Source organism: Amycolatopsis plumensis (assembly GCF_042652605.1).
Taxonomy (GTDB): Bacteria; Actinomycetota; Actinomycetes; order Mycobacteriales; family Pseudonocardiaceae; genus Amycolatopsis; species Amycolatopsis plumensis.
Window position 1 is genome coordinate 8827883 of the sequence record NZ_JBHSJY010000001.1, and the last position, 53829, is coordinate 8881711.

Sequence of the window (53829 nt, forward strand, 5' to 3'; positions counted from 1 at the left end):
AAAGAACCTGACGACAAGTCAGCCGCCTCGAGTGAGCTTTCTGCCCGTATGCAGCGAAGATGAGAGGTCGTGCGGCCTGTTTTGTTGATCAATCGGTCCAGATAAGGGGTCCAATTGTTGACCGCCCGTTCCAGTGTCTTTAGACTGATGTCATGTCCCGCGTCCGCGAGTTCGACACCGACGAGGTGGTCCAGAAGGCCATGGAGGTCTTCTGGCGCAAAGGCTACGAAGCCACTTCGATCCAGGACCTCGCCGAGGCGACAGGACTCGGGCGTGGTTCGCTCTACGCCGCCTTCGGCAGCAAGCACGGGCTCTACGAGCACGCGCTGCAGCGGTACGTGCAACTGACGACCGATGCGACCCGAGTGTCTTTGATGCAACGGGTGCCGGTCCGCCAGGTGGTGCGCGACCTGCTTCTGGGCCGGATCGACGACGCGCTGAAGGAGCCGGGCCGGCCCGGCTGCCTGCTCGTCATGGCGATCACCGAGCGGGTGCCGCACGACGAGGTGACCCACCGGATCGTGCGCGATGCCATCGCGGCTCTGCAGGACTCTTTCTTCGGCACCCTGCATCTGGCCCGGAGCATGGGCGAGCTCCCGCCGGAAACCGACATTCCCGCGGTGTCGAACTTCCTGGTCACCATGATTCAGGGCCTGCGCGTGATGAGCGCGGTCTGCCGCGACAAGGCGATGCTGGCTCAGGTCGTCGACACGGCACTGCTCGTCATCCCGCAATAAGTTCCACCGGGAATTCTCGCTCGTTTCCGGCGTGCTCGCCGCGAATGACTCACCCCTGACGTGTGCACGGCAGAGCACGTTTTCACTTCACCGATCGGAATCGGCCTCTGCCCCCGCGGCGATTATTTCCTTGCCGCCAGGTGACCAGAACTTGAATAAGTTCCCGTCGTGCCCGATCCTTGTCACGAAGACTCTGCAGCGCAACGCATCGCACGGTAGTACCCAGAATCTGGGCCACTCAAATGTGACAACGTTCACAACCGTCGGACCCGCCGCCCTTCCAGGCAACTTTGCTCGCTTCGGACGACGGTGTGGTTCCATCGTTCGGCGGTATCGCAAATCTTCTGAATCGATTCGTTCCATATAGTTACTCCGTTAGATACCCGTTCCATGCTCCTTTACGGCTTTGCGATGTCCGGCGCACGTCTAGTACGGTCACTTCCGGAAGCGACCGCGGGGATCCGCGACGAACTGATCATTTCCGCTTCCCATCGAAACGGCAATCGTCAGCAACCTGATTGGAACCTGGGGATGCTCACCGACCAGATTCAAGGAACGATCGTCCGCGCTGCGGATTTCGTATTCTCCCCGTTCGACTGGGGCCGCGTCGCGGAGCCCGTCGGCCCGGCCATGGGGGCGCGCAAAGTGACCCTGCTCGTCGTCGAAGTCGCCCCCGGCAAGGCTTGGCGGCTCGGCTGGGCGCTGGAGGAGGAAAACGTCGCCGTCGTCTTCGCCGGCTCCGGCCACGGCGACGTCACCGGTCACCGCACCGAAGTCGCACGCGGGTCCGCGCTGCACTCCCCGACCGGCCGGACCCTCGAGCTCGAAGCCGGCGACGACGGCCTGACCGCGTACGTGTGGCGGACCCGTCTGGAAGGCGGCGAGCCTGTCGGCACCGCGCCGCGGCTGGAGAACGAGCTGTGGAACACCGAAACGCAGCTGCACGGCTTCACCGGCACCGGCGAAGTACCCGCCGACGAGCGCACCGCCGTGATGAACTTCCTGTTCTGGCCCGGCACCGGCAGCGCGCGGCTGTGCCTGCACTGCGGGATCCAGGAGCCGGGACAGATCTTCAACGTCCACCAGCACCCGGACAGCGAAGAGGCCTTCATCGCCTTCGAAGGCGAAGGCCAGATGTACCTGATCGACCGCTGGCACGACGTCTCCCCCGGCGACGTGCTGTTCGCCGCGCCCGGCGTGCCGCACGGCACCCGCAACCCGGAATCTGCCACGCGGCGGTTCGCCACCTGTGGCGGTCCCACCCCGTTCGACCCTGTCCTCTACGCCCGGGCGGGCGTTTCCGCGGAGGTGAAGTAGTCCTCATGTGCCGGATCTACGGACACCTGGGCGGGAACCTGGCGCACCACCACCTGCGCGCGGTTTCGGCGCTGCAGCGGCACGGCGGCCCGGATGCCCGCTTCAGCGCCATCGGGGACAGCTGGGCTCTTGGCAACAACCGGCTGGCCATCATGGACCTCGACGGCGGCGAGCAACCCTACCGCCTCGGCCGCGACATCAAGGTCGTCTTCAACGGTGAGATCTACAACCACGCCGAGCTGCGCTGCAAGCTGCACGCGGCGGGATACGTGTTCCACGACCACTGTGACGGCAACGTGCTGCCCGCGCTGTACCACAAGTACGGCCTGGACTTCGTCGACCACCTCGACGGGATGTACGCCATCGCGGTGCTCGACCTGCGGGCGGAGCCTAAGCTGGTGCTCGCGACCGACGACGCGGGCATGAAGCCGCTGTACTACCACGAAGACCCGGCAAAACAGGAGCTGCACTTCTCCTCGGAGCTGCCCGCGCTGCTGAGCGTCCCCGGCGTGCAGTGGGCGCGGTGGGAGGAGGGGCTCGACAGCTACCTGACCACCAAGACGCCGTTCGGCGAGCGGACGATGTTCGAGCGGGTCCGGGTGCTGCCGCGGGCGGTCACCGCCGTCTACACGCGCTCGAGCGGGCTGAAGATTTCGCGGCGTGCGGAAAGCCAACTCCCGGCCGCCGACGGAGGCAGCCTGGAGGCGGCCGGGACCCGGGTGCGCGACATCCTGCGCACAGAGACCCATCGGCTCGCACTGGCCGACGTGCCGATCTCCACGATCACCAGCGGCGGCCTCGACTCGAGCCTGGTGACAGCGCTGCTGGCGGAGAAGGTGCCGCACGTGCACGCGTTCAACATCGCCTACACCGGTGACTGGCCGTTCGACGAAAAGAAGTATGCCCGCGAAGTCGCCGCCCGCTGCGGCGCGACCTACCACCAGATCGAGGCGGACCCGGCAACGTTCCCGGACCTGCTCGAGGAGGTCGTGTGGCACCTGGGCCAGCCGAACGCGGACCCGATCACGCTCAGCACCTACCTGTTGTTCAAGGGCGTGCACGACGCCGGGTTCAAGGTAGCGCTCTCCGGTGACGCGGCGGACGAGATCTTCGGCGGCTACAACAGGATTCGCGACGCGCTGCTCGGCACCGAGGACTGGCCGAACGGGTACGTGGAGGCGCTCGCCGCGGTGCCGTCGGCACTGCGCGACCGCCTATACACCGACGACTACCGGGACCTGCTGCGGCAGCGAGGCACCGAAGCCGAGCGGATCGAGAACCGCCTGCGTGCCGCCGGCGGCGACCGGCTGGCCGCGATCACCGAGTTCGAAGTGGACGAGCGGCTGCCCGCCTACCACCTGCGCCGGGTCGACCACCTCAGCATGGCGCACGCGGTCGAGGTGCGGCTGCCGTTCTGCCAGCGGTCGGTGACCCGGCTGGCGCGGCGGCTGCCCACCGAGCACCGGGTGCGCGGCCAGGAGGTCAAGCGCGCGCTCTACGCGGCCGCTCGCGGCCTCGTTCCGGATTCGGTGCTGGAGCGCCCGAAGCAGCCGTTCACGCTGCCGATCACCGCCATGCTCGCGGCCGGGCAGCCGCTGCACGCCTACGCCCGCGACGTGATGTGCGGCCCGGCGCTCGCCCGTGACGGGCGGCTGGACCCGAAGGCAGTCGCGAGGCTATTCGACGCCCAGACCGCCCGGCCCAGCGACGGATCGGCGCTGGCCATCTGGGCGCTGCTCATCCACCGGATCTGGTGCGAGCAGTTCGGCCGCGCCGGCGCCGAGGAAAGGAGGGCCGCCTGATGCTGGCCCACATCGCCCACGCGCACGGCAGCCCGAGCTCCACGCTGGTGCTGCCGGCCGAGCAGCTGCCATCGTCGGAAGAAGCGCTGTCCCGCGCGCTCAGCGACGGCGTCGCCTGGCTCGCCGGCCACGGACTGTCCGCGGTCACCAAGATCGCGCTGGTATCGGCGTCCGAACACCCGCTGTTCGACCTCGACTACCGGTTCGTCCAGGTGATTCCCGGCGATCCCGTGCGGTTCGACTTCCGCGGCAGCTGCGGGCACTCGGTGCTTTCGTCGGTGGTCGTGGCCGCAAGGCTCGGCTGGCTGCCCCGGCTCGCCCCCGGCCACCGCACGCGCGTGCGCGTCCTCAACACCGATGACCACGTGGTGTGCGAAGTCGACGAGTGCGTCCGCGACCGCACGACGTTCACCGCGCACTTCCTCAACCATCCCGCGGTGCCGCTGCGCGAGCTGCTGCCGTTCGGCGAGCCGACCACGGACCTGCCCTACGAGGACGGCATGATCCGGGTCAGCGCGGTCTCGGTGGGGAACCCGTACCTGTTCCTGTCCGGCCACGACCTCGGCGTCGGCACCCCGGAGGAGCTCTTCGCCGCCGGAGAACCGCTGTTCCGCACGATGACCGCGATCCGCCGCTCGGCCGCGCACCAGTACGGCTACCCCGTCGAAGGCGCGTTCCCGAAGGTGGCCGCGGTCCTGCCGGACGGAGAAGACGGCCTCGCGGTGCGCGCGGTGTCCGTGCCGTCCTGGCATCCGACGATCGCGCTGACCGGCGCCGTCTGCCTCGGCGCGGCCCGCCGCATCCGCGGCACCATCCCGTTTCAGCTCGCCGGCGGTGAGACCGGGCGCACCGCGCCGCTGCGGATCCGCACCGCGGGCGGCTGCACCACCTCCGCCGCGGCGGTGACCGGCCACGACCGCGACAGCGAACTGGCCTGGGTCAGCGTCCCGGAGAAGGCGGTGTCGTTCACCGGCACCGTGTCCATCGACTCGTTCGAGCCCCACGTCCAGAAGGAGGACTCGTGCCTGCTGTCGATCTGACCGCGCCCACGCGCCTCGGCGTCGACGAGCTGATCGACGTGCTCGACAAGCACGCCGCCGCGGCCGACGAGGCCGGGCGGCCGGAGCCCGAAGTGCTGGCCGCGCTGCGTAACTCGCCGCTGCCCGGCCTGATCGTCCCCCGCCGCTACGGCGGGGCCGGAGCCGGTTCCCTGGAAGCCAACCGGATGATCGCGCGGATCGCCCGGCACGACCCGTCGACCGCGATCATCGCGTTCCAGCACCTGGCCGTGTGCAGCCGGATCGCTGAGTGGGGCAGCGACGCCCAGCGCGCCGAACTGCTGCCGAAGCTGGCCTCCGGTGCGTGGCTGGCCGCCTCGGCGTGGAGCGAATCCGGGGCGGGCGCGGCGAAGAAGAACTTGGCCACCGTGGCCGACGAGCTGCCCGGCGGCGGCTGGACGGTCAGCGGCGGCAAGGCGTTCACCACCGGCGCCGGCGTCACCGACGTCTACCTGGTGCTCGCGCAGACCACCCCGGTGACCGACGACGACGGCTCGGCGTACGGCTCCGCGGGGCAGAGCTTCTTCCTCATCCCCGCGACCAATCCCGGCATCGAGCCGGACCTGAGCCTGGACCTGGTCGGCATGCGGGCCTCGGCGACCGGGTTCGTCGAGCTGAAGGACTGCCGGCTCGGTCCGGAGGCGCTGCTCGGGCCCCGTGACGCCGCCAGCACGATCATCGCCGGCGTCCGGCGGTCCGGGGCGACGCTCGGTGCGGTGTCGGTCGGCATCGCCGAAGCCGCCTGGGACCTCGGCTTCCAGGCGGCGCAGCGGAAGTCCCTGCTGGACCTGCAGGCCGTCCGGCACCGGCTGGTGGACTTGCGCGGGCAGGTGGAGTCCGCCCGCGCGCTCGTCGAACGGGCCGGCCGCCGCGACGGCGATGACCCCGGCGAGGTGACGCTGCACAGCAAGATCCACGCCTCCCAGGTGGCCGAGGAGGTCGTCGCGGCGGTCGCGCGGCTGCTGGGCAGCACCGGGTACGTGGTGACCCACCCGATCAACCGGATGGCCCGCGACGCCCGCGCCGTCGCGCTGATGGGCCCGACCAACGACCTGAGCCGAGAGCTGGTGAGCCTGTCATGGGCCGCATGAAGAACTACGACCTCATCGTGCGGGGCGGCCGGGTGACCGGACCCGACGGCGTCCGCGTCGCCGACATCGCCGTCACCGGCGGAAAGATCGCCGACGTGCTCCCCGCCGGCAGCGGTGTGTCCGGGACCGAGGAGATCGACGCGACCGGCCGGCACGTGCTGCCCGGCCTGATCGACTCCCACGTGCACTTCCGCACGCCCGGCCTGACGCACAAGGAGGACTGGGCGCACGCCTCACGCGCGGCGGTGGCCGGTGGCGTCACCACGGTGTTCGACATGCCGAACACGCGCCCGGCGACGTTCACCCCGGCCGACGCGCGCGCCAAGGACGCCGAGATCCGCGGCACCAGCCTGGTCGACTACCGTTTCCACGCGGGCGTCAACCCCGACGACGTCTCGTCGCTCGAGGCGTTCTCACCGGTCGAGGCGATTACCGCGAAAGCGTTCCTGACCGGGCACCACACCGCGCCGCACGTGCTGCGCGACCCGGCACGGCTCGACGAGCTGTTCGCCGTCGCCAAGCGCAAGGGGCTGCGGCTTCTGTTCCACGCCGAGGACGACGCGGTGTTCCGGCTGCTGGACCAGTGGCAGGGCGAGCCCGCGAGCTACCGCGAATACGAGCGGTTCCGGCCGCGTTCGGGCGGGATCGTCGCGGTGGCCAAGCTGATCGAGCTGGCCCGGCGGCACGGCACGCCCGTGCACGTGCTGCACGTGTCGAGCCGCGAGGAAGCGGACCTGCTCACCGCGGCCGGCGCGACCGGGCTGCCGGTGACGTGGGAGGTCACCGCGCACCACCTGTCGTTCACCGCGGCCGACACCGCCCGCTACGGCGCCCGGATCCGGCTCAGCCCGGCCATCCGGGAGCAGGCCGACCAGGACCGGCTCTGGGACGCGGTGCTGCGCGGCGAGGTGTCCACTGTGGGCAGTGACCACGCCCCGCACGCATTCGAGGACAAGGTCCTGGACGCGCCGGACGCCCCGCCCGGGCTGCCGGGGGTGCAGGAACTGTTCCCGGCGCTCTACACCGGGCTGCGCCGCCGGGTGCCGGACGCGACCCCGGACGAGCTGCTGCCGATCGTCACCCGCCTCATGGCGACCGAGCCCGCCCGCCTGTTCGGGATCGCCGACCGCAAGGGGACGATCGCTCCCGGCCTCGACGCCGACCTGGTGCTGTTCGACGCGGCGCGGCACTGGTCTTTCGGCCCGGGCGACATCCAGTCCAAGTGCGGCTGGACGGCGTACGCGGGCTGGCTGTTCACCGGCCGCGTCGAGCGCACGATCCGGCAGGGACGCACGGTGTTCTCCCGTGCCGGCGGCTTCGGCGCCCCCGACGGCGAGTGGCTGACGCCGTCTGCCGTGGGAGCCCTCCGATGACCGCGGCGCTGCTCGACGAATTCAAGGATGCGATGGCAGCGCTGGCCGGCGGCGTGTGCGTGGTGACCGCGGTCGCCGACGACGGCACGCCACGCGGGTATGCCGCGACGTCGGTAACGTCGGTGTCGATGCACCCGCCGCTGTTGCTGGTCTGCCAGGCCAAGACGTCGGGTTCCTACGGCGTGTTCTCCCGCTGCACGCATTTCGGCGTCAACGTGCTGACGGCGGAGCAGGCCGAGCTGGCGGCGTTGTTCGCGACACCGGGTGCTGACCGGTTCCGCGGCACCGGCTTCGAGCCGGGCGAGCACGGCACGCTGCTGCACCCGGAGGCGCTGGCGACCGTCGAATGCCACCGTCGCGACACCGTCGACGCGGGCGACCACGGCCTCCTGCTGGGCGAGGTGTGCGCGGTGCGCACCCGGTCCGGCGACCCCCTCGTCTACCACGGCCGGCGCTACCAGCGCGTCCAGCCCGTCTGAACGATTCCGGAGGTAACCGATGTTCGAGATCCCCGACCGCCCGGGCCCGGCCCCACGCACCCGCGGCCCGATCCCGCACGGCCAGCTCAACCAGGTCGCGCCGACGACACTGCAGGAAGAGCTGTGGCAGCGGATGCGCTCGTTGGCGGGCGTGTACGTCGCGCCGACCCACGTACCGTACCCGGAGGCCAGGGCGATCCACCTGGCCCCGGAGTTCGGCACCGGCCCGGCCGACGCCTTCATCAAGAACAGCCGCGAATTCGCCCACCTGCACCCGCAGCAGGACGGCAGCCTGCACATGACCTTGCCGTCAACGGTGAAGAAGATCGTGACGGAGGCGGGCTGGGGTGTACCGCATCCGATCCAGAACACTCAGCTCGTGTACGGCCCGCGCGACCGCGACGAGATCGAGGTGGTGTGGCGGGTGCTCCTGCAGTCGTACGACTACGCCCGCGGGCGAGTGCCGGAGTAGCTCCCGTCCTGACCGTGCGATGGATGCGAGGTGCCCCCGTCGTCCGGAGGTCGGGTCAGGGGCCCAGAGTGTGTGACGAGCTGCCCGTGCCGGCCGGATTCGGCCGGCACGGGCACGGAGGTCAGGTGCAGGCGGCCAGGTGCATCGCCTCGAGGTACCCCCACCGTCCGGAATTCGGGGCATACCCGAGGATCCAGGCCGTCGGGGCGTGCGTCCCGCAGTGGGCCGTCGTGATGCGGAACTCGTCGCCCTCGCGGACGTTGCCGATCACGAACGACTGCGGGGCGCTGCGCAGCGAGCCCGCACTCGTGGCGTGGATCGTGGCCACCGAGTCACCGTCGTGCGCCGGCTGGAACGGGATGGGGACCACGGCGTCGTGGCTGTCCAGGCCGTGCAGCTCCGGGATCCGGGCGCCGTGGGTATCCTTCGCGAACCCAGGATCCACACAGCTCGAAGGCGTGAAACCCCAGTGGATGGCCGCGTCGGACCGGGCGTAGTCCAGCACGAGCGCGTAGCCGTTGACGGTGTAGCGCACCCCGAGGTGGTACGGGGTGCCGTCGGCGGTGGCGCGATCTTTGACCCAGTGGCGGTCCGGCACACCGGTCTTCGGGTAGTTCTCGTAGATCGTGCAGGACGCCTGGGTCAGGGTCGCCGAGGTGGTGTAGTGGGTCTCGTCGTCAGCCGCCTGCGCGGGCGAGGCCGCGGTGACGAGGGCGACGGCGAGCGCGGTGGTGAGGGCTGCGGCGCGCATCAGTCCTGCGGTCCCGTGCAGACGTAGTCGTGGTCGACGTACCCGTCGATGCGGCCGTGCTGCTGGGCGGCCGGCCCGTCGAGCACCGCCGGCGCGTAGCCCTTGATCCAGCCGCCGGGCGTGGTCGGCGCCAGCCGGTGGAACGTCTGGCTGTGGAAGATCGTGCCGACGATCTCCCCCACCGGCTGGGCGCGGACGTAGGTGTCCTGAGCGTGGCAGACGTAGAGGACGTCTTCGCTGGCTTGCGCGGCCGGGGCGGTGTTCAGCGCGGTGGCCAGCCCGCCGGCCAGCACCGCGGCCGCGAACGTGATCTTGCGGTTCATGCGGAGTTCCTTCCGGTCAGCCCAGGCAGGCGCGGGTGGTGAAGTACCACTGGTCGACGTGGAAGACCACGACGCCGCGCGGGCCTTCGAACGGGGTCTTGATGCGGCGGTTCATGGTGCCGCCGCGCGGGACGGAGTCGGCCTGCTCGCCGTAGAACTTGTCGTTGGCCTGGTCGTAGTTGGCGTAGTAGTGCGCGACATCGCAGTGCACGGTCACCGGCTCGGTGATCGACTCGGCCGACGCCGTCGGCGCCGCAGCCGCGATCGCGAGTGCCGACACGGCGACGGCGACACCGCCGGACATCGTTCGGTGTGTCATCTTAGCGATCCCTTCGTGTTATTTTGGATGACAAGCCGACGGTAAAGCTTGTCATCGCAAATAGCAAGTGACGACTTCTGCAGCTACATTGATCGCGTGAGGCAGCAGGATCCGGCGCCGCGGCGGGCGTACTACGGCCTGGCCGAGATCGCGGACGCGCTCGGCCTCAGCCGCCAGCTCGTGACCGTGTGGCGCCGCCGCCGCAGTCACGACATCCCGGAACCGACCGCCGAGCTGTCGTCCGGGCCGATCTGGGAGGGCGCGGTCATCGAGCCCTGGATCGACCGATTGCGCGCCCGGCGTGGCGACGGCGTGGCCGCTCCGATCAGCCCCGAGCTGGCCGCCCGCCTCGCCCGCCGCGTACTGCGGTTGCTCGCCTTGCTGCTGGAAGACCGGCCACGGCCGCAACTGCTCGCCCAAGCCGTCGGCGCGGTGCAGGAACTGGCTCCGGCGGTCGAAGCCACCCTGGATGACGACGACGGCCGCCTCGCCCGCGCCGTGCTCGCCGCACTGGCCGGCGACAGCGCCCCGGCCACTTTCCGGACCCGGCTCGCCGACGTCCTGCCCACGCTCGCGCAGCTGGTCGAGAAGGCGAACGGCGAACGCGCGGACGAAACTGTGCCGAACGGATAACCTTCCCCCTGTGTCCGCATCGCCGCACCCCGTGATCGCCGGCTACCGGCTCGGCCCTGAACTCGGCCGAGGCGGCACCGGAGTGGTGTACGCGGCCACCCGGCTGGCAGACGGCCACGACGTCGCCCTCAAGGTGCTGCGCCCGGAGCTGACGACACAGCCCGGCCACGGCACACGCCTGCGGGAGGAAGCCGACCGCGCCCGCGCAATCAACCACCCCGGCATGGTGCGCATCCTCGACGTCGACCCGGAGACCGGCGCGTGGCTGGCCATGGAGCGCATCGACGGCCCTGACCTGCAGCGCACGCTCGACGACGGACCACTCGACCCCGCAGCGGCCGTCGCGGTCGTCCGGCAGGTGGCGGACGCGGTCGCGGCGCTGCACACCGCCGGGATCGTCCACTGCGACCTCAAACCGGCGAACGTCCTGCTCACCGGGCCGCCCGACGGGCTGCGCGCCCGGCTCACCGACTTCGGTCTCGCCGCCGACGTCTCCACGGTCGACGTCACCCTCGGAACCGGCTCGATGGCCCGAGACGACTGGCTGCGCAGCCTCGATCCCACCGCCGACGAGCCGGCCGAAATGGCCGGTACGGTCACCTACATGGCTCCCGAGCAGTGGCGCGGGGAACGGGCGACGCCTCGATCCGACATCTACGCGCTGGGCGGGCTGCTCTACGCGACCCTCACCGGTCGCCGCCCGTACCCCCAGCGATCGTTGACCGAGCTCGCGCTGGCCGTTGCCACCCATCAGCCACCGGTGCCCAGCCGATCCGGTGCTCCGGCCGCGTTCGACGCCGTCGTGCAGCGAGCCATGGCCAAGGATCCCGCGCAACGCTACGCCGACGTGCCCGCCTTCATCGCCGCGCTCACCGACGCTGCCGAAGGTCGCCGCGTCGCCCGTGCCGGAACGTCCCGTCGCCGGTGGATCATGGTCGGCATCGGCCTGCTCGTAGTGCTCGCGGCGGCCGGCGGCTACGCATTGCTGCGGCCCACACCCGACTCGTCGGCGTCGGTGACCAGGTCCGAATGTGCGGAGTCGGCCACCTTGCGCGACCAGCCCGGAGGCCACGGCCGCACGATCGGCCAGCTCCGCCGCGGCGACGTGGTCACCCTGGACCACCACCAGGACTCCGGTTCCTGGTCCTACGTCCACACCACCGACGGCAAGGCCGGCTGGGCCCTGAACGAATACCTCCGCGCGGCGTGCTGAGGCGGCCTCCGGACAGAGCTGCGGGAGGGCTCGGTCCGGGAACTACAGTCAAATCGCCACGGTCTGTCCGGCAATAAGGAATCGACAGGCACTTTCGAGTCCGGCGGACGCCGCGAGGGCCCGCATTCAGCACACGGACTGAACCGCAGCCGGAGACCATCGGTTGCGCCGTGCAGGCCCCTCACCAGTTGCGGCTCGAGCCCGGCCACGCCGAGCGCCTTTTCCCCAGTCGAGCACTACCCTCGTCCAGTTCCTCGTGCAGAATTGCGTCGACGCGGCGCGCGGCGCGCTTGAAAGCGATGGCCACCCCGGTCACCGCTATCACCGAAGTCATCACCCACCCAGCGGCCGTTGACTGCGACCATACGAGCAGCAACGCTCCCACCATCGCGATCATCAACGGCAATGCGCCGGCCCAGCCTTCGATCCGCAGGGGAAGCACACGCCCGATCGATGACAAGCTCATCAGCGACCACCTTCCAGCGAGCACGACGTGGACGGACGCCGCACACCCGACCAGACGCCGAAGCCGTGCGCATTGTTACAGCCGTCATCGCTTGAAGCACGGGCGGAATGCGGCACGTTGCGTTGCCGCGTGCCGGCCGGCTCACGTTCTTCTCGGGGACCGAAATCGACGACGGTCACGGTGTAAAGCGGCGAGCATGCCGATCCGAATTTCCTTTCGCCCGAAGTACCGCAGCGACCGTGACGCGGCCTTCAGAAGCACCGCAGTGCCGTTGGTCGAGGCGCGGCGGCAGTGACGCGGCTCAGGTCGGGGCCGAACCAGTCGAGGCAGACCACCATGGCGTCATCGGCGGTCCCGGCGGCTGCGCGGCGGAGAGCCAGGTCGGCCAGAACCGCGCCCGGAACCCGCGCCGCGGCGAGTTCGGCGGTGTCGATGACCGTGCGGACGAGGCCGGATTCGCCGTAGAGGTCGCCGGTGGGGCCGATGGCGTCGTAGACGCCGTCGCTGACGAAGACCAGCCGGTCACCGGGAGCAGCCAGCAGCAGAGCGGTGACGTACTCGCGCCCGTCGTAGTGGCCGTGCAGGGCCTGGTCGGCGTGGGCGGGACACCTTCGTGGCGTAGGTCAGCAGCCGGTGGTGGCCCACTGCGATCGAGGTGCCCAGAGCCAGTCCAGCGGCGACGTCGCCGGGCCAGTGCACCGGGTGCGCAGCCGTCCGTAACAAACCACGGCCGTCAACGGCAGCGTGATCAGCGCAGTCGAGGGTGCGATCAACGCGGTCGCCGTGGTGAACGCCGCTGCGACAGTGGCGTGGTTGGAGGGGAACGAGGAGGAAGTCGGATTTTCCGGCAGCGCCCGCCGCGCTGCGACGGCGTCCGCTTGGGGCCGACGTCGCGGCAGCAGCCATCCAGCTTTAGCGAGGTCACCGCGACTGAGCGGTCGTGAGCCGGGCCGCCTCCGCGGCCATGTTCCACAGCACCTCCGGCTGACTCCGGAAGCCGCTATCCTGGCTACGCCAGAGACGACAACCAACAGGCGGATGGGCACCACAGCTCGGTCACCGTGACCGTTCGAAGCGGGAATACGTAGATGAGCACAACTACCGAACCCCACGACCACGGCATCGAATCAGCCTCAGGAACGGCGACCGAACCGATGAAGGTGCGGGCACCCGCCGAGCTCAACGCCGACGCCGCCGCGCAGCTCGCCGCGTCGGCGCTGGCCGGTCCACCCGGCGCCGCCATCCTGATCGATCTCACGGCGGTTGACAGCTTGAGCCTCGAATCAGCGGCCGTGCTGATGACCCTGACCCGCCGGTGCCACGCCGAAAGCCGACCGTTGGCGATCACCACCTCGGCACCCGTCCACCGGAAGCTGACCCTGCTGGGACTGGACAACGTGCTTCCCTTACAACCTCCAGCCTGAGCCAGCGTGGAATGAACGGCCTTGGCGGCCGATCACCCCGAACGCAGAAGCGAACCGCTACAGGCTTACGGCCCTGGCGAACGCCCTCCCGAAGGGACAGACTGGACGGCAAGTCACCAGACAGCGGGCCACGGCCCTGGTTTCGTGGCCCAGGCCAGCGGACGGTTCAGCCACGAGCCCACCGCCGGCCGCCCAGCCCGCCCTCCGGGGGGCGCACAATCGGTAAGGCAGCCGACATGCTCGCTGCTCTGAACTAGGGTTCGCGGGCCCAGGTCATCGTCACGGTCGTGCCGGCAGCGCTCGTTTCAACCGCTGCCTCGTCGGCCAGTTCACGGATCAGCGGCAGACCACGACCGCCACCGCCGACGGCATCGCCGTGGTCGGTGCCGGTGGCGGCCTGATCGGCCCGATGCGGTCGCGCTGGGAAAGCTGGCTGAACAAGGCCGAGCACGAGATCCCGCGGATGCGCGAGCACGCCGATGCCCAGGGCGGAGTGTCCGGCCAGGCGCGCCGCCAGGCCGAGCAGGCCCAAGGGGAGTTCGCCCGCGCCGCCACGCCCGCCGGCCCGGCTCAGGGCCAGGCCGCCGCTACCCCGCCGACCAGCCCGATCCCGGCCGCCGGACCCGCATCCGGAGCCAGCGGCCTCGACGGCGGGACGACGTACCTGCGGGCCGAAGGCCAGTTCCACCAGGGTCCGCCGGAGCAGGACGGGCCCCACTACCCCACCCGCTGACCGACGCTGCCGGCGGGAGTTCGTGTGCGGCCCACGTCCGCACACGAACTCCCGCCCGGCATCGGGTTTCAGCATCAGACGCATCGGGCATGCTCTCCCCAAGTCATGCACTTGTCTGTGGGAGATTTACGGAGACGGCCACGATGACCACCACCGCTTCCGGCACCGACCTCGCGGACAACGGCGACAACGACGATGTCGACAACCAATCCGCCGAGCCTCGCGAAGCACTAAACGACCTGCACGCAAATATCCTGCGCCTGCAGCACGACATCGACGGGCACCTGCACCGCCGCGCGACTCGCTTCGGCGGTGAAATCCGCACCGAGGCTTCCTGATCACCGTTCGATCACGGCCCTGCCCACCGTGGTAACCGGCTATCGGGGGCGCGCGTTGCTCCTGGAGCAGGTGAAGCAGCCCGCCTGGCCCTGACCACGAGCACGGGAGCACCACCGCCATGGCCACGCCGCCGCGCCGGGTCACCCTGCGAACCGAACACCGCAGCGTGACTTTGTCCCCGCACGACTCGACCGGCGGTCGATGCGAGCAGACCACCGTCTTCTATGCCGGGATGCTGCTGACCCGTCTCGAGGGCGACGTCCCGGCTGCAGAGGTCTGGTTGCCGATGGGCGAGGAACCGACCTTCGCCGACGACGAGACACTCATCGCCGCCCTGCACGAGGCCATGCGCTGGACACGTGCGCACGTCGACGACAAACCCAGCTGACCGGCTCGGCACGTCAGCCCAGGAGTCCTTCCTGGATGCCGCTGACTCCCTTCAGCACTGCGGGCGGCGAAGCCGTCGGGCCGCGCCACTGGCATGTCATGGTCATCCCGCAGTTCGACGGTGCGGGCGCCGAGCTGACGCTGCCAGCGAGGCGCACAGACCCTGTCGCGCAGGGTGAGGATGACAGGGGCCGGGATGCCCCTGCAGCGACGCAACGCGGTCTCGCAGCTCATACCAGCTGACCGCCCCCGCCATCATCAGCACGCCACCGACCGTGGTATGCGCGAGTTCGCTGCTCACCCACGGCCCACGACGTCTACGAGCCGGTGATGGGCGAGAAGCGGTTGCGCGCCGTCCAGACGCCGGCCAGACACCTGAACTGGGCAGTGTCGTCGTATTAGCCCGGTCCTCGACCAGCCTTGCTCCTTAAAGGTAGGTCCTACTGTTGCGTTCCATAACCCACACGTAGTACCACTTGTCCTCGCGCAGAGTCCGTAGAGAGTTGTCGGCGAAAGCGTGGATGATACTCCACGCGCTGCCGGTGCCGGCACCGAAAGCGGTGACCGCCGCCGCTAGCGCGGGTCATACACAGCCACGAGCACCGCACCGACCGAGCCGACAACCGCACCGGTGACCGCGACCGCTCTCTTGCGGCGCACCTTGTGCATCTCCGCATGCGCCGACCGGACCCGGTCCTTGATCTGCAGGCCCAGCTTGACAAGTTCACGTTCGGATTGAACCGCGTTGAGCGACTCGTCCATCTCCAGAAAACTCAGACGCAGGAAATCGCGAAACGCTGAGAATGAATTGAACTCCCCCATCGTGATCTTACTGAACTGCCGCAGCCCGACCCCTTCAATGAACGGAAGCTCCACTCGTAGCACTGGCCGCACAAGCTGACTCTTGATCGGCTCGACGCCTGACGCGTTCACCGCCCGCCGGTCACGAACGAGGAAGTCGATGGCCGACGTTGGCAACTCTGGCTCCACCTCGCACTCCTCACCACGCCACGATCTGCGATAGGAGAAGGTCGTGTAACTGGGCAAGTACCATGCCACCCCAGCCTTGAGCAACGGCTGCGCGTCCAGTAACCACCGGCCCAAACCCTCAAGGTCGGAGCACCTCATCCCGACCCGCACGCTCTTGCCGGACTGAAGGAGGTCCTCGAAGACGTACCCAGGAAGGCCCACGCTTTGCTCGATCATCATCGGTGCCACTACACGAGCCACTTCCCGGATCCGATTAAGGGCAGCCAGGCCAACGTTGCGTAGTCGCGGTGTTACTCGCGTCCAACCGGTGCCATTGCTCGACCAAGACATTGGGCCGGCCTGCCCAGGCATCCGATAGCAGCAGCGTATCCGACACCAACGTCGCACGTTTGGTCAGAAACTCGAAATCGTTCACGTCGGCCGCAATGCCAACGTTGAACCGGGACCGAGACAGGCTTTCCGCATCCCTCACATTCTCCGTCGCCGCATCCCACATGAGCCGGCCGTACTCCTCCGCCACCCACTGTGACCCCGAGCGCCAACGGCGAGACGACGGCATGAACGGCAACATCGCGCCGAATACCTCTTCCGCATGATAGAGGGCTCCTTGAGCCTTGATGGCGCCGAATACATTCCACATCCGGCGCGCGACGACCTCATCTTGCACGACCTTGCCGCGACGGGGCATACCCACGGATCGTAGTCGCTCACCCGCGAACCCGGCCTCCCTACCGGCCGAGCCCACCGAGCGTCCGCTGGCCAGCCGCCACCGCCGACTCGGCGGCGGCAGCTGCCGCCGCAGCTCCTCGACTGGATCGTGAGTTCTGCTGGCCGGAGAGGCCTCCGCGTGCGTCCCGACGGTCGACCTATTCGCTGGTCGTCGACCGTTTCCCGCCGAGGAATTTGACGTAGGCGGACAGATCACCAGCCGCTTGCGTGACGGCGTTGCTCAGGTCGTTCGTGCCCTCGACCGCCTCGGCCAGTAAACCCCAGGTGCAAGAGCGGAGGCGAGACGAGCTGTAGGCAGATTGACTGGATGCCGCTCCGCGACACGCGGGGCTCGGTCATCCCCCTCACCCTAGATCGAAGGCACCTCACCACGACGGTGCACGGCAGATACAGGGTGCGCCACCGCGTCACAGTCAGTCGGAGGCGACACCACGTTCCGCCGACAGATCCCGCTCCCTCTCGTCCAGTACGTGTTCAGCCACGAAGAACCGCGCCGCATCGTGGTGCAACCCGGTTAGCAGGCCGGTCAGCTCGCCACGCCGAGTGCCCTGAACTACCTCGTTCATCATCACGCCGGTATCGCCCACCAGCAGGCGAGGCGATCCGACGCGCACCATCGGCGACGTCATCTCGGGCCGAGCCCTGGACCTGCAAGCTGGGCACCCGTGACGGCCAGCCGCTGACCGACCCGAACAGCCTGCTGCGACGGTTGCTTCCAGCGTCGCAGGACTTATCCGGTATCTGTGACGTTTATGGTCACGGACGGTCTGCCGGTTCAGTCTCGACGCCGGCTACCACGTCATCCTCGAGGGCATCCTCAGCGCCGCCCGGTACGGGCCAATCTGCACCAGCTGGGCGCCGACCATCGCGGCCGCACCACCTTCTTCTACTTCGACGTACCGTTCTCCGAAACCGTCCGCCGCCACACCACGCGCCCGCAGGCCAGCGAGTTCACTCCCGAGGACATGCGCGGCTGGTACGCCACCAGCGGCCGGCTGGGCATGCCCGACGAGCAGATCATCGCCAGCTCCTCATCGGTGGACGTTTCGGTCGCCCGGATCATGGTCCACATGGACGGAGAATGATGGCGGGGTAGACCGCGGGCTGGCGCGGAGGACCGAACTGGCCCGACACCGTCACCTCCTGGCACCGCGCCGCCGACACGTCTTCCAACCGTCGCCCGGCCAGTACGAGTTCGTCGACACCTAGCTGCTCACCGCGGAGGTCTGGGTGGTGATGCGCGCGCAGGACTGGCTGACGGACCAGCCGCCCACGCTGCGCCCCGCCGGCGACCAGCCGAACTAGCCGTTGCCGGGCAGGCGGTCATCCAGCAGATCAGCGGCGTGCAGGTTCAGCGCGATGGCGAGGCGCCACAGGGTCTCCAGGGAGATGTTGCCGCCGTGCTCCGCCCTGCTGATGTTGCCTCGATCCACGCCGCTGAGCGCGGCGAGCTCGATCTGGGTCAGATCTGCCCGTCGGCGCGCGGCTCGCAGACGCAAGCCCGTCGCCGCGAGGTGCTGCTCTAGCTTGTGATCGGGCGGGCCGTCGTCGCGCTGGTTCATCGCCCGAGGACCTTACCGGGCCGGACGATCATCCCCGAGTTTGTCGGATATCTTGCACAAAATGTCGAGCATAACCTACATTCGATCAGGTGACGCCTTCACCACCTGCAACCTCACCCGCGTTGCTGAGTCACTGGCGCGACCTCAGCATCCGGGCCGAGCGCCGCGGCCCGCTGGCCGTGGCCACGGACTCCACGCACGCCGGCATCGAGGTGCGGCCCGGCGTCCGCCTTATCGGTCACGGCCACCTTGTCGCAGTCCTCGACGGACGCGACCTCGTCGACCTCCTTGTCGAAGGTCCCCGCGCCCTGCGAACCCTCATTGACGCCTTCTCCGCCGAGTGGAACGCGCACTCGCCGATGGGTGCCTGGTGCCGCGAGTGCGCACGGCCCGTGCCGTGCCCGACCCGGACGCGGCTGGCCAGCATCCTGGCGGCCGGCTCCGGTGGTGTGGCGTGACCACCGCCCACGTCTCCCGCGCCGCGATCGACAGCCCGGTCTCCACCGGCCTCGCGGTCGCCGTCCTCGCGCTCAATCTGAGGCCCGCCGTCACCAGCATGGGAGCGCTGCTCGCCCACCTCGAGACCGCGGCAGCTCTGTCGCCGACCGTGGCCGCGACGCTGGTCGCCTTGCCGACCTGGTGCTTCGCGGTCGGCGGTGCGACGGCGTGGCGGCTGCGGGCCCGGTTAGGGATCCGCGCCGTCGTCGCCTGTTCCCTCGGCGTCCTCGCCGTCTCGCTGATCGCCCGGACGTTGCCCGGCGACGTCGCCATCGTCGCCGGCACCACCGCAGCATGCCTCGCCATCGCGGTCCTCGGGACGCTGCTGCCGGTCATCGTCCGCACAGCGACCCCCGGCTCCGCGGCCTGCTACACCGCCTGCCTCGGCGCCGGATCCGCGGTCGGCGCGCTGCTCACGCCGACCGGGGTGGCGTGGCAGCTCGGGCTCGGCTGCTGGGCGCTGCTGGCCGCGATCGGTCTCCTCGTCTGGCAGGGCACAAGCCGCCACTTAGCAGCGGCGGCGCCAGCTGCGTGGGTCAGCCCCCGGGCGCTGACCCCGCGCGGCACCATCGCCACCCTGACCGTCCACTTCGGACTGTTGTCTGCGGTGACGTTTCTGTTGATGGGCCGGTTGCCGGCGATCCTGCACACCGCCGGACTCACCCAAGCCGAGGCCGGGTACCACTTCGCCGCGGTCATGGTGCTGGGCGTCCCGGTCTCCCTTGCGGTCCCGTACCTCGCTCGTCGCGTCCGGCACACCCCGCCGGCCGTGGGATTCGCCGGAGCCAGCATCGCTGGCGTCACCGGCCTGCTGATCGGCCCCGCCACCGTCACCTGGCTCTGGACTGGGCTGCTCGGCATCGGCCTCGGCGCCCTCGCGCTCGCTCTGGTCGACCTGGGCCATCGCACCGGCGACGACCCCGACACCACCGCCGCGCTGTCGTCGGTCGTCCAGGGCCTCGGCTACACCCTCGCCGGCGTCCTGGCCCTCGGCATCGGCCTGCTCGAAACCGCCACCGGCACCTGGACCTGGCCGCTGTTCGCGCTCGTCGTCGCCCTCGTCGGCCAGGCCGTCACCGGAACCACCATCGGCGACGTCCGCGCCGCCCCGACCTCACCGGAGGTCCGCTGATGCCCGCAATCGAGCTCTACCGGGTCGTCCGCGCGGACGACATCCACGATCTCAAGGCCGGGCAGGTGGTCGAGGTCGTCCGCAACGCCGGTCCGCAGATGTTGGACGACGTGATCCGCGGCTGGGTCGAGCAGCTCACCGCTCAAGCGGTGCTCAGCGCCGGAACCGCGATCGCCGTCCACGGCGAGACCGCGACCATCCGCCAGCCCCGACAGCCCGAGCCCGATTTGACGCTCGGCGCCGGGGACTGGCTCGTCCACACCCGCACCCGCCTGCTCGTCGTCACCGACGACGCCTTCCACGAGGGCTTCCGCAGCCTGTTGCGCAGCCGCGCCTGAACACCCGGTTCGTCCCCTCCCCACCACCCTCGAAGGAGCGCACGCGTGCGCAACGCGAAACGCAACGCCCTCACCACGACCCTCGCGGCCGCACTGGCCCTGACCTCCAGCTGCAGCGCCCTCGGCGGGGACAAGCCCGCCGACGTCGCGGGCAGCCCACTGGAGACCTCCGGGCTCACGGTGTCGATCATCAGCACGGTCGACCTCGCCCCACTCTGGGCCGCCCAGGACGCCAGCTACTTCGCCGCCGAAGGCCTCAACGTCAAGATCGACGTCGCGCAGTCCGGCGACAAGACGATGACGAAGGTCATCGCCGGCGAAGCCAACATCGCCCTGACCACCTGGACGCTGCTGTTCAAGGCCCAGAGCGAAGGCGTCGCCGACTTCCGGCTGGTCGCCGACGCCACCACGGCCACGCCGAAGAGCAACAAGATCGTCACCGTCCCGACCTCGCCGGTCAAGCACGTCGAAGATCTGCCCGGCAAGAAGATCGGGATCACCAGCAAGAACGCCGCCTCGGACGTCCTGACGCAGTCGGTGATGCGCGACCGCGGCCTCGACAGGTCCAAGGTCGAGTGGGTGCCGGTGCCGCTGCCGAACATGGCCGACGCGCTGCAGAAGGGCCGGGTCGACGCCGCGTACATGCCGGAGCCGTTCGTCACCGAGTCCGCCCACACCGTCGGCGCCATCCCGATCGTCGACGTCGGCGGCACCGGCAGCACCCAGAACTTCCCGCTCACCGGCTACGCCACCACCGCCCAGTGGGCGCAGGCCAACCCCAAGACGATCGCGGCGTTCCAGCGGGCGATCGCCAAGGGCACCCGCAACGCGCTCAACGACCGCGGCCTCGTCGAACGCCTCGTCGTGAAGTACGCCAAGGTCACCGAGGCCACCGCGGCGCTGATGGAGCTCCCCGGCTACGGCGCCACGCTCGACGCCCGCCGCCTGCAGCGCGTTCCGGACACCCTGCTCCAGCTCGGCATCATCCCGTCCGCCATCGACGCCAGCCGCATGATCGTCCGCCAGCCCACCAGCTGATCAGCGCCACCAAGGTCAACGGCCCACGACACCATCCCCGTCGTGGGCCGTTCTCATCTCCTCGGACGGCACCCGATCACCAGCCAGGTCGGCTTCCCGTTGCGGCTGCTCAAGAACAATCGCGGGCACGGGCAGCGCCACGAGACCGTGTGCCGGCTGGCCAGCACCCGGACAGCTTTCTGGACGTCATCTGCCGACGTGCCAGCTCGGCAGATCACGGGCTTCGACGATTGCTGTAAAGGACGAGGTCGGCGTGTCGGTGTGGGCGAACAGGGCCTCCAAGAAGATCTTCTGCGCTGCCGGATCGTGCCGCGCACGCGATGCCCGGAACATCGCGTCCCGCAGGTCCGCAAGACGGGCGCCGAGGTCGCCGACGTCCGGCTCGCTGTGTCGGGTGTCGATTCGGGACAGGCTCATACTCGGAAGACGATCCGGCGCACCTCAATGCGCGCCCGCGGCCGTTCTTCACCCTGTCGGATCAACAGCCTTCCTCAGTCGACTCGGCCCACGTCGGCCGGACGAGGGCGTTCGTGGGCCTGCCGTGCCGGGTCCGCGGAATTTCGTGGTGGCCGCTTTCGGGCCGGCCGGGTGCTGTCCTCGTCGGTATGACTACCCCTGCCGAGTCGGTCCGGTCACAGGTTCTGCCATGTCACTCCGGCCGGCCGGGCGCCATCCGAGGCCACCAACTCGTGCAGTGCCTTGCGAACTGCTGCCAGGGACACTTCGGCGGTACTCGGGATTTCCCGTTCGTGATTCTGATAGTCGTAAGCCACCAGTTCCGGCGACGTCGCCCCGCTGGCGCTGATAACGCTTCCGTCCGGCCCCGCGTAGCCGACGAAGCCGAACGCCGAGGAGCGCACGCCAATCTGCATAATCGCCCACCGGTCGTCGTCACGGCGAGCGACTTCGGCGATCACGCCGAGCTCGGCCTCGGTCGACTCGGCGACCATCCGATCCAGCAGCTCATCCACCGCGGATGGCTCGCGTAACGACAGTGGCTCGGCCTGGCCGGGCTCGTACCAAACTTCTATCTCCACCACGGTGTGGCGCCTCCCTTGTAGACCTTCTTGAAGCCGTCAGTCCCGTAGACCGTCAGCGTGCTGTGCGGCGGTAGCACTACTCCTAGCAGTTCATCACCGCTCGTCGGCCTGGCTGGGGGCGCCGCCGAGCAGTGGTAGATCGAGAACACCGCGACATCGGAGTGCCAACAAGACTTAGAGACGACTCACGGTGCATCCGCGTATGCTCACGGTTTCGATCAACAGAGGCGGCGATTACGACGGGCACGACCAACACCGGCGGACCGGACGCCGAAGCGAACGTCTTCGCCGGCGGTAGTCCGCCGCCCACGCCCAGCTCCGTGATGGCCTCACTCGGCATCGTGCAGGACACCGACCCGGCGCTACGCCGGATCGCCCGCCGGTTTGCTCTTCCTGCCGAGGCGTAGGACGCCCGCCACGTGGTGGCGAGGCTGAACTCGGCATGCGACCGCGTCGCCCAGACCCACACGTTCGGCAAAGGAATGGGGCTTGCCGCGCCACAGATCGGGATCGACCGGTCCGCGGCGATCGTGCGCACACCGGACGGCAACGCGATCACGTTGTTGAACCCCACCATCGTCGAGTCCGGAGGAGACGTCGACGAGCAGTACGAAGGCTGTCTGTCCTTCTTCGACGTCCGCGGGAAGGTCCCGCGCTCAACCCTGATCCACGTCGAGCACACCACCATCGATGGTCTGACGAAGATCACCGTGTTCGAGCGCGGGGTCGCTCGCCTCGTCGCTCACGAGGTCGACCACCTGCACGGCACGCTATACATCGACCAGATGCGCCAAGGCGTCGAGCCGATCCCGGTCGAGCAGTACCGCGGCACCGGATCGACCTGGAAGTACTGACTGCCCTCTGTTCTTCACCCTCTAGGGCCAACACCCTGATCAGCCGACGCCGCATGCGCTTGCCGGGTTTGGGGAGGGTGCGTGGGGCGAAATCCCATCGAGGTCGCCACCTCGCAGAAATGAGCACTTCCCACAGAGGTTGATCGTGGACTCGACCAGCAACCGCGGTCACAACTGGCGAACATCCGCGGTCGCCTCAAGCAAACACAATGTTATTCGCCAGCGCGACCCCGAAGCCGTCGGACAAGCGCAGACCGACTTCGCGGCCTTCCCAGCCACCCGCTGATCAGGTCAATGGAGTCGGCGTCCATGGCGCCGCCGGATCGGAGGGAATCGGCTCCAGCCGATCGGGCATGTGCGCCCGTAGGGCATCCCCGATGCCGCGCATCGCCTGGAGGTCGGTGCGGACCAGATGCGTGGCGTTGCGCAGATCCTCGGTGATCTCGCCCTCGATGCGAGCGAGTACTCCGTCTTCGGCCTCGGGATAGTGCGGGATATAGGCCAGTCCGGCGCCGACGGCGCCACCCAGGAACGCGGGAGAATCCGTCCTCAGCGCGGTCGACAGCTCCTCTGCTTGGTCGTAGCGCAGCCGCATCGTCCACCCACCCGAAACACCTGGCGCGGTCATCGTCAACTGGAGTCCACCCGGCGTTCGGCGAACATCGACGGTAGCCAACATCGCCCTAGCATCGCACCGATGTCGCCATGTCAGCCACCGCGACACCCACCTCGATCAGGCCAGGTGCCCGACCCTGCGCTTGGCAGCTTGGCTAGGAGACGTCGCCCGGCCCAAGCGGATCGAACCCGTTTCGAGGTAGGCGGTGCGGCCTGTGTCCACTACGTCGAGGCACACGGCGACGCGGCGTGCCATGTGCGGCCGGAGCATTCCCGCAGCCTCGGCGCGGTGGCGAACTTTGAGCGCTTCAGCTCGCCGTCGGCCAACCGAAGCGACGCGATCTGGTCCTCGGCCAGGACGCCGCCGTCGAACAGATTGTTCGTCAGGGCGGGACGTCCGTCCGGCTGCGGCGGAACCCAGTCCACGACCAGCAGCCGGCCGGGCAGCAGGTCGAACCCGAGCTCTTCCTTGATCTCGCGGCGCGCGCCCGCCCACGGGGACTCGCCTTCCTCCAGTCCGCCACCGGGAATCTCCCAGGATTCGGCGCCGTAGGTGGGCTCGACGAGCAGAACGCGGCCCGTGGCGTCACGGAAGATCAGGCCGGCGCTGGCGATCTGCTTGGGCAGCGTGGCGTAGTACTCGGCGGGCGGTAGCCATCCCTGGGTCATCGCGGCGACGCTACCCACCCCGCAGGGACCGTCGGTGACCGGCGTCGGGTTACCGGCCGGTCTGAATCTCGGTCAGCCGGTCGGCGACCAGGTCGTAGGCCCGCTCGCACCGCGGACACCGCAGTCGGTCGTGCAAGGTGCCCGCGCAGCCGCAGACCCAGCCGACCTCGCGCGCCGGATTGCCCAGAACCAGGGGCGTGCGCGGCGACGTCGCGCGAGACTACGGAGCCGATGCCGACCAGGCGTACGGCCCGATCTCGGTACCAGGTGCGGGGCGAGCGCCAGCGCCGATGGTCGCGCCGCGGTGAATGGTGGCCGGCGTTGACGTCCAGTCGCCCGAGCCCTGACGTTGGCCGTCAGGGTGGGTGGTCCGGTGTGTGCGGTCTTCGGTGAGCACGGCCTGCGGGCTGATCATGACGTCGTCGTCGAGTCTGGACCTGGAGCTGGTTTGCGCTCGTCGTCGCCCTCGCCGGCCAGGCTCTCACCGCAAAACCATTAGCGACGTCCGCGCCGCCCCGACCTCGCCGGAGGTGGCACCGGCCCCGTCCTTAACGTCGACATCGCCGCCTGGCCCGGCTTCATCGCCGAAGTCACCGGCGCCGCAGCCGCCGGCAGCAACCACGCCCTGCGCATCGAACACTCCTCCACCGGCGGCGCGCGCCTGCACAGCCTCGACGGAACCACCACACTCACCTACACCGACGATGAATGGGCCGCCTTCACCGCTGGCGCAGCGGACGGTGAGTTCACCGTCCCGGCAGCGGCGTAACACTGCAAGATGAGGCCGGACGAGGCAACGACGAGCCGGTCAGCGCTGCCGCCCTCAGCCACCTGGAGGATCGGCAGGTTTTTCCGTTGTGACCGAGTACCCCGACCCCAGGCAGGCCCCTCACGACCGGCCGGCACGGCTTACCCACGAACCGGGCTCGTAGCAGGTGCACCTGGTAGACGAGCGAGTTCGGTCGCCGAGGGGGAGGGAACGACCGAGCCCGTCGGTGGCACCTTAGCCGCCCGCGGCGCAAGTACCGATTCGTCAAGGAAAGGTCCGCCTGTATGGCGCACATGCGAGACCAGAGGACGCCCTGACGAGAACCCCACGACGACATGGGAATCGTTCAGCCAACCGGACCAGCACGCCACCGGAGTCAGCGCCCCGCCAACACCGACCCGGCTGGAGGAGGCCAACCTTGCAGCCCGAACCGCTCGCCACGACGGTAGAGCTCCACACCCGCGTGGGTGTATGGCACTGTGTTCGCTGGCAGCGAGGCGTTCGGGAACCATGCGATCTGCGAGCACTTGTGGGGCTCGGCATTGCGTAGTTCTCCCCGCCATTGCCGCGTACGGAAGAAAAACCCGACCCTCGCCTGACCTTCAGGATTCAGGTAATGGACCGAGGTGACCATCTCCAGATCATCGCGGTCCACCTCGACGTCGATCTCCTCGCGGGTTTCCCGGATGATGGCGGCGACCATGTCCTCGCCGTCTTCGAGCTTGCCCGAGGGCAGATTCCACTGGCCGTCCGCGTACCCGGTGCCCGCGCGCTGAGCAAGCAGGACGTGCTCGTCACGTTCCAGGATGATCAGGACGTCAACGAAGCTGGTGTAGGACACCGTAAGTCTCCTTGAGCTGTTCGGCGGAGTCGAAGAGGCAGGCTATCGAGCCTTAGGGTGCACCGCGTCGTGGATGAGCGTCTCGGCGACGTGGGGCCCGTAGTGCGTCGGCGGTGTCGATCTGTGTGACGCTTTGGTCGACCGCGGCGCCCAAGAGACCGATGGCCTCGTCGGGGGTGTTGCGGTGAGTCCCAGTGTCCGGGGCCGGTGAGCTGCATGGATCCAATCCCAAGTGGCGGGCTGAAGTCGTGCCGATCGGGAGGACTTGGGCGACTAGAAGGAATCCCAGAGGGATTGCTGATCGGCGGGTTTCGTCGGATGCGGGTTCCCGTCCAGGTCGAGTCCGGCAATAGTCAGGAGTGCGTCGAAATCCGCGTCGTTAGCCGACTGGTCGCGCATGAAGGCTTCCAGCACCGTCGCCGTCGCGACGGCGTCCCAGAGCGCGCGGTGCGGTTGGCTGCTCTGCGCCGCCTGCGTGATCGTGTCAGTAAGGTCGAGACGTTCGACCCAAGCTTGGAGCCCGTGGCCCTTCTTGAGTTCGGGTCGGCGATGCTTAGCCAGGCGTAGGGTGTCGACAAGCCCGACAGGTTCGGCGGCCGGCAGCGCCTTGTTCAGCAAGCGCCAGTCAACGCGGACGTTGTGACCGACCAGCCATGCGCCGGCGACGAGTTCGATGATCTTCGGTGCGACCTCGTCGAAGGTCGGTGCGTGCTCGAGTACGGCGTTGGTGATCCCCGGGGACGTCCACAGACCGCGGGTGATCTTTCGCTCCGGATTGATCAAGGAGCTGAACGCGCGATCGAGGTCGGGTGCACCGTGGCGGATCGGCACGAGGGCGATTTCGAGGATCGCTTCGCCGGCGGGGTCCTGAGGTCCGCTGCCTTCGAGGTCGATGGCGAGGAGGTCGACTTCGGTCCAGGGACCGGTGTGGTGGGTCACGGTACCTCCGTTCGATTTACCTCGGCTATTCGTCATCGAACCGTGTTGTGTGGGTGAATTGATGGCGAACCTCCGCGATGTGCGCCTGATCCGCCTCATCGGGTAGATCCGACGAGGGAGCGGTCGCGGCATTGCCTTGGTCAGGCTGGTACGTGCACCCGGGCGGCGAGGTTTCGGATTCCCGGCACGGCTGCTCGATTCTGGTCCAGCAGCGCGTCGACGATGGTGCGGACGGCAGCGCGGGTGTGCACCTCACCGGGTGCGCGGCGTTCGGCGGCCAGCAACGTGCTGTACGCCGGCCCGAGTTGACCGAGCTGCAGCTGGACTGCGGCGAGGTCGACCAAGTAACGCCCCTCCCGCTCGACGTCAGGGAACCGCACCCGCGAACCTCGCGAGCGTGCCGCAGCGCAGCCCCCGGCTCACGAGCAGTTGCTCCACCGAAACGCGATGACTCAGCAGGTTCGCCCGAGCCCGCGCAGCCAGGGCGCCGTCGAGCCGGTTCGTGGTCGCAGCCGCCTCCGTCAGCAAATTACGCGCTCGGGCGCCGTCGCCGGCCCGCGCGGCGGAATATCCGCCAGTGCACAGCAGGCTGGTGTGCAGCAGGAGGTGGCGCGGGTCTCGGCCGTCGAGCGCCAGCCGGTCGGTTGCCTGCACGACGAGGGTGCCCGCCCGGTCGTGGTCACCGGTGCGGCGGCACACACCGGAGAGCATGCGCTCGGCTTCGGCGAGAATGAGCGGCTGACCTGCTGCTTCCGCAGCCCGCACGGCGCGGTCGGCGCTGATCCACTCCAGCCCCGCGGGGCGGAGCTTGACCAGCGCGCGGGTGACCAGCGTGTAAGCCTGGGCTGTAGCTCCGGCGTCTTGAGCGGTTTCTGCAGCTCGGACCAACGCCGGCAGCTGGTCGGCGAGCGCCAGGAAGTCGGACTTGCCGAAGGATGCGCGTGCTGCCGCGAGTGCGCGGGTCAGGCCGGCAGCTGGCAGCGCCGGACCAATGGAAGCTCGGGCACCGATGAGGACGTCGGACAGCTGGGTAGTGAGCACGACAGCCGGGGCCGGTAGTGCCACGGGCATCGCCGACGCGGCCTCTGCGGCCGGGGCGCCGGTGACAGCGGCACCGATGGCCACGCCACCGGCCTTCAAGAAGCTGCGTCGGCGCACGTCGTCCTCCTCCGGGGCCGGCTTGCTCCCCACCCTAAAAGGGGTCGGGTCGATGCGCCCGGCCGCCACGCTATCGGGGTTGCTAGTCTGAACGCCGTCGCGGGCACGGGCAGTACTGCGGCCAACCGTCTCCGGACGTCCACGCTGCTCAGCGGCCGCCGACCGGCTTCGCGACTCGAGGTGGCGCTCGGGTGATGGCCGGTACGCTCAGCTTGCGGCTTCAGCTGAGCGCTGTGTGGTCCGGGGTTCCGAGCACCAGAGGGCCTTTATGTCGGCGAGCGGTCTCGCGTAGCCGGGTGACCACCACGACCCAGGGCAAGTCGTGGCCGTCATTCAGCGAGGGACGAAGGCGTGGGCGTAGTCAGAACAGTTTCACCGGCAGCATCGAGGCGCGTCTGCACTTCGGCCATGATGTCCCGCGCTGCAGCGATCTCCGCAGCGTCCGGCCGTCGCCCGAGTGAGCTGATGTTCATCTGAACCTGATCGGGTGTGGTGAATCCTACGAGCACGACTGCGTTGGGTGAGCGGTTCAGGCATCCCCACAACGCGACCCGGATGAGGTCTTCGCTGCGCGGGCCAATAAGGGCGCGGACGCGATCAAGTCCCGCGTTGATGATTTGAATTGCGTCAGGCTGGAACCAACGCTTCCGGAGCCGGTGATCTCCGTCGCCGAACACGCGCTGCACATCCGAACGGTAGGTGCCGGTTAGCAGTCCTTGGCCGAGCGGCTTGCTGATCAGGACTCCGACGTTGTGTTCGTCGGCGAAAGAGAACACGCCCTCCGACCGAGACGCCGGGGTCAACAGGTTGTCCCGGATCGCCAGGATGTCGGGCTGGACGATGTCGAACAGGGCTCGAAATCGGGCCACTTTGTCGCCGCGCTGATCAGGGCCGGTGCTGAGCCGGTCCAGCGCGAAACGATGCGGGCCCCGCATCCCGATGGCGTTGATCAGGCCCTCGTCTCGAAACGTTCGCATGGCCTCGAGCGCCGGATGCAGCCACCGATCGTCGACGCCGAAGTTGGGGTGGTGGAACGCGTAGATATCGAGGTGATCGGTGCGGAGGTTGTCCAGCGATTGTTCCAGCTGACGCCGCATGTGACGAGGCTCGAAGCCATGCTCGGCGGTGCCGGCGAAGTACCCGACCTTGGACCCGAGCACGATCTCATGGCGGGGCACTTGCGCGACCAGCCGACCGACGAGGCGTTCGGATCGGCCGTGGCCGTAGACGTCGGCGGTGTCGTAGAGGCGGGCGCCGTGCTGCCACGCTGCTTCCAGCCCAGAGAGTGAGCGTGCGTCGTCGTCGCCAGTGGACCACCCCATCGGCATCCCGAGGTTGCTGTCGGGGCCGCCGATAGCCCAGCAGCCGATGCCGACGGCGGGTGCGGTAATGCCGGTGGCACCTAGCTGACGAGTCGGGATCAGCGGGCGATCGGCGTGTTCGTCAGTGTGGGGTGTGGTCATGCCAGCCTGCTCTGTTCGAGGATGACGGTGAGTTCGTCCTGGATGAACTCATAGAGTTCGCCGGGCCGTGCGCAGACGAATACCGGAACGGCGGCGCCGCGAGTGCGGGAGTGACTGTAGAGCCCGACGACGGCGATGTCATCGAATCGGTAGAAGCTGAAGACACGATCACCCGGTCGGTAGTACACCTCGACACGCGTGCGACCGGACTGGCCGAGGGCCTCATACGCTTCGCGCGTTGCTGTGATGCGTGATCGCAGTTCGCCGGGCGTCGTGTCGAAACGATCCGCCAGGACCGCGACGGTGAGTTCGTCCTCGGGGTCAGCCAGGAACACGCGGATCCGGCTGTTGGGCCTGGCTGCCACTTGGGTGAGTTCTCGGGCGTGCATGTTGCGCCAGGTTTGTCCGTACGCCACAACGATGTCGAGTTCGGTGACTTCGGCGAAGAGCTGTTTCCACTCCAGCTCGCCGAGGTAGGTTGAGCCGATCCGCAGCAAGCCTGCCGGCGCGAAGTCGCGAGTCAGGCTCTGCTGGATGCGTGTCCGAGGGGCAGTGGCTGTACCCGTGTAATCTGCAGCCAGCCGGGTCCAGGCGATTTCCCAGCGACGATCGCTGGTGGGGACGCCACATGCGCGGACGAATCCGAGAACGAGGGTCTTGCGCGGCAGGCGGCGGCCGGCGAGAGCGTCTTGGACGGTGCTGCGTGGCAGGGGGATCTTGTTGCGCGCGCCCCACTGCTGCAAGGTCCGGTAGGACGGGTTGCCTGCGCGCAGACGAACAGCACGAAGGCATGCGGCGAACTCGGCGACGCTGCTGGCGTCGAGCGGGTCCACGTCGTCGGGCGGCGCTGTCATCGAACTCTGGGGTGGATCGGCACGTGTCCCATACTGTCCGAACCTTACCCGTGTCGGCACCGTTGGCCGCACATTAATGCAGGTGAGGGGCCTGCAGTTGGCCGAACAGTCCGGATGTGTCCGGCGCGCTTGTCCGCCAGGTTCTCTAGCAGGTGTGCTTGGTCCACGGCACATCCTGGTGGGAGGCACGGCATGGGCATGTTGCACGACATCCGCACCACAACCGCCCTCGGGCGCGGGCACGATTCCCCGTTCTACGGTCGGCTCATCGAGGCGATGCGCGCCAGCACAGCCGACGGAAACCTCCCGGATCACATCGTGGCCGCATTGCCGGAAATCCCCGAGACGGACCTGAGCAGGCTGGGCAAGCTCGTAGCAGAGGCTGTGCCGGGCAGGTTCAGTCTCACCGGAGGACTGGATCGCCGAGTCCTGTTCGCCGAACGGCCCGTCGCCTTGGGCGGCTGGGTGGTCGCCGACCTATCCGGACAGCCGCACTGCACCCGTGAATGGCCGTCGTGGACGGCCGGCCGTGTGACCGTCGCCGAGCCGGAGCGCTGGCTGTCCACCGCCGACCTGGCCGGCGACGCCCCCGAGCGTTTGGCCCGGCCGAGAATCTTGCTGACCTCGCTGTATCACCCGGAGTGGTTCCCTCTGCCCCGCTTTCCGCTCGCGATCTCCGACCTTGCCCGGGCGGCACGGCTCACACTGATGGGGCAGGTGCAGCTGATCGACATGCAACTCGGCGCGTCGCTCGACGACATCACCCGGTGGGTTCAGGATCAACGGCCGGACATCGTGGGAATCTCGGCCACATTCGGCCAGCACGACCTCATGATCGAACTGCTCGACCAACTAATGCAGATGTCGGCCCCGCCACTGGTGCTCGCCGGTGGCAGCTTGACCGTCCGCAACGAGGGCATGCTGCTGGACAAATACCCCGAGCTCCTGATCGCCCGCGGGGCCGGCGAACCGACGATCGCCGACGCTATTGCGCACTACCACGGCGACTGCGACCTCCCGGCTGTGCGCGGCCTGGGCTATCGCGGAGCACCGCGCGGTGGCGCCCTCGCGATCGGCACCACGCCACGGCGCACAGCCGTGCAACCGAACCGGCTCCGGGCGGAGCACCGCGCGGTGGCGCCCTCGCGATCGGCACCACGCCACGGCGCACAGCCGTGCAACCGAACCGGCTCCGGGACGACTTCCTGCCCGAACTGGACCTGCTGGACGCCACATTCGCGCACAACGGTGTGGCGCAACTGGAGATCTCCCGCGGATGCACCAGCCATTGCTCGTTCTGTCCCCGTGGGCACAAAGGCTCCTGGTCCGGCGGCAACGCCACCAGCTTGCCGTGGATGCTGGCCGAGATCGGCAAGGTCGCCGACCGGCACCCGACGATCTCGCGCTCCCTTTACGTGGTCGACGAGGAGTTCATCGGCCGCGGCGAGGACGCCGTCGACCGGGCCCTGACCGTCGCGACCACGATCAGCGACTCGGGATTCACCTGGGAATCCTCGTGCAGGATCGACCAAGTCGTCCGCCCGGATCGCGATCGCGCCTGGCACATCGAGCGCGCCTCGATGTGGCGCGAGCTGCTCGGTTCCGGTCTTCGCAGGATGCTGTTCGGAGTCGAGTCCGGCGTGACCTCGATCCTGCAACGGTTCGCCAAGGACAGCACCGCCGAGCAGAACGCCGTGGCGATTCGCACCCTCTCGGCCCTCGGTGTACCGACGCGATTCACCTACATCACCTTCGACCACCTGATGACCGAACACGAGCTGGCAGCCAGCCACGCCTTCCAGGCCCGCACGGACCTGCTGCTGGCTCCGCTACCTGAACTGTCGGTCGCCCAGATCGTGGACGGCGTCACCGACCCGGCCTTCGCGGCCAAGCACTCGACCGGGCGGCCGTTCTACACCGAGATCTCCTACATGCTGGTCTCGATGGAGTGCCTGATCGGCGCCCCGTACACCCGCGCCGTGCAATCCCGGGGACTCGCCGGCCCTGCCGACCCCACAATGGGGCGGGTCGAAGCCCAGTTCGCGGACTGGCGGATCGGCGTCTGCTCTCGCCGTGCGCAAATGTGGGTCGATCGCCACTTCGCCCTCGATTACACCCTCAAGAGCCTGGAGAAGATCCTCGACGGTGTGCCACGACGTCGGGTGCGCGCCGCGCGGGTCGTACTGAAAGACGGCGCGTTCCACGTACTCACCGGAATGCTCGGACTCATCCACAGCTACCGGCCGAACGTCCCCGATCAGGCGCTGGACACGGCGGTTCTCGCCCTCCTGGACACCGCAGCCAGCGAGCTGGCGAGCACGCTGTCGCTCGCGATCGAGCACGTGCGCGCGACCCTACCGGTGACAAGCCTCCACCTGCTCGATCACGAGTTCACCCGATGGAGTGGCACTGAGGGATGGCATCTGATCAACGCAAACGACCCATGCGGTACCTGACCTCCGATGACGCCTCACCCGCCGACAAAGTCGCCGGAGTTCGGGTGTTGCCCCGCTCATCAGCCGTCACGAGAATCGGTGGTCGTGCCCCACGGGGTCACGGCCACCCACGGGGAGGAGACGCACGCGTGCCTGGCCGTTTCATCACGTTGGAGGGGACCGACGGAGTCGGCAAAACGTCCCTCGCGCGCACCCTCGCCGACATCGGCTACGAAGCCGCCGTCGCTCGACTCGAGCCTCCGGCATCGCATCTGCCGAAGACCTACGAAGCGTTGGCTTTTGTCTCGCGTAGGCAAATTTCCGCGACCTCGGCCTACGCGGCCACATTGATGGAACACGTGTCCACCATGCTGTGGCACAGTGGCGACGCCCCCGACCTCTCCGACGCGTTCTGGGTGTCGCTGCAGGCTGCGTGGTTCACCGCGCACACCGAGACGGTCGTGGGACCTCTGCTGGAGGCCGGGTTCGATGTCATCGTCGATGGCTGGCTGTACAAGTTTTTCGCCAAGCTCCTCCTGCAAGGATTCACTGAACCCGATCTCGCCGTGCTCTTCGACCGCGTCCGGATGCCGGACGCGGTGGTGCTGCTGTGCGCCGATGCCGGCGCGGTCTACGACCGTCGCCAGGAATTCCGGCCAGCCGAGCTGGGGATGCACGCCAGTTACGGCGGCCTCGATGACCTGGGACGCGACACGTTCGTCGACTACCAGACCAAAACCGCCGCGAACTTGCAGGCATTCGCCGACCGACACGGCTGGCACACCATTCAGCTCGACCCTGACGAGCCCATCTCTGACACCGCTCGGCGGCTCGCACCCATCGTCGCCGAGCTTCGGACCCATCCCGAGCCCGCGGCGACGGCGGCTACGCCGAGCAACCGAGAGGTGCCACGATGACCACAACCAGTCCGCTCGCTGTCCATGGCGGAACACCAGTGCTCGACCTCCCGCGACCGCACTACCAGTGGCCCGCCGTCACCCCGGACCTGGAAGAGACGGTCCGCAGGCAACTACACCGGTCGCTATCCGACCGGGACGCTTCCGGCGTGATCGGGGAGTTCGAGTCGGCTTTCGCGCGATTCGTCGGAGTGCCACACGCGGTGTCGTTCGCGTCCGGCACAGCAGCCATCCACGCAATGAGCCGCATCGCCGGCCTACAGCCCGGTGACGCGATTCTCGCGCCCGCCTACACCTTCTTCGCCACGGCCACCCCCTTTGCCCACGACGGCATCGAGGTCCGCTTCGCCGATGCCGACCGCTACGGCAACCTCACCGCCGCGACCCTGACGAAGAAACTCACCCCATCGGTCCGGGCGGTCATCGTCACGCACATGTGGGGCAACCCATGCCCGATGGACGAGATCGTCGAGTTCTGCCGCGCCCACGACCTCATGCTGCTGGAGGACTGCTCCCACGCCCACTTCGCCACGTGGCGCGGGCAGCGGGTCGGAACGTTCGGAGACATGGCCGTGTTCTCCACCAACCAGAAGGCGATCACCACCGGCGAAGGCGGAGTCCTAGTCACCAACAACGACCGGTACCGGGAGCTGGCGTTGCTGTTCGGGCACTACAACAAGCGCTGCCAACAGGAGATCGACCCGACGGCCGAGTACTACCCGTACGCCTTCACCGGGATGGGCCTCAAACACCGCATCACCACGCTGGGCGCTGCCATCGGAGTCCACCAACTCGACCATGCGGCCGACATCGAACGCCGACGTCGCGCGATCCTCACCCGCTACGCCGCCAGCCTCGCCGCCAACCCCGTGATCGAACCCGCGGTCGTTCCCGAGACAGACGGCCAGCATGGCCTGTATGTGCTCGGGCTGCGCTTCAACCCGACAAATGCCTCGGTGACCCGCGACGAGTTCGTGGCCTTGTGCCACGCCGAGGGCGCGGCCGACGTCGACGCCCCCGGATCGACTCGCGACATCAGCTCCGAGCCGCTGTTCGCCCGCCGGGACCCGTTCGCGCCATGGGTACCCGGCACGCCACCGACCGCCGACGTGCCCGGCGTGACCGCGTTCGCCGACACCTTCATCAAGCTCCCGCTCTGGGGCTACGAAGGTGACGAGCCGCTCGTGGCCGGCTACCTCGACGCTCTCGTCAAGGTCTCCGCCGCGGTGACCCGATGACCGCCCCACCCGCCGCCGAGCCGGCTGGCCCGCGCAGGCCGGTCATCACACGCCATCCCGTCCGGGTCGACGTCGACGGCGACTTCACCCTCGATGACCTGCTTGCCCTTCCGGTCACCGGCCCCGCACGCAGCCTGCACTCCGTTCCGACCACCCTGGCTGCGCTGCGGCGGCTTCGCACAGCCCACCACCCGAGCGCTCAAAACGGTCCCGTAGCCGCGCCACCAGGGCCGACCGAGGCCGACGCTGTCCTCCTCCACCGCATCGAGGCCAGCAGCCTCTTCCGACCTCCAGTTCGCGCGCGGCTAGCCCACCTGACCCCTGAGGCCGGCGCGGCCTGGCTGGCGCTGGCCGCACGCTGGGTCGGCCTCTCCCAGTCCAGCGGCGACCTGCGTTTCCTCAACACGGCGTGCAAACTCACCGGTGCCGTGTGGGCGCAGCACAACCGCCCTGGAGATGGGCCGTGGCACGAGGCGGGCGTCACCGGCCAGCTGGCGGCCGTCGCACGGCTGCTCGGTGAGGCAACCGACCGGCTTCGGCGCAGGTTGGCCAACCGGATCACCCTCCCTCCGGCCGCTAGCGCCGGTGACGAGGCCTTATCGGTGAGCCCGCTCGCCAGGACGAGCCGGGCACGAATCGCCGTGCTGGCAGGTGCTGGTTCCCGCAGCGCCGGACGTCTGGTGACCACAGCGACCACCGCGGGCCTGCCAATCGAGGCTGTGTGCTGGTACGCCTCGCACACCGGTCCGTCGCAGCCCTCGAACTACTCGAGCGCCTGGTATCCACCCTCGTCGCCCGGCCCCTCGGCCTCGCCCAGCGTGCCGAGCAGTGTGCCCACCACTACGGCCGACTCGTGGGACGACGTGGTCGCAGTGATCCGCGCCGTCGAGGCGGACGTGGTGCTTCTGGTGGGTATGCCCGTGGTTCCCGACCGCGTGCTCGGTGCCGCCAGGCTGGGTGTCCTCAACGCCCACAACGGCGCCTTGCCCACCCACCGCGGGATGGACGCCGTCGGATGGGCATTGCTGAACAACCAGTCAGTCGTGTGCAGCCTTCACCTGGCCCGTACCGTCGTCGACGCCGGGGAGGTCATCGCAGCGCATCCCGTACCGACTGCCCCGGTGGCCACGCTGGCGGGCAGAGTGAAAACCACTCAGGTACGGCTCCTGCTGGCCGGCGCCGCGCATGTCGCAGACACCGGAGCCTTACCCGATCTCACCCCTCAACCTGCGGCCGGCACGCAGTTCTACCGCCTGCATCCGCATCTCAAACGCGTGCTCGATGCTTCCCCCTATGCCTGCAACGACGACCTCGACGGACGGTGATCCAGCCATGACTATCCCACCGCATCCCAGCTTCGCCGCGCTTGATGACATCGACTGGGACAACACCACCTCGATCCTGCGCGGTTGCACACCCCTGTTCCGCACCTTGGCCGGCGACCCTGCACTCCTGTCCACCCTCGTCGCCGCCGTCGCCGATGACCCCCACCTGGCCAGCATGTGCGAGGGATACGACTTCATGCACAAGCTGGTCCTCTACGACGCGGCCGACCTCGGTGTCCGGCTCCGGCTGCACGTCTACCAGGCAGGATTCTTCGACCGGCCTCACAACCACCGGTGGAGCTTCGCCACCCACATCTTCCGCGGCGGCTACACCCACCGCGTCTTCGGCCGCGACGACCAGTTCGGCGAAGACACCGATCCCGACAGCCTGGTCCCGATACACGAGCGATTCGAACAACCCAGCTCGACCTACGCCCTCCACCACACCAGCGTGCACACCGTGCAAGCCGAAGCCGACACGATCTCCCTGCTGGTCCGCGGCCCAGCCGCCAAGCAGCGATTCCTGATCCTCGACGCTGCCGCAGGCAGCTTCTTCTGGGTTCACGGCGCAGCCCAAGAATCACCCGAACAACGAGCGAGCAAACGCTTGACCCCCGACCAGCTCGCCGCCACCATCACCCGCATCCAACACCTCATCGCAGCCCCCAGCTCAGTGAGCGGATCCGCAGTTCACGACGGAAGGTAGACACACCGTGACCGACGATGCTTGGCAGGGCATGCTCTTCGGCGCCACAACCAGCGAGAGCACCACCGCCGAGGACGGCACCGTAGACGAGCTGCGCGTGTGTGCGCTCAACGTCAACAGTCCCAATCCCAGTCGCGCTCAACGCATCGTGGACTGGCTGCTGGCCACCAAGAGCAACACGCTGGTACTGACCGAGATGCAGCCCTCCGAAGGCGGGCGCCACATGCTGGCCGCCCTCCAGGCGGAAGGATTCACCACCACCTGTCCACCAGGCTGGAACGACGCCAGGTACTGCGCCGTCGTGGCCACGCGAGGAGTCCAGGCCACACCGGTTCAGCCGGCCGGCTTCGATCCCCGTGTCGCCGCCGTCGACCTCACCACCGACGGCACCACAGTCCGCCTCGTTGGCCTCTACGGCCCGACCAACGGCATGACTGCGGAAAGCAGCCAGCGTCGTCGCGAATTCCAGAGCCGATTCCTCGGCTACCTCGCCGAGATCAACAACTCAGCGTTGTGCGTCATGGGTGACCTCAACATCGTTGAGCCCAACCATCGGCCCCACCTGCCCGCCTTCGAAGACCACGACTACGCCTTCTACACCCGTCTGCTCGCACTGGGCCTGCGTGACGCCTACCGCGAACTCAACCCCACCGGCGCCGACCACAGCTGGATCAACCCGCGCTTCGGCAGCCAACGGCTCGATCACAGCTTGGTCAGTGACGGTGCAGGAGACATCAGCGCGTGCGCCTACGACCACACCACCCGCAGCGACGACCTCAGCGACCATGCCGCCCTGCTCACCACCATCGGGCTGCGACCGGACCGTGTGACAACAAACGGAGCTCGGGGCTGCCCAGACTTCGGTTGACACCGGAGCTGACTATTTTCAGGCCGCTGCTGCGGCTGTGTAGATGGTCTCAAACTCGACTGGGGTGAGCTTGCCCAGGGCGCGTTGCCGGCGTTTGCGGTGGTATTTCGTCTCGATCCAGGACACGATCGCCAACCGGAGCTCCTCCCGGGTGCGCCACCGCCGGGTATCGAGAACGTTCTTTTGCAGCAATGAAAAGAACGATTCCATCGCGGCATTGTCACCGCACGCACCGACCCGCCCCATCGACCCGGTCAGCCCATGAGCGTGCAGCAGGCGCCGGTAGGCCGCTGATCGGAATTGGGCTCCGCGGTCGGAGTGGACCACGACGCCGTGTGGCTCGCGCAGTGCGATGGCGTTGCGCAGCGCGCCAACGGCGAGTGAGGCTCGCATGTGGTCGGCGATGGAGTACCCGACGATCTTGTTGGAGTAGCAGTCCTTGACCGCGCAGAGATACAGCTTGCCCTCGCCGGTGGGATGCTCGGTGATGTCGGTCAGCCACTTGGTGTTCGGTGCGGCGGCGGTGAAGTCGCGGCGGACGAGGTCGTCGTGCACCGGCGGCCCCGCCTGACGTGTACGGCCTTTCTTCTTGGCGTGCAGCGAGAAGATCTGCTGCATCGAGCAGATCCGCCACACCCGGTTCTCCGACGCGGCGAAGCCCTGTCGGGCGAGCTCGTCGGCGATGAACCGGTACCCGTCCGCCGGGTCATCGGCATGGATCTTCAGGGCGGCGTTGATCAGATGCGCGTCGTCGAAGTCGCGCTGCGAGACCGGGGACGAACACCACTGGTAGTAGGCCTGCCGGGAGAACCCCAGCACCCTGCACGTCACCGCGACCGGCACCCGCACGGGGGCGCCGGCCGCGGCCAGTTCACGGACGAGCGGGAACGCTATTTTCCCGGCAGGTTGCCCTGCGCGAGATAGGCTGCGGCCTTGCGCAGGACCTCGTTCTCCTGCTCCAGCAGCCGGTTCCGCTTCCGCAGTTCCCGCAGCTCGGCGGACTCGTCCCGGGTTACGCCGGGCCGCGCGCCGTCCTCGACGTCGGCCGAGCGCAGCCAGTTGGCCAGGCACGATTCGGAGATCCCGAAGTCTTTGGCGACCTGCTTCAACGGGGCCTCGCCGCGACGGGCCACGGCGATGACGTCGTCACGGAACTCGCGGGGGTAGGGCTTGGGCACGGTGACATCCTTCCAGGTGAGGCTGAAGCCTCACAGGTGAGGTGTCAACCAGACCCTGGGCAGACCCCTCCGTCCCAGTAGGCGATCAGCAGGTCAGGGTCGCAGCTAGCCGACCAGCGCCGGAGTGCCCAGGCAGGCCAGAAGCTTGCTGCGGAAGCGCGCCATGTGCGGATCGAAGCGATCGTGGGCCCACTGCGCGGGGTCGTCCAGGCTAAACCAGCGAACCTCATTCGCCTCGCGAGGGTCCGCCTCGATCCGCATGTCCTGGTCGGCCGCGAGGACGAACCAGAACGACACGTCGGTGTGACTGTGCTCGCCACGAGTCTTCGTCACGGTCAGGAAGAGCGGCTCATCGCCGAAACGCGAGTGAAACTCACCATCGATACGCAGTTCCTCGGCGGCCTCGCGCAGCACCGTCGTGCGCGGGTCCTCGCCATCGTCGACGTGCCCGCCAGGGAACAACCACAAGCCAGCTTTCACATGATCGACCAGCAGAACCGAACGGCGGGCGTCGTCCAACAAAGCAAAGTAGACACACAGGTGTTGATCGGGTGTGGCCGGACGAGCGATTCGGAACAGCGGTGCACCGGAGCGGATCCACTGCAAGGTGGCGGCCTTGTCCTGAACCTCGTGCTCGTCGAGAGGAGTCACCCCTGTTACGAGGTCGTGCACGACGCCACGCGGATCTTGAACCACCGTCATCTCGAAGCCCTCCAGCACGATCGCACTCAGTTGGTACCGCCGCTCTCAGCAACGACGATTACCAGCGCCCAGCGGCGCGAGGCGGACCCTAGCAGCGCTCTGTCATCACCTTCTGCAGCCCACGCCGATCGCCTGTCTCATCCACCGGAAGGCTTACGCCTCTACACCGGCCAGGTCGAGCACCAAGGTCAACGCGGAGTGGTCGGTCAGTCCAGCTGTGCGCACCGAGTGGTCGTAGCGACACGCAGCCACTGCGTCGCGATGGGCGCGGCTGACGAACGCGTGGTCGAACCGGTACCCGTTACGTCTGCCTTCGCGGGACGGTCGACCGAACCAGGAGTAGTCCATCTCGGTCGGCTCTTTGAGACGGAAAGCGTCGTCGAATTCCGCTTCATTGAATGCCCGGTAGAAGTCGTATTCCCACTCACCGAACACCGTATAGCGTGGTTGGTGGCTTGGTTCCACCACGTTGAGGTCACCGGTGATCACGGTGGGCCCGATCACGTCCAGCGCTGGCACAATCGTTGGTAGAGCAGCCGTGACACGATCCTGGAATGCTCGCTTATCGTGATTGCGGCGATCTGCCGAGCCTCGCGAGGGCACGTACAGGCCTGTCACTCCGATCTCGCCGGCAGGCAGTGCGATGCGCGCTGCGACACAACGGTGCCGCACCGAGCCAACACCGACATCGACACCTGTCGGCTCGACCTCACGACCGGCCACAAGTACCCGATATCGATCATCCCGACTCGGCTTGGGAAGTACCACGCCAAAGCCCCGGTCCACCAGCAACTGCGCCAATACCTCGCCCGATTCCCCCGCGGACACCTCGGTAAGAACAAGCACGTCAGCACCGCTCGCGACCAACCAAGCGACTTGCCGGCGAGTCCTCGCTACGCTGGCTCGCTGAACGTTGCACGTGAGCACCTGGATCTTGGACTTCCGACTCATAGTGGCTCGACCCTAACTCCATGCCGCCGAGTGCCATCGACGAGCCGCTGCTGGCTGCTCTATCCCACCGTGTGCGGGACGACCATAGTGCGCGGTCGGGTTACCTCACATTCTCGCCTCTATCGCTGGCCAGGCGGCGGACAGGATCGCATCCCGGCGATCCTCCACGTGCGTGGCGTTGCCACCACTCCGAGATGGGCTGTTCTGCCCTCACAGGTAATTCCAACGGCCTGCCTACCACGTTCTGCACGGCTTCCGACGATCCCAGCGACATCGTCGCGGTCGGCCGACACGTCGCGTTGGCGCCGCGCACCAGTCACCAACTGCGTGGCGACTGCCCGTTTTGCGGATCCCGCGCCCCGGCATTCATCGTCCGGGCCCACAGCGACGGGCTCCGGGCTGATTCCACGTGGGTCGGCGAACTCGCGGCCCAGACATGGCGCCGGATCAAGGGCAGAGGCCCGCAGCTGAGCTTCTAATCCTCCGACCCGCTGGCCGAACTCGGATTGCGCCTGCTCAAGGCAGCACTTAGACGCCCTCCTCACTCTCGGCCGTTGGCTGCACGGGCGAAGGACGTCGAACCAGCGTTGCAGGCAGCCTGCCTACAGCAACCACCATGAGTTTCAGGAACCCGCGTTCACTGAGCCGGTCATCATGACGGAGTTGAAGCGCACCCACGACCGAGACGCCAAGCAGGCCGCCTACGACGATGACCGGCACGACCCAGATCGACAACACGCGACCGGCGACAAGCAGAATCGCAACGATGGCAAGGAAGACCGCCAGATAGAACGACCCCGAAATCCATGGCGACCGCTGCTTCACCGGCTGGTCTTGCTGGCTGGCCATAACCACCCTCCAAGCATCGATAACGTCTTCCGTCCGATCTCCCATGATCCTCCGGACACGACCTCGACGATCGACTCTCATCATGCACCGTGTACCACCCGCGCCAAGGGCAGTGCACCGCCCCGACCGTCCCAGCAATCGATCCCTCAACCGCGGCGGAAAGCCACCGTGATGAGAGCAAGTGGGACCCGGCGGCCGCTCTGAATCGCGCACGGTAACAGCGTGCCACGCCTTGGTCTCGAAGGGCACCGTCTCGTAGAACACTAGGTCACCGTGCTTGCCGTCACCACGGACAATGGAGGACGTGACCGCCACCCTGAGCCCGCCCTGAAGATCGGCCCTACGAGGTCGATCCGCCGGTCGTGCTCGCGCCCATGGCCGGCATCACCAACGTCGCCTTCCGGCAGCTGGAGCCGCATGCCGAGCTCGTGGCCGTCCCCGGCGGTGATGGCGAGGGTCAGGTAGGCCAGTCGAGGCTGATCAGGCGCTAGGAGCCGGCATCGACCCCGCTTTCGAATCGCGGCGAGACCACGTCCCGCTCGAGCCGACGCTTGCCGGGGTCGAGGTCGGCTTCTGACATGGCCGTCACCCCTGCGCGGACGAGGTGGACGAGGTCGAGCTGCAGCGCACAGCCGCCCTTGGGCACGAACGCGGCGATCGGGCCGTTGGGCCGCTCGGCCAGCCGCCGCAGCGTCACCACGTTCTCCATCCGGCGACGACGCGCCTCCATCTTCGAGGTCACGCTCCGGTGGAACCACAGCCAACACTGCTGCATCTGCTGTCCCGACCAAATGAGAAGAAGTTCAACGCTCGCGAACGCTCTTGATTTCGACCTCGCGACCAGGTGGCTATTCGACGTTACGCTGCGGCGATCGGGGCGCGGTGCCGTCGCACCGGGCTTCTCGGAACCGGTTGGCTCCTACCTTGCCTAGCTACGCCGACTACCCGCTGAGCGCAAGTGACACCGTCACGCACCACGCGGCGGTCAGCTTTCGCTGGGCACGTGTCGTCGGTCATGGTCGCCGGCTTAGGAATTTTGCTGCGGCAGAGGAGCGGGCGGCGCACCGGCGGCGGGATTTTTGGGGTCGACGACGGTCGCGTTCTTCCAGAGGGATTCGTAGCGGTCGCGATAGAGCCGCGTCACTTCTGCGTCCGGTTTCATGATCGCGGTGAGATTTCGGCCGACGCCGTTGACCGATGAGCCCAGCAGCCGAACATCGCCGTCGGCGTCGATGATGCGCCGGTCATGCAACTCGGGACTGCTGGTCGCGCGCACCTCAAGGATTTCCGCTCTGGGCACGGTCCCGAGAGCCACGGCCACTAAGGCGAGGTCGTGCTTGGCCCTGGGGGTGCTTGGACGAGATCAGCAGTCGACGGATCGTGGTGCTATCGACGAGCCAGTGCACGTAGTCGGCTTTGAAGAACGCGTCGACCAACAAGCCTTCGCCGGCCGTCGCCACGATGCGGGTCAGGTTGAGCCACGCGAGCGGGTCTTTCGGTTCGAGCATGACGTCGGCTACCACCGGCGGTTGGGGCTCCGTCAGCCCCTCCTGCCCCAGTCCGAAGAGAACGATGCGGCCCAGCTCGTTTAGCTGCACCCGCTCGTCTTCCAGAAGCTTGGCCCAACCCATTTTGACCAGGTAGTTGACCACCGGCTCCGGATCGCGCACCAGCTGCTGGAAGAACGCGAGAGCACTCGCTCCGAGGAACGGTGCGCCATACTCAGCGTCTTTCGGAGATGGAGACACCGCGAAGGAGTCGAGATCCTTCTGCACCGGACGCCGTTGTCGTTCAACATCCGCAGATACGCCAACGCGCGATGGACATGCGCCGAAACCAGCTCCATCTGACCAAGCCTGCCACGACCACCGCCAGGTAAACGACAACGACATCCGTTTCGGCTGAAGTAGTCATCCTCGAGTTCTCGCGGACAGCCGTCATCTGGTCCTCGATCCACTCATCCGATCGATCGCGGCCAGTCGCCGGTGCGGACGGTCGAGACGCCGTCCACCGTACGGGCGGCAGTTGTGCCCGCAATGGCAACAGGCCGTGCGCAGGCTGGCGTCAATGGCCAGGGCGAAGCCGACGCCGTTCCCGACCAGGTTCGTCAGAGTCCGGCGTGGGCCGCCAGCGCTAGAAGCGCGGCTGCGGTCTAGCCGGGCGTGTCGAGCATGGCGGCGATCAGGTTTCGGACCGAAGGGGTTGAAATTCTTGGGACGCGCAGGTGAAGGCCCTGTTCAGGGCGCTGCTGCGCTGCTCCAGGTTGCCGTGGTCCTTCATGCCTATGCGCCGTCGACGTAGGTACGGCTCCGGCTGCCGGCAGCCGGCAGGGCTCGACGAAGTCGAAGAAGCTTAGCGCAAGCAGACCGGCCTTATGTGACCGGGATCAAGATACGTTGCCTTCGCGAACGTCCACCGGCTGCCCACAGGTTGTCCACACCTCGACCCACCTGTGGACAAGTCGACTTGGACTCGACGTGCACGACGTCACTCCTCATCCTCAGGTCAGGACCGGACTGCTTTCGTCGGCCCATCCGAGCACGTCGAAGGTCCGGCCTTCGAGATAGCCTTGGATGCCGGCAAGCGGGTAGGGAATGACGTCTTCGGGCAGGCGGTCGCGGTGGAACCACTCCACTGCCGAACATTTGTCCGGCTCGCGGTTGTACGGCTCTCCCGACCAGCGTCGAGCCTCGAAGAACACGCCAAGTCGCGGCACCGGCCCGGAGCCGGTGACGTGCAGCGTGTGTACGTGCCGAAGGTCGGGCAGGTCGATGTGCACGCCGGCCTCTTCCCCGGCCTCGCGAGCCGCGGCAGCAGGAAGAGACTCCCCGGCCTCGAGCTTGCCGGAGGGAAGATGCCACATGCCGCCGCCGTAGCTTCCACGGCGCCGGATGAGCAGCAGGTCGTCGCCGCGGGCGAGGATGACGTGCACGTCGATGACGGTGTGCTGGTCGTTGGGCATCCGGCGAGATCCTCACAGGTGACGTGCGCTGGAACTGCGAGACCGCGAGACTGCCGCGGGTTCGCAGGGCAGGCTACGCCGAGGCCGCCTCCGTGGTGGGACCGTCCATCAACGTGGCGATTCGAGTGCGAGATACGCGGCGACCTCGCGCGGTGCGGCCTCGGCGGTATCCAAGTCGAGCACCGGCTGGCGCCACAGCTGCGCCAGCCGTTGCGCGGCCAGTTCGTAGAGCTAGCTCCCGGCGGCTGCTGTCTTCGCCGGTGTGGAACCGATCGTGTGCGCCGCGCTCGGCGACCGGGCCGCGGTCACCTCCGGCGAAGCCTGCAGGATGACCGCGAGATCGGGCGCATCGGCCGCAGCGTTGATCGCATCGAGCAGGGCGGCGACCCGCGTTTCGCCCTCGCCGATCACCAGCGCTTCGCACTGGCTCATCCGCTGGTCGTGCAGAATCTCGGCCGGCATGGCTTTCGCCTGGTGCCCCCGAGCATGAGCACCGGCCGGCCATGACGTCGCTCTCTGCGTCGTTCACCCAGAACACCCAGTCCGGATCCTCCCGGTCGACGCGCGCGCGTAGGGCTTCGCGGGCCCCGTTCAGCGCGCGATCGGTCTCTTGTGGCCGCGCTGTCGCGTGCGCCCACGCCTTCCGCTCGAGCAGCAGCGCATTCACCTTTGGTGGCTATCGACCGCACATCCTCGCACGAGTCGGTCGCCAGCGCCGTTCCACTGAGCTGTGATGATCTGCTGGTGTGTATGCGGCGTAGGCCAGCGCGTTGCCGGCGAGGTCGAGCACACGGCTTTCTCGGCGGATGTACTAGGCTTCGTCGGGTGGGCTCCAGCGAAGACGAGCAGGTCGGCTTTGCGAGCCTCCCGTCGCCGCTCGTAGAGTTGCACGACGAGCGGCTGACACGTCACGGGGTCCACCTCCAACTGAAGCGAGATGATCTCATCAACCCGGAGATACCGGGCAACAAGTGGCGCAAGCTCCGATACAACCTCCAGGCGGCCCGGGAAGAAGGTTTCTCCAGGCTGTTGACCTTCGGCGGCGCGTTTTCCAACCACATCCGCGCGACAGCAGCCGCCGGCCAGCACTTCGGCTTCGAAACTGTCGGCGTCATCCGCGGCGAGGAGCACAACCCGCTCAACGAATCGCTCGCCTACGCCACTAAACGCGGCATGGTCTTGACCTACCTGGACCGCGCCACTTACCGCCGCAAGACCGAACCCGACGTGCTCGCCGCGCTGCAGGACCGGTTCGGTCCCTGCTACCTCCTCCCCGAGGGAGGCAGCAACGGTCTTGCCGTACGTGGCGTCGCGGAACTCGTCAGCGAGATCACCACGGACTTCGACATCATCTGCTGTGCGACCGGAACAGGCGGCACACTAGCTGGTATCGCCGCCGGGTTGGCCGGCCAGCAACGCGCACTCGGCTTCGCGGTACTCAAGGGTGGACAGTTCCTGGAAGAGGAAGTCCGTCGCTTGCAACGAGAAGCCTATGGCGTGGCTACCGCGAATTGGACCATCGAGGTCGACTTCCATTTCGGCGGTTACGCGAAGCGCACCTTAGCGCTCGACACCTTCATCGCCGACTTCCACGAGCGCCATGGCGTCACGCCGGATTGGGTGTACGAGGCGAAGATGCTCTGCGGACTGTTCGCCCACATCGAGGCAGGGGCCTTCTCGTCGGGAACCCGAATCATCGCGGTGTTGAGCTAGCGGTCAAGCCTTGCCATGGTAGGCATGCTGGGCAGCCTCCGAAACATCGGTGCCACACCGCTCCAGGCGCCACTCGCCGCTATTGATCGCAAAATCCCGGCCGAATCCGAGCCACATCCCGCTCATCCGGCGTCCCGCAGGGTCGACGACCATCTGAAGCGTGCCGTGGTAGGAAGCTCCCTTGTAGTAACCAGTCGGCGAGGTTTCTTCCCGCCACGTACCAGTCGCGACCGCCATGTCCTTGCTCAGATCAAGATGCAAGTGAGAGCCACTCGAATGCGGCAGGCTCCGGCCAAGCAGCCGAGAACCGTGCGTGCGCAGCACCACGTAATGCTCTCCCGTCAGGACTTTGCGGCGACCAGAACTGGGATACTTGTACTGGCTGTGCCAGATTCCGGTCAAAGTGCCTCCACCTTCTGGTACTCCGGTCACAGGATGGGCGGCAGCGGTATCGGTCGCCAGTGCCCAGCCGGCTGACGCCAAGGACAACGCCGCGCTCACCTTCAGCAGTAGAGACCTTCGGCTGACGGTGTTAGCCCCGGCGCGGGACCACGTCGAAGCCATCTGCGCCAAGTCACGCACGTCGATGCCCTCGAGCCGGGCCGCGATTTCCTGTAACCCGTCCGGACCCGTGGATTTCAGCTCGACGAGCTGCTGGCGCGTCCGACGCGCCTCGTCTGACGCACCGAAGTCGGGACCGTCTGCGATGAGGTCAGCAACGCTGCATTCGTAGAGCGCCGCCATCCGCCCAAGCACTGCAAGAGAAGGCGCATGCCCTGTGTCCGACGGCCACAACTCCCAATACGAGAAATTCTTAAACGTCTTAGGATCATCGGGCCACCGCGAATTCCAGCGATCAGCGACTTCCCGCTGACTCCAATCGCGCACCAGCCGCAACGCCACCCGCATGTTCACGTTGTAGCGCTCGGCGAACACTTGCGCTATCTCCACCCAGGTCTTTGACTGGCCACGGAGTTCGACAGCCAATTGCCGCTGCTCCTGCCGAAGGCTACGGGGCGCAGGTGACATCTCGGGCACGCTCCTTTGCTCGGTGCGGTGCTGCACCGTATCCGACCGGGATTATGACTCAGGATCTCCCCGTTGAACAGGGACAAACTGCGTCGCAAGATCACGACTGAACGGGGTGGTCTCTCGCCCTGAGCTGCGGTTTTGTGGTCACCAGCACCCCGACGACCGGCTACCACAGTCGCCTGAAGGGGTGTTGGAGCTTCCCGCCGTCTTCAACGTGCACGCTGAAAGGGGCGTCAACGATGAATGCAACCGCCCCCATAGCACCCCAAGCTTGGCCGCCTCAGTTAGCGCCCGATCAAGCTGTCGTGGATGTGGTCGTCGAGATCGGCCAGGAAGTTCTCGTTTCGCCATGGTCGGAGGTCACGCCGAGCAAGGCGGACTCGCTGCGCTGCGACTCGGCCGCCCGTCACGGCGGTGATGTCGACGGCCTCGTACAGCAGGTCGACGCAGGCTGCCGGGTCGCCCAGACGGAGCCGCGCGAGCGCCAAGTCGGTGCTGACGATGCCGCGTTGCACGGCGTCTCGCGAGAACCGCAACGCGGAGATCGACCGGTCAAGACGGTCATGTGCGTGGCTGGCGTCTCCTGCATGGAGGGCACGCAAGCCGTCGAATCCGTCCATCCGGTCGGTGGCGAAGCCACTATGCGGGTCGTCGATGCTCAGCTGTTCCGCTGTCTTCCAAGCACGGTCGAGGGCAGCAGCCGCCTTACCGGCGTGGCCAGCCCGAGCGCAAATTTCCGCGTGCACGGTATGAGCACGAGCACGAATCGCGTAGCTGGGACCCCGGTGAGCGTCGACAGTCGCGGCGCGGGCGATCGTCCAGGCCGCTTCCAGGTCGTCAGTCGCATGCAGAGTCACCATGGTGTGGCTCGTCTGGATCGCGGCACGGTGGCTGCGGTCCTCGAGGTGCGTGGCGACCTCGGTCGCTTCTATGTACAGGGCCATGGCCGCCTCGTCGTCACGGGTTTCAAAGGCCAGCCGACCGGCCAGCGAATATGCGGCTGCCGCGAGCAAGACGAGTTCCTGCCGCCGACCGAACTGATCACGCCGCACGAGCCGTCGGCAAGACTCGACGATGGGCGCGAGCTGCAGTTGGAGGCGGACGAACGGGACGGCTCCGATCTGTCCGTTAATCGCGGTGACCGCCTCGTTCAGACGGCTAACGTCCTCGTGGTTGAGCTGCGAAGGATCACTCAGGTTTCCATCGTCGCCGTGCGTGCGGTGTGTGACGAGGGCTCTGAGCTGCTGCACTCGCTCCGGCGGCGTCCCGAAGAGGCGAAGGGCATCGAGCAGGATGGCGAAATCAGATCCGGGTCCGATCGCCTGGTCGCCGGCTGGGGTGCGCGCGTGGAGGTGTGCCACGAGGAACTGGTAGCGGTCGCTGGGGCTGGTTCGGTCGGAGACGCTCTCCCAGCGGGCGACCGCGCGTTGAATGCTGGCGACTTGCCTGTCCATCAGCGAAGTGACCGCGAGCTGGCGTGCAGTGTCCCGCAGCGCCCGAGCGAGGTCAGCCCAGGACCAGCCGCGTCCTTCGCGCAGCCGGCGCAGCAGCACGGCCGCGGATTCCCGATCAGTCGTGGTCGCGATGGCCATTACACCATTCGGACGATCTCATACGGGTACAATCAGCCGGGGTTTGCCCTGTTCGGCTGCGTAATTCACGGTGTACCAGGTACCCCTGGTGGGGTCGGTGCCTCGGGGGAAGCCGACCACGAATTCGCTGCGATCGACCATCCAGCGGTTGCGGGCGTAGTACGCGGCGGTGCCCAGTCGGTCAGCTCCCAGTTCCACGACCTCGGCGAGTCGGACCGCGTCCCGATGTCGGCAGATGGACGCCACGGCCGCGGCCGGCTGATCAGCCACTGTGCAGGGCACCACGACGATCAGCGATGCCTGGCTGTTCTCGTCCAGCCAATCCAGAGCGGCGGTGTCGATGCCGACGGCACCGCCCAGGTAGAAGTGCGTGTCCGGGGCGGCGAACGGTCGAAGGTAGTCGTCAAACAGGCCGGGAAGCTGCGACTCGTCGGGGACCGAGCGAGTACCGGTGATCGTTACATGTCGGGTCACGCCCGCCTGCTCCTCCTCGAATGTCATCGAATGTCATCTGTCGCTGTCGCGCTCGGTGACGATCTTATGAACGGACTGGCTGCGGCGGAGACTACCTCACCCTCGCAGCTGCGGAATCCCCCGGAATGCGAGATGCGCACGATGACAGTGGACTACCAATCGCTGGCAACGCTGCTGCCGATCACCTTCACCGCTCTGTTCGCCATCACGTTCGCCATTGGCCTGACCCAGCAATGGGCAGCAAGTCGAAAGCGAGCGCGCGCAACCGCCGGTCGGAACGCTTCTCTGCGCCGTAGCCAGCTCGACGACCTGGGACGCGGCCTCCGATGACCATCCCCGTCAAGAGCCCGTTCGCGTTCCTCCGGGACGAGCCGGCCATCGAGCCGTTCAGGACCTTGTTGCGCCGCCGCTGGGAGGTCCTCCCCGTGTTTGACGCCGACGGCCACGTCGAGAAGATGGCCGGCGCCTTCACGTGGGATGCGGACGGCTTCGTCGACGCTCTCCGCATCAAAAGCGAGACCGACGCCGCCGCCATCCGAATGGATCGTGCCAGCGGGAAAGTCTGGGAACGCGAGGGCGACGCCCTCACCATCCTGCACCAGCTCGTCGAACTTCCCGAGCCCAGCGACCCCCGCGCGCCCCGCCTCGTAATCGGCTCGGCCCCGCGGCTGTGGACACCGTGAAATGGCCGGGGGCGCAACGATGCGCGCGACGACAGCTCACCATCGTTCACGCCCGGCAGGCGCTGGTCTCGCTGCCGGACGTCCGCTGGCACGATCCCGAGTCCGAAGAACAGGCACGCACCCAGCTGCAAGAGATTGGCGCGATCGTCGACCGCGCACTGCGGCGAGTTCACGCGTCATCGGACGAAGCGCAGGCGTTGAAATACGCGCAAGCGAGGTTGACAGCGTTTCTCGTGGGCTGGGGCGACCCCGACCTGATCGCACCGACACACCTCGCCCCCATGTACCGGAGCCTCACGGATGCACTGCGCGCCCTTTCCGTCCGCTTGGCAACGAACGGAAACGCCGATCCGCCCGTGGACCCCGACGATCCCGTCCCTCGAACCTAACCCTCCGCAATCCCAGTCCGGACAGGCAGTGTGCGTACCTCCCTTCCGTCTGGTCTGCGCGCCTCGACCGAACGCGAACTTCCAACATCCGGGCGGTCGAGGCGCATCCAACGTGCTCATCCCCAAACCTGGAACGTGATCACCATGCACGACACCTCAACAACAGCACCGTGCTGCCACGGAGCCATCCAAGAATCCGCCGCGGCGACCTCGTCACCATCGACACCGCAGACGTACTCGTGCCAGCGGGCTCCCGCCCGCCCCTCATCGGTCTCGCACGCAACAACTGCTCGCCTCACCGTCTAGCTGACCACGTCACCGGAACACACTAATGACAGACTCCGAACGATCGCCGGATCAGCCCGGCACACCGCCGATCAAGCTGCTCGGCCTGATCACCGACGCCTACACCGATGCATTGGTACGACTAGCCTACGCCGAGCGTGACCGCCATGACTGGACGTCCTACAGGAAACTTGGCTACGACCTGATCGGGACCGGAGCACAGGTCCTCATCCACGCCTGCGCTCGCCGTGACCAGCCAGTCGACAACCCGCGGCAGGTGGCGGCGGAAGTTGCCCAGGAACTTCAGACCACCCTCGGCCTCGCCGAGCAAGTTGCGGGCAGCTCAGCAAGCGCGGACTCAGTGGCGATGGAAATCGAGGCGTTGGCCGAGGATTGCGCGCAGGCCACCAGTCGGCTGTACCGACTTGCGGCCGGACTGTCCCCCTCGACCATCGCCGAGATCAACCCCCTCGGCGACGAACACGACAACGCCATCGGCAACAAGGACGACGGCCAACGGTCGGATGGTGAACCCACATGACCGACCACAGCACGGTGCACACCCACCACTGGCGCACCCACCCAGGTGAGAATCCACTCGCCAGCAACAAGAAGAAGCGAGCGACGCCGAGCACGGCGAAGCGACCGCGACACCATCCCGCTTCGAAGGGTGACTACCAGTGGAAGCGCGAGGCCGCGGCATGACGGCATCCTCAGCCAGTCGGCCGACCGCGACCGTTCTACGGTCGCCGTCCACCAACCACCCGCGGATCCACCGCGTCGACGACGCCACGTTCGAATCCACAGGAGTGCTCGCACCCGCGTGCGCGTCAGCGGATTCCCGACGCGACACCGTCCATGCCGCTCACTCCCGTCGGCCCCGCTACCGAGACACCTCAGCCGCCGTGACCTGCGAAAGACCTCGATGCACTGCAGACGACGCAAGCACCGACCCACCGGCCGACGTGACCCACTCTCCAGCTACCGCGGAGCCACCATGCCCGTGACCGACGGCGCGAGACCCCACACCTACTGGTGGACCACCGTGCGCGCGCGGCCACTGCACGACTACCTCGACTCCCGCACACCCACGGCTCGGATACGGCACTGGCCGACTCGCGATCCCGACTATCCGCACACCGTCCACCCGCTCCAGGAAGCCTTGGATGACCCTGATGACCACGACCGACACCGGCGAGCTCGCCCACGCCGTGGGCGAGGAACTACAGCGGCAGCGGGAAGACCGTGGCTGGTCCCGCCCTGCTCTCGCCGCATGGTCCGAGGGCCGAGCGAACGCGCGAACACTCATCACGTGGGAGAAAGCCACCCGCTCGATGTCCCTGCGACAGCTCGGCGACGCTAGCCGGATCTACCTGATCCGTCCCTCGCAGCTGCTGGCCCGCGCTGAGCGCCGCATCGCCTGGGATCCCGACCTGGCCGTGGATCTCGCTGTCCTGGCCGTCACCCAGCTCGACGCACTCCGTCCTGCGGCCCGCTGGGCGCGAGAGGAACTCAGCGCTGGCGGCCCCCCGTTTCAAGGTCTGGGCACCGTCGACCTCGCGCGGCTCGCCGGATCGATGTCGCCTCAGCATCGCGCACCTGACCATCCTCCTGTCCACCGAATCACCGGCACGCCCATGACGCCCACAGAAACGACACACACCACCCCGATCCACCAACCCACAGACACTGCGAAGCCCTGGTGGCAAAGACCAGTCGGGACGAATCCCGACCGGGTCAACCTCGCCTTCCTTCTCGATGCTCTCCGCACAGCAAAAAATAGCGACAACCGCGATGTCCCCTGCGTCAAATTCGCCCACAACAACGAACTCGACGCTGCGCTCCTGCTCGAAGCCCAGGTGCCGGACGCAGGGTTCGTGTTCCGGTCCGAACGCTCGTTCCTTGATCGCGCAGCCGCCTACCTCGTTGCCCGGCAAGGCATCAGCAGCATCGTGGTTGCCGGTGCGGGACTGCCCAACATCGCTGGCGAACACGACCTGCACTCGCTCATCCGCCGCAGCGAGGAAACTAACCGCACGCGGGAGCAGACCATCGCTCGCGCGAGTGTGATCTATGTCGATCACGACCCTCTGGTCTTGGCGCACCTGCGCACTCTCGCCGACGAGAACAACGGCGTCCACGTCGTTGACGCCGACCCCTGGGATCCCCACGCCATGTGGAACACGCTATACAACACCGGCAAGGAAACCCCGGGCCTGGTTTCACCTGACCACGACCGCGTGGCGCTGCTGCTGGGCGGGGTGATGTCCTTCCACGGCGGCAGCCGCGCCGAAGCCGCGCAGGTCGTGCAAGATCATCTCGCCCGGTTACCCGCCAATGCGTTCCTGGCCATGACCCATCTGCTGCAGCCCGAGCATCCCGACCTCGCCGTCCAGGCACTCGAGTTCGAAGCTGCGCTGCAGCGCCGCGGCCCCGGCGCCGGCACCGGCACCGGCACCGGAAGCCTCGCCACCAAAGCCCAGATCGAAGCGATGATCCACGGCACCACCCTTCTACCGCCTGGGATCGTCCCCGCGTTCGCCTGGTTTCCCGACGGGCCACCCACGGACACGCCGCTGTGCGGGAACTTCACCGCCGCGGTCCTCACCCAGAAGCCTGGATCGGACCGCGACCTGCCGGAACCCCCGTGGCGGTCGGCACGCCCTTGACTTCCTGACCGTCCGTGCCCCGATGTCGCCGACTGTCAGGGAACCGGGGCCGGCGTCCTCGTATGGAACGGGATACCTGCGCGAGGGCACCGGTTGCCCGGATTCGACCGGCTACCGGGGTGGCCGGTCACCTGCCCGCGATCACAAGGTCAAGCAACCGGCCTACCCCGATCGCGGGTGACCACCGGTGCCTGGCCGTGCTCACGCCCCCCACGCACGGCCAGGCACCCACACCGCACCGGGCACATCCGAATTGCGCCGAAGCGTCGTTGAGAAAGGACATTCGACTCGTGCGTCTCAGAACAACAGCCGCAGCAGCGCTCGCCCTGCTGCCGATGCTGTTCGGCATCTCCGCCGCGACCGCCGACACCGGCACACCCCCGCCCTCACCGTCTACCGCCACGGCGTCGCCGCGGATCGTCGGCGGCGACCCCGCCCCCGTGGCCTACGCCGGC

Annotated in this window: 68 protein-coding genes (1 of these 68 running past the window's edge); 33 read left to right on the plus strand and 35 right to left on the minus strand. The window is 67.7% G+C overall.

The features are described from left to right. Window positions 1-152 precede the first annotated feature (152 nt). The 8 genes from ACFPLC_RS42415 to ACFPLC_RS42450 all read left to right on the plus strand — a co-directional run bounded on the left by ACFPLC_RS42415 (window position 153) and on the right by ACFPLC_RS42450 (window position 8329). Complete coding sequence (locus ACFPLC_RS42415) at window positions 153-737, plus strand: TetR/AcrR family transcriptional regulator (protein ID WP_378194599.1); 585 nt, start codon at window positions 153-155, stop codon at window positions 735-737. A 531-nt stretch (window positions 738-1268) separates the two neighbouring features. Continuing rightward, a complete protein-coding gene (locus ACFPLC_RS42420; RefSeq protein WP_378194602.1) occupies window positions 1269-2054 on the plus strand; it encodes a cupin domain-containing protein in 786 nt (261 codons plus the stop codon). 5 nt (window positions 2055-2059) lie between these two features. Next, on the plus strand, window positions 2060-3856 hold the full coding sequence (asnB, locus tag ACFPLC_RS42425) for an asparagine synthase (glutamine-hydrolyzing) (protein ID WP_378194606.1): 1797 nt from the start codon (window positions 2060-2062) through the stop codon (window positions 3854-3856). After that, window positions 3856-4896, plus strand: coding sequence for a PrpF domain-containing protein (locus ACFPLC_RS42430; protein WP_378194609.1), 1041 nt, complete (start codon window positions 3856-3858; stop codon window positions 4894-4896). The genes asnB and ACFPLC_RS42430 overlap by 1 nt, the downstream gene beginning before the upstream one ends. After that, on the plus strand, window positions 4878-6005 hold the full coding sequence (locus ACFPLC_RS42435; protein ID WP_378194612.1) for an acyl-CoA dehydrogenase family protein: 1128 nt from the start codon (window positions 4878-4880) through the stop codon (window positions 6003-6005). The genes ACFPLC_RS42430 and ACFPLC_RS42435 overlap by 19 nt, the downstream gene beginning before the upstream one ends. Beyond that, window positions 6002-7378 (plus strand): dihydroorotase, encoded by a 1377-nt coding sequence (locus tag ACFPLC_RS42440; RefSeq protein ID WP_378194615.1) that lies wholly within the window; start codon window positions 6002-6004, stop codon window positions 7376-7378. Before ACFPLC_RS42435 ends, ACFPLC_RS42440 begins: the two co-directional genes overlap by 4 nt. After that, window positions 7375-7857, plus strand: coding sequence for a flavin reductase family protein (locus ACFPLC_RS42445; RefSeq protein ID WP_378194618.1), 483 nt, complete (start codon window positions 7375-7377; stop codon window positions 7855-7857). The genes ACFPLC_RS42440 and ACFPLC_RS42445 overlap by 4 nt, the downstream gene beginning before the upstream one ends. Window positions 7858-7876: 19 nt before the next feature. Continuing rightward, entirely contained in the window at window positions 7877-8329 is a 453-nt protein-coding gene (locus ACFPLC_RS42450; RefSeq protein WP_378194621.1) for a luciferase domain-containing protein, read from the plus strand. 121 nt (window positions 8330-8450) lie between these two features. Here ACFPLC_RS42450 and ACFPLC_RS42455 read toward each other — a convergent pair whose 3' ends face one another. From ACFPLC_RS42455 to ACFPLC_RS42465, 3 genes are read right to left on the minus strand one after another with little or no spacing between them, the layout of a single operon-like run. Continuing rightward, on the minus strand, window positions 8451-9080 hold the full coding sequence (locus ACFPLC_RS42455) for a hypothetical protein (RefSeq protein ID WP_378194624.1): 630 nt from the start codon (window positions 9078-9080) through the stop codon (window positions 8451-8453). Next, window positions 9080-9403 carry a hypothetical protein gene (locus tag ACFPLC_RS42460; RefSeq protein WP_378194627.1) on the minus strand — a complete coding sequence of 108 codons (324 nt, stop codon included), beginning with the start codon at window positions 9401-9403 and terminating at the stop codon, window positions 9080-9082. Before ACFPLC_RS42460 ends, ACFPLC_RS42455 begins: the two co-directional genes overlap by 1 nt. Window positions 9404-9419: 16 nt before the next feature. Further along, window positions 9420-9722, minus strand: coding sequence for a hypothetical protein (locus tag ACFPLC_RS42465; protein WP_378194630.1), 303 nt, complete (start codon window positions 9720-9722; stop codon window positions 9420-9422). Window positions 9723-9818: 96 nt separating this feature from the next. On the opposite strand from ACFPLC_RS42465, the gene ACFPLC_RS42470 reads away from it, so the two are divergent. After that, window positions 9819-10355, plus strand: coding sequence for a helix-turn-helix transcriptional regulator (locus tag ACFPLC_RS42470; RefSeq protein WP_378194633.1), 537 nt, complete (start codon window positions 9819-9821; stop codon window positions 10353-10355). A 10-nt stretch (window positions 10356-10365) separates the two neighbouring features. Then, window positions 10366-11568 carry a protein kinase domain-containing protein gene (locus ACFPLC_RS42475; RefSeq protein ID WP_378194635.1) on the plus strand — a complete coding sequence of 401 codons (1203 nt, stop codon included), beginning with the start codon at window positions 10366-10368 and terminating at the stop codon, window positions 11566-11568. 181 nt (window positions 11569-11749) lie between these two features. Here ACFPLC_RS42475 and ACFPLC_RS42480 read toward each other — a convergent pair whose 3' ends face one another. From ACFPLC_RS42480 to ACFPLC_RS42490, 3 genes are all read right to left on the minus strand, one after another. Beyond that, entirely contained in the window at window positions 11750-12034 is a 285-nt protein-coding gene (locus ACFPLC_RS42480) for a hypothetical protein (RefSeq protein ID WP_378194638.1), read from the minus strand. A gap of 251 nt (window positions 12035-12285) precedes the next feature. Next, window positions 12286-12618 carry a SpoIIE family protein phosphatase gene (locus ACFPLC_RS42485; protein WP_378194977.1) on the minus strand — a complete coding sequence of 111 codons (333 nt, stop codon included), beginning with the start codon at window positions 12616-12618 and terminating at the stop codon, window positions 12286-12288. A gap of 39 nt (window positions 12619-12657) precedes the next feature. Continuing rightward, window positions 12658-12807 (minus strand): hypothetical protein, encoded by a 150-nt coding sequence (locus tag ACFPLC_RS42490; protein ID WP_378236166.1) that lies wholly within the window; start codon window positions 12805-12807, stop codon window positions 12658-12660. A gap of 315 nt (window positions 12808-13122) precedes the next feature. On the opposite strand from ACFPLC_RS42490, the gene ACFPLC_RS42495 reads away from it, so the two are divergent. Next, window positions 13123-13458 carry an STAS domain-containing protein gene (locus ACFPLC_RS42495; protein WP_378236167.1) on the plus strand — a complete coding sequence of 112 codons (336 nt, stop codon included), beginning with the start codon at window positions 13123-13125 and terminating at the stop codon, window positions 13456-13458. A gap of 253 nt (window positions 13459-13711) precedes the next feature. On the opposite strand, the gene ACFPLC_RS42500 is transcribed toward ACFPLC_RS42495, so the two are convergent. Continuing rightward, window positions 13712-13933: an ATP-binding protein gene (locus tag ACFPLC_RS42500; protein ID WP_378194644.1), complete on the minus strand. Its 222-nt coding sequence runs from the start codon at window positions 13931-13933 to the stop codon at window positions 13712-13714. Between ACFPLC_RS42500 and ACFPLC_RS42505 the strand changes: the two genes are divergently transcribed. The 3 genes from ACFPLC_RS42505 to ACFPLC_RS42515 all read left to right on the plus strand — a co-directional run bounded on the left by ACFPLC_RS42505 (window position 13835) and on the right by ACFPLC_RS42515 (window position 14918). Continuing rightward, on the plus strand, window positions 13835-14191 hold the full coding sequence (locus tag ACFPLC_RS42505; RefSeq protein ID WP_378194983.1) for a hypothetical protein: 357 nt from the start codon (window positions 13835-13837) through the stop codon (window positions 14189-14191). The genes ACFPLC_RS42500 and ACFPLC_RS42505 overlap by 99 nt on opposite strands. Before the next feature lie 143 nt (window positions 14192-14334). After that, window positions 14335-14529 carry a hypothetical protein gene (locus tag ACFPLC_RS42510; protein WP_378194647.1) on the plus strand — a complete coding sequence of 65 codons (195 nt, stop codon included), beginning with the start codon at window positions 14335-14337 and terminating at the stop codon, window positions 14527-14529. Between the two features lie 167 nt (window positions 14530-14696). Next, on the plus strand, window positions 14697-14918 hold the full coding sequence (locus ACFPLC_RS42515) for a hypothetical protein (RefSeq protein ID WP_378236168.1): 222 nt from the start codon (window positions 14697-14699) through the stop codon (window positions 14916-14918). A gap of 13 nt (window positions 14919-14931) precedes the next feature. On the opposite strand, the gene ACFPLC_RS42520 is transcribed toward ACFPLC_RS42515, so the two are convergent. The 6 genes from ACFPLC_RS42520 to ACFPLC_RS42545 all read right to left on the minus strand — a co-directional run bounded on the left by ACFPLC_RS42520 (window position 14932) and on the right by ACFPLC_RS42545 (window position 18198). After that, complete coding sequence (locus ACFPLC_RS42520) at window positions 14932-15075, minus strand: hypothetical protein (RefSeq protein ID WP_378236169.1); 144 nt, start codon at window positions 15073-15075, stop codon at window positions 14932-14934. Between the two features lie 415 nt (window positions 15076-15490). Continuing rightward, a complete protein-coding gene (locus ACFPLC_RS42525; RefSeq protein ID WP_378194652.1) occupies window positions 15491-16126 on the minus strand; it encodes a hypothetical protein in 636 nt (211 codons plus the stop codon). Window positions 16127-16160: 34 nt separating this feature from the next. Further along, a complete protein-coding gene (locus ACFPLC_RS42530; RefSeq protein ID WP_378194655.1) occupies window positions 16161-16595 on the minus strand; it encodes a hypothetical protein in 435 nt (144 codons plus the stop codon). 454 nt (window positions 16596-17049) lie between these two features. Continuing rightward, window positions 17050-17253 carry a hypothetical protein gene (locus ACFPLC_RS42535; protein WP_378236170.1) on the minus strand — a complete coding sequence of 68 codons (204 nt, stop codon included), beginning with the start codon at window positions 17251-17253 and terminating at the stop codon, window positions 17050-17052. Between the two features lie 269 nt (window positions 17254-17522). Next, entirely contained in the window at window positions 17523-17708 is a 186-nt protein-coding gene (locus ACFPLC_RS42540) for a hypothetical protein (RefSeq protein WP_378236171.1), read from the minus strand. Window positions 17709-17937: 229 nt separating this feature from the next. Then, window positions 17938-18198, minus strand: a complete 261-nt coding sequence (locus ACFPLC_RS42545; RefSeq protein WP_378194667.1) for a helix-turn-helix domain-containing protein — start codon at window positions 18196-18198, stop codon at window positions 17938-17940. 122 nt (window positions 18199-18320) lie between these two features. Between ACFPLC_RS42545 and ACFPLC_RS42550 the strand changes: the two genes are divergently transcribed. From ACFPLC_RS42550 to ACFPLC_RS42565, 4 genes are read left to right on the plus strand one after another with little or no spacing between them, the layout of a single operon-like run. Next, entirely contained in the window at window positions 18321-18656 is a 336-nt protein-coding gene (locus tag ACFPLC_RS42550) for a hypothetical protein (RefSeq protein WP_378194670.1), read from the plus strand. Next, window positions 18653-19828: an MFS transporter gene (locus ACFPLC_RS42555; RefSeq protein ID WP_378194673.1), complete on the plus strand. Its 1176-nt coding sequence runs from the start codon at window positions 18653-18655 to the stop codon at window positions 19826-19828. Before ACFPLC_RS42550 ends, ACFPLC_RS42555 begins: the two co-directional genes overlap by 4 nt. After that, complete coding sequence (locus ACFPLC_RS42560) at window positions 19828-20166, plus strand: hypothetical protein (protein ID WP_378194676.1); 339 nt, start codon at window positions 19828-19830, stop codon at window positions 20164-20166. Before ACFPLC_RS42555 ends, ACFPLC_RS42560 begins: the two co-directional genes overlap by 1 nt. A gap of 45 nt (window positions 20167-20211) precedes the next feature. Continuing rightward, complete coding sequence (locus tag ACFPLC_RS42565) at window positions 20212-21204, plus strand: ABC transporter substrate-binding protein (protein ID WP_378194679.1); 993 nt, start codon at window positions 20212-20214, stop codon at window positions 21202-21204. A 186-nt stretch (window positions 21205-21390) separates the two neighbouring features. Here ACFPLC_RS42565 and ACFPLC_RS42570 read toward each other — a convergent pair whose 3' ends face one another. Together ACFPLC_RS42570 and ACFPLC_RS42575 are read right to left on the minus strand one after the other, a co-directional pair. Continuing rightward, window positions 21391-21621, minus strand: coding sequence for a hypothetical protein (locus tag ACFPLC_RS42570; protein WP_378194682.1), 231 nt, complete (start codon window positions 21619-21621; stop codon window positions 21391-21393). A gap of 215 nt (window positions 21622-21836) precedes the next feature. Continuing rightward, a complete protein-coding gene (locus ACFPLC_RS42575; RefSeq protein WP_378194685.1) occupies window positions 21837-22244 on the minus strand; it encodes an Imm1 family immunity protein in 408 nt (135 codons plus the stop codon). Between the two features lie 419 nt (window positions 22245-22663). Here ACFPLC_RS42575 and ACFPLC_RS42580 point away from each other — a divergent pair, with 419 nt between their 5' ends. Then, a complete protein-coding gene (locus tag ACFPLC_RS42580; protein WP_378194687.1) occupies window positions 22664-23098 on the plus strand; it encodes a peptide deformylase in 435 nt (144 codons plus the stop codon). A gap of 286 nt (window positions 23099-23384) precedes the next feature. On the opposite strand, the gene ACFPLC_RS42585 is transcribed toward ACFPLC_RS42580, so the two are convergent. The 8 genes from ACFPLC_RS42585 to ACFPLC_RS42620 all read right to left on the minus strand — a co-directional run bounded on the left by ACFPLC_RS42585 (window position 23385) and on the right by ACFPLC_RS42620 (window position 30406). After that, complete coding sequence (locus ACFPLC_RS42585) at window positions 23385-23693, minus strand: hypothetical protein (protein WP_378194690.1); 309 nt, start codon at window positions 23691-23693, stop codon at window positions 23385-23387. Window positions 23694-23935: 242 nt separating this feature from the next. Beyond that, window positions 23936-24382: an NUDIX domain-containing protein gene (locus ACFPLC_RS42590; protein ID WP_378194693.1), complete on the minus strand. Its 447-nt coding sequence runs from the start codon at window positions 24380-24382 to the stop codon at window positions 23936-23938. Between the two features lie 1145 nt (window positions 24383-25527). Further along, complete coding sequence (locus ACFPLC_RS42595) at window positions 25528-25992, minus strand: NUDIX hydrolase (RefSeq protein WP_378194695.1); 465 nt, start codon at window positions 25990-25992, stop codon at window positions 25528-25530. A gap of 273 nt (window positions 25993-26265) precedes the next feature. Continuing rightward, entirely contained in the window at window positions 26266-26931 is a 666-nt protein-coding gene (locus ACFPLC_RS42600) for a 3'-5' exonuclease (protein WP_378194698.1), read from the minus strand. Window positions 26932-27071: 140 nt separating this feature from the next. Beyond that, window positions 27072-27311, minus strand: coding sequence for a hypothetical protein (locus ACFPLC_RS42605; RefSeq protein WP_378194701.1), 240 nt, complete (start codon window positions 27309-27311; stop codon window positions 27072-27074). Further along, entirely contained in the window at window positions 27298-27996 is a 699-nt protein-coding gene (locus ACFPLC_RS42610; protein ID WP_378236172.1) for a hypothetical protein, read from the minus strand. Before ACFPLC_RS42610 ends, ACFPLC_RS42605 begins: the two co-directional genes overlap by 14 nt. A 422-nt stretch (window positions 27997-28418) precedes the next feature. Next, window positions 28419-29552, minus strand: coding sequence for an aldo/keto reductase (locus tag ACFPLC_RS42615; protein WP_378194706.1), 1134 nt, complete (start codon window positions 29550-29552; stop codon window positions 28419-28421). Next, window positions 29549-30406, minus strand: a complete 858-nt coding sequence (locus tag ACFPLC_RS42620) for a hypothetical protein (protein WP_378194709.1) — start codon at window positions 30404-30406, stop codon at window positions 29549-29551. The genes ACFPLC_RS42615 and ACFPLC_RS42620 overlap by 4 nt, the downstream gene beginning before the upstream one ends. 192 nt (window positions 30407-30598) lie before the next feature. Between ACFPLC_RS42620 and ACFPLC_RS42625 the strand changes: the two genes are divergently transcribed. The 6 genes from ACFPLC_RS42625 (at window position 30599) to ACFPLC_RS42650 (ending at window position 37895) form a co-directional block, all read left to right on the plus strand. After that, a complete protein-coding gene (locus ACFPLC_RS42625; RefSeq protein WP_378194712.1) occupies window positions 30599-31876 on the plus strand; it encodes a radical SAM protein in 1278 nt (425 codons plus the stop codon). Window positions 31877-32990: 1114 nt separating this feature from the next. Then, window positions 32991-33758, plus strand: coding sequence for a dTMP kinase (locus ACFPLC_RS42630; protein WP_378194718.1), 768 nt, complete (start codon window positions 32991-32993; stop codon window positions 33756-33758). Then, entirely contained in the window at window positions 33755-34996 is a 1242-nt protein-coding gene (locus ACFPLC_RS42635) for a DegT/DnrJ/EryC1/StrS family aminotransferase (RefSeq protein WP_378194721.1), read from the plus strand. The genes ACFPLC_RS42630 and ACFPLC_RS42635 overlap by 4 nt, the downstream gene beginning before the upstream one ends. Next, a complete protein-coding gene (locus ACFPLC_RS42640; protein ID WP_378194724.1) occupies window positions 34993-36321 on the plus strand; it encodes a formyltransferase family protein in 1329 nt (442 codons plus the stop codon). Before ACFPLC_RS42635 ends, ACFPLC_RS42640 begins: the two co-directional genes overlap by 4 nt. Before the next feature lie 7 nt (window positions 36322-36328). After that, window positions 36329-37027, plus strand: a complete 699-nt coding sequence (locus ACFPLC_RS42645; RefSeq protein WP_378194727.1) for a hypothetical protein — start codon at window positions 36329-36331, stop codon at window positions 37025-37027. Between the two features lie 7 nt (window positions 37028-37034). Further along, a complete protein-coding gene (locus tag ACFPLC_RS42650; RefSeq protein ID WP_378236173.1) occupies window positions 37035-37895 on the plus strand; it encodes an endonuclease/exonuclease/phosphatase family protein in 861 nt (286 codons plus the stop codon). Window positions 37896-37913: 18 nt separating this feature from the next. Here the strand turns inward: ACFPLC_RS42650 and ACFPLC_RS42655 are convergent. The 9 genes from ACFPLC_RS42655 to ACFPLC_RS42695 form a co-directional block, all read right to left on the minus strand. Then, window positions 37914-39073 (minus strand): IS3 family transposase gene (locus ACFPLC_RS42655; RefSeq protein ID WP_378208302.1). Its coding sequence is split into 2 segments (ribosomal slippage): window positions 37914-38792 and window positions 38795-39073, totalling 1158 coding nucleotides; the frame shifts between segments, so codons are not numbered across the junction. A 105-nt stretch (window positions 39074-39178) separates the two neighbouring features. Then, the gene (locus ACFPLC_RS42660; RefSeq protein ID WP_378194733.1) at window positions 39179-39793 is read right to left on the minus strand and encodes an NUDIX hydrolase; all 615 of its coding nucleotides are present in this window, start codon (window positions 39791-39793) and stop codon (window positions 39179-39181) included. Window positions 39794-39928: 135 nt separating this feature from the next. Continuing rightward, window positions 39929-40726, minus strand: a complete 798-nt coding sequence (locus ACFPLC_RS42665; protein WP_378194736.1) for an endonuclease/exonuclease/phosphatase family protein — start codon at window positions 40724-40726, stop codon at window positions 39929-39931. Between the two features lie 528 nt (window positions 40727-41254). Then, window positions 41255-41575 (minus strand): hypothetical protein, encoded by a 321-nt coding sequence (locus tag ACFPLC_RS42670; protein ID WP_378194739.1) that lies wholly within the window; start codon window positions 41573-41575, stop codon window positions 41255-41257. A 487-nt stretch (window positions 41576-42062) separates the two neighbouring features. Then, window positions 42063-42350 (minus strand): hypothetical protein, encoded by a 288-nt coding sequence (locus ACFPLC_RS42675; RefSeq protein WP_378236174.1) that lies wholly within the window; start codon window positions 42348-42350, stop codon window positions 42063-42065. A gap of 252 nt (window positions 42351-42602) precedes the next feature. Next, entirely contained in the window at window positions 42603-42851 is a 249-nt protein-coding gene (locus ACFPLC_RS42680) for a hypothetical protein (RefSeq protein ID WP_378194744.1), read from the minus strand. A 1-nt stretch (window position 42852) separates the two neighbouring features. Then, a complete protein-coding gene (locus ACFPLC_RS42685; protein ID WP_378194747.1) occupies window positions 42853-43350 on the minus strand; it encodes a hypothetical protein in 498 nt (165 codons plus the stop codon). A 725-nt stretch (window positions 43351-44075) separates the two neighbouring features. Beyond that, on the minus strand, window positions 44076-44537 hold the full coding sequence (locus tag ACFPLC_RS42690; RefSeq protein WP_378194749.1) for an NUDIX domain-containing protein: 462 nt from the start codon (window positions 44535-44537) through the stop codon (window positions 44076-44078). A gap of 231 nt (window positions 44538-44768) precedes the next feature. Next, a complete protein-coding gene (locus ACFPLC_RS42695; protein ID WP_378194752.1) occupies window positions 44769-44999 on the minus strand; it encodes a hypothetical protein in 231 nt (76 codons plus the stop codon). Window positions 45000-45362: 363 nt separating this feature from the next. On the opposite strand from ACFPLC_RS42695, the gene ACFPLC_RS42700 reads away from it, so the two are divergent. Further along, complete coding sequence (locus tag ACFPLC_RS42700) at window positions 45363-46250, plus strand: 1-aminocyclopropane-1-carboxylate deaminase/D-cysteine desulfhydrase (protein ID WP_378194755.1); 888 nt, start codon at window positions 45363-45365, stop codon at window positions 46248-46250. A 3-nt stretch (window positions 46251-46253) separates the two neighbouring features. On the opposite strand, the gene ACFPLC_RS42705 is transcribed toward ACFPLC_RS42700, so the two are convergent. The 3 genes from ACFPLC_RS42705 to ACFPLC_RS42715 all read right to left on the minus strand — a co-directional run bounded on the left by ACFPLC_RS42705 (window position 46254) and on the right by ACFPLC_RS42715 (window position 49375). Beyond that, on the minus strand, window positions 46254-47237 hold the full coding sequence (locus tag ACFPLC_RS42705; RefSeq protein WP_378194758.1) for a hypothetical protein: 984 nt from the start codon (window positions 47235-47237) through the stop codon (window positions 46254-46256). A 329-nt stretch (window positions 47238-47566) separates the two neighbouring features. After that, window positions 47567-48874, minus strand: coding sequence for a hypothetical protein (locus ACFPLC_RS42710; protein ID WP_378194761.1), 1308 nt, complete (start codon window positions 48872-48874; stop codon window positions 47567-47569). Between the two features lie 18 nt (window positions 48875-48892). Continuing rightward, window positions 48893-49375: a hypothetical protein gene (locus ACFPLC_RS42715; protein ID WP_378194764.1), complete on the minus strand. Its 483-nt coding sequence runs from the start codon at window positions 49373-49375 to the stop codon at window positions 48893-48895. A 114-nt stretch (window positions 49376-49489) separates the two neighbouring features. Between ACFPLC_RS42715 and ACFPLC_RS42720 the strand changes: the two genes are divergently transcribed. From ACFPLC_RS42720 to ACFPLC_RS42750, 7 genes are all read left to right on the plus strand, one after another. Continuing rightward, a complete protein-coding gene (locus tag ACFPLC_RS42720; protein WP_378194766.1) occupies window positions 49490-49678 on the plus strand; it encodes a hypothetical protein in 189 nt (62 codons plus the stop codon). After that, entirely contained in the window at window positions 49675-50031 is a 357-nt protein-coding gene (locus tag ACFPLC_RS42725) for a hypothetical protein (RefSeq protein WP_378194769.1), read from the plus strand. The genes ACFPLC_RS42720 and ACFPLC_RS42725 overlap by 4 nt, the downstream gene beginning before the upstream one ends. Then, window positions 50019-50420 carry a hypothetical protein gene (locus ACFPLC_RS42730; RefSeq protein ID WP_378194772.1) on the plus strand — a complete coding sequence of 134 codons (402 nt, stop codon included), beginning with the start codon at window positions 50019-50021 and terminating at the stop codon, window positions 50418-50420. The genes ACFPLC_RS42725 and ACFPLC_RS42730 overlap by 13 nt, the downstream gene beginning before the upstream one ends. Window positions 50421-50751: 331 nt before the next feature. After that, entirely contained in the window at window positions 50752-51246 is a 495-nt protein-coding gene (locus tag ACFPLC_RS42735; protein ID WP_378194775.1) for a hypothetical protein, read from the plus strand. Beyond that, on the plus strand, window positions 51243-51410 hold the full coding sequence (locus ACFPLC_RS42740) for a hypothetical protein (protein WP_378236175.1): 168 nt from the start codon (window positions 51243-51245) through the stop codon (window positions 51408-51410). The genes ACFPLC_RS42735 and ACFPLC_RS42740 overlap by 4 nt, the downstream gene beginning before the upstream one ends. 470 nt (window positions 51411-51880) lie before the next feature. Next, on the plus strand, window positions 51881-53374 hold the full coding sequence (locus tag ACFPLC_RS42745; protein WP_378236176.1) for an SAM-dependent methyltransferase: 1494 nt from the start codon (window positions 51881-51883) through the stop codon (window positions 53372-53374). 290 nt (window positions 53375-53664) lie between these two features. After that, a protein-coding gene (locus ACFPLC_RS42750) for a S1 family peptidase (protein WP_378194780.1) crosses the window boundary here: on the plus strand, window positions 53665-53829 show its beginning. Its footprint extends 837 nt past the window's final position; only the first 165 of its 1002 coding nucleotides appear in the window; the start codon lies at window positions 53665-53667; its stop codon lies beyond the right edge, outside the window.

Excerpts from the sequence above, each read along its gene's own strand:
- ACFPLC_RS42735 (WP_378194775.1), top strand. The coding sequence starts at position 50,752 with ATGACAGACTCCGAACGATCGCCGGATCAGCCCGGCACACCGCCGATC.
- ACFPLC_RS42430 (WP_378194609.1), top strand. The coding sequence starts at position 3,856 with ATGCTGGCCCACATCGCCCACGCGCACGGCAGCCCGAGCTCCACGCTG.
- ACFPLC_RS42530 (WP_378194655.1), bottom strand. The coding sequence starts at position 16,595 with ATGCCCCGTCGCGGCAAGGTCGTGCAAGATGAGGTCGTCGCGCGCCGG.
- ACFPLC_RS42620 (WP_378194709.1), bottom strand. The coding sequence starts at position 30,406 with ATGACAGCGCCGCCCGACGACGTGGACCCGCTCGACGCCAGCAGCGTC.
- ACFPLC_RS42710 (WP_378194761.1), bottom strand. The coding sequence starts at position 48,874 with ATGGCCATCGCGACCACGACTGATCGGGAATCCGCGGCCGTGCTGCTG.
- ACFPLC_RS42615 (WP_378194706.1), bottom strand. The coding sequence starts at position 29,552 with ATGACCACACCCCACACTGACGAACACGCCGATCGCCCGCTGATCCCG.
- ACFPLC_RS42745 (WP_378236176.1), top strand. The coding sequence starts at position 51,881 with ATGACCACGACCGACACCGGCGAGCTCGCCCACGCCGTGGGCGAGGAA.
- ACFPLC_RS42440 (WP_378194615.1), top strand. The coding sequence starts at position 6,002 with ATGAAGAACTACGACCTCATCGTGCGGGGCGGCCGGGTGACCGGACCC.
- ACFPLC_RS42540 (WP_378236171.1), bottom strand. The coding sequence starts at position 17,708 with ATGTGGACCATGATCCGGGCGACCGAAACGTCCACCGATGAGGAGCTG.
- ACFPLC_RS42415 (WP_378194599.1), top strand. The coding sequence starts at position 153 with ATGTCCCGCGTCCGCGAGTTCGACACCGACGAGGTGGTCCAGAAGGCC.
- ACFPLC_RS42460 (WP_378194627.1), bottom strand. The coding sequence starts at position 9,403 with ATGAACCGCAAGATCACGTTCGCGGCCGCGGTGCTGGCCGGCGGGCTG.
- ACFPLC_RS42480 (WP_378194638.1), bottom strand. The coding sequence starts at position 12,034 with ATGAGCTTGTCATCGATCGGGCGTGTGCTTCCCCTGCGGATCGAAGGC.
- ACFPLC_RS42640 (WP_378194724.1), top strand. The coding sequence starts at position 34,993 with ATGACCGCCCCACCCGCCGCCGAGCCGGCTGGCCCGCGCAGGCCGGTC.
- ACFPLC_RS42560 (WP_378194676.1), top strand. The coding sequence starts at position 19,828 with ATGCCCGCAATCGAGCTCTACCGGGTCGTCCGCGCGGACGACATCCAC.
- ACFPLC_RS42740 (WP_378236175.1), top strand. The coding sequence starts at position 51,243 with ATGACCGACCACAGCACGGTGCACACCCACCACTGGCGCACCCACCCA.
- ACFPLC_RS42535 (WP_378236170.1), bottom strand. The coding sequence starts at position 17,253 with ATGGTGCGCGTCGGATCGCCTCGCCTGCTGGTGGGCGATACCGGCGTG.
- ACFPLC_RS42645 (WP_378194727.1), top strand. The coding sequence starts at position 36,329 with ATGACTATCCCACCGCATCCCAGCTTCGCCGCGCTTGATGACATCGAC.
- ACFPLC_RS42675 (WP_378236174.1), bottom strand. The coding sequence starts at position 42,350 with ATGCAGCAGTGTTGGCTGTGGTTCCACCGGAGCGTGACCTCGAAGATG.
- ACFPLC_RS42690 (WP_378194749.1), bottom strand. The coding sequence starts at position 44,537 with ATGCCCAACGACCAGCACACCGTCATCGACGTGCACGTCATCCTCGCC.
- ACFPLC_RS42725 (WP_378194769.1), top strand. The coding sequence starts at position 49,675 with ATGACCATCCCCGTCAAGAGCCCGTTCGCGTTCCTCCGGGACGAGCCG.
- ACFPLC_RS42570 (WP_378194682.1), bottom strand. The coding sequence starts at position 21,621 with ATGAGCCTGTCCCGAATCGACACCCGACACAGCGAGCCGGACGTCGGC.
- ACFPLC_RS42665 (WP_378194736.1), bottom strand. The coding sequence starts at position 40,726 with ATGAGTCGGAAGTCCAAGATCCAGGTGCTCACGTGCAACGTTCAGCGA.
- ACFPLC_RS42445 (WP_378194618.1), top strand. The coding sequence starts at position 7,375 with ATGACCGCGGCGCTGCTCGACGAATTCAAGGATGCGATGGCAGCGCTG.
- ACFPLC_RS42545 (WP_378194667.1), bottom strand. The coding sequence starts at position 18,198 with ATGAACCAGCGCGACGACGGCCCGCCCGATCACAAGCTAGAGCAGCAC.
- ACFPLC_RS42625 (WP_378194712.1), top strand. The coding sequence starts at position 30,599 with ATGGGCATGTTGCACGACATCCGCACCACAACCGCCCTCGGGCGCGGG.
- ACFPLC_RS42590 (WP_378194693.1), bottom strand. The coding sequence starts at position 24,382 with ATGACCCAGGGATGGCTACCGCCCGCCGAGTACTACGCCACGCTGCCC.
- ACFPLC_RS42670 (WP_378194739.1), bottom strand. The coding sequence starts at position 41,575 with ATGGCCAGCCAGCAAGACCAGCCGGTGAAGCAGCGGTCGCCATGGATT.
- asnB (WP_378194606.1), top strand. The coding sequence starts at position 2,060 with ATGTGCCGGATCTACGGACACCTGGGCGGGAACCTGGCGCACCACCAC.
- ACFPLC_RS42635 (WP_378194721.1), top strand. The coding sequence starts at position 33,755 with ATGACCACAACCAGTCCGCTCGCTGTCCATGGCGGAACACCAGTGCTC.
- ACFPLC_RS42455 (WP_378194624.1), bottom strand. The coding sequence starts at position 9,080 with ATGCGCGCCGCAGCCCTCACCACCGCGCTCGCCGTCGCCCTCGTCACC.
- ACFPLC_RS42495 (WP_378236167.1), top strand. The coding sequence starts at position 13,123 with ATGAGCACAACTACCGAACCCCACGACCACGGCATCGAATCAGCCTCA.
- ACFPLC_RS42450 (WP_378194621.1), top strand. The coding sequence starts at position 7,877 with ATGTTCGAGATCCCCGACCGCCCGGGCCCGGCCCCACGCACCCGCGGC.
- ACFPLC_RS42525 (WP_378194652.1), bottom strand. The coding sequence starts at position 16,126 with ATGATGATCGAGCAAAGCGTGGGCCTTCCTGGGTACGTCTTCGAGGAC.
- ACFPLC_RS42510 (WP_378194647.1), top strand. The coding sequence starts at position 14,335 with ATGACCACCACCGCTTCCGGCACCGACCTCGCGGACAACGGCGACAAC.
- ACFPLC_RS42420 (WP_378194602.1), top strand. The coding sequence starts at position 1,269 with ATGCTCACCGACCAGATTCAAGGAACGATCGTCCGCGCTGCGGATTTC.
- ACFPLC_RS42720 (WP_378194766.1), top strand. The coding sequence starts at position 49,490 with ATGACAGTGGACTACCAATCGCTGGCAACGCTGCTGCCGATCACCTTC.
- ACFPLC_RS42715 (WP_378194764.1), bottom strand. The coding sequence starts at position 49,375 with ATGACATTCGAGGAGGAGCAGGCGGGCGTGACCCGACATGTAACGATC.
- ACFPLC_RS42585 (WP_378194690.1), bottom strand. The coding sequence starts at position 23,693 with ATGCGGCTGCGCTACGACCAAGCAGAGGAGCTGTCGACCGCGCTGAGG.
- ACFPLC_RS42695 (WP_378194752.1), bottom strand. The coding sequence starts at position 44,999 with ATGCCGGCCGAGATTCTGCACGACCAGCGGATGAGCCAGTGCGAAGCG.
- ACFPLC_RS42465 (WP_378194630.1), bottom strand. The coding sequence starts at position 9,722 with ATGACACACCGAACGATGTCCGGCGGTGTCGCCGTCGCCGTGTCGGCA.